Source organism: Nostoc sp. 'Peltigera membranacea cyanobiont' 232, from assembly GCF_002245985.1.
GTDB lineage: Bacteria > Cyanobacteriota > Cyanobacteriia > Cyanobacteriales > Nostocaceae > Nostoc.
Window position 1 is genome coordinate 1 of sequence record NZ_NOLK01000031.1, and the last position, 57671, is coordinate 57671.

General features: G+C 40.7%; 56 protein-coding genes, 1 tRNA gene and 4 pseudogenes (1 of these 61 running past the window's edge). 27 read left to right on the top strand and 34 right to left on the bottom strand.

From position 1 onward, the window contains the following. Positions 1-146 precede the first annotated feature (146 nt). Positions 147-824 carry a CAP domain-containing protein gene (locus CDG79_RS13115; protein ID WP_223278118.1) on the top strand — a complete coding sequence of 226 codons (678 nt, stop codon included), beginning with the start codon at positions 147-149 and terminating at the stop codon, positions 822-824. Between the two features lie 85 nt (positions 825-909). On the opposite strand, the gene CDG79_RS13120 is transcribed toward CDG79_RS13115, so the two are convergent. Further along, entirely contained in the window at positions 910-1839 is a 930-nt protein-coding gene (locus tag CDG79_RS13120; RefSeq protein WP_094342516.1) for a carbohydrate ABC transporter permease, read from the bottom strand. 126 nt (positions 1840-1965) lie between these two features. On the opposite strand from CDG79_RS13120, the gene CDG79_RS13125 reads away from it, so the two are divergent. Continuing rightward, complete coding sequence (locus CDG79_RS13125) at positions 1966-2628, top strand: GIY-YIG nuclease family protein (RefSeq protein ID WP_094342517.1); 663 nt, start codon at positions 1966-1968, stop codon at positions 2626-2628. Positions 2629-3173: 545 nt separating this feature from the next. Continuing rightward, complete coding sequence (locus tag CDG79_RS13130) at positions 3174-3593, top strand: hypothetical protein (protein ID WP_094342518.1); 420 nt, start codon at positions 3174-3176, stop codon at positions 3591-3593. Positions 3594-3811: 218 nt separating this feature from the next. Here CDG79_RS13130 and CDG79_RS13135 read toward each other — a convergent pair whose 3' ends face one another. From CDG79_RS13135 to queA, 5 genes are all read right to left on the bottom strand, one after another. Next, positions 3812-4588 (bottom strand): ABC transporter ATP-binding protein, encoded by a 777-nt coding sequence (locus CDG79_RS13135; RefSeq protein ID WP_094342561.1) that lies wholly within the window; start codon positions 4586-4588, stop codon positions 3812-3814. A gap of 169 nt (positions 4589-4757) precedes the next feature. Continuing rightward, the gene (locus CDG79_RS13140; protein ID WP_094342519.1) at positions 4758-5600 is read right to left on the bottom strand and encodes a methyltransferase domain-containing protein; all 843 of its coding nucleotides are present in this window, start codon (positions 5598-5600) and stop codon (positions 4758-4760) included. Between the two features lie 251 nt (positions 5601-5851). Next, positions 5852-6991, bottom strand: coding sequence for a tetratricopeptide repeat protein (locus tag CDG79_RS13145; protein WP_442946202.1), 1140 nt, complete (start codon positions 6989-6991; stop codon positions 5852-5854). Between the two features lie 205 nt (positions 6992-7196). Beyond that, a complete protein-coding gene (locus tag CDG79_RS13150) occupies positions 7197-7817 on the bottom strand; it encodes a serine O-acetyltransferase (RefSeq protein WP_094333260.1) in 621 nt (206 codons plus the stop codon). Positions 7818-8044: 227 nt separating this feature from the next. Next, positions 8045-9277 carry a tRNA preQ1(34) S-adenosylmethionine ribosyltransferase-isomerase QueA gene (queA, locus tag CDG79_RS13155; RefSeq protein WP_094342520.1) on the bottom strand — a complete coding sequence of 411 codons (1233 nt, stop codon included), beginning with the start codon at positions 9275-9277 and terminating at the stop codon, positions 8045-8047. Between the two features lie 246 nt (positions 9278-9523). On the opposite strand from queA, the gene CDG79_RS13160 reads away from it, so the two are divergent. Beyond that, positions 9524-9913, top strand: coding sequence for a hypothetical protein (locus CDG79_RS13160; protein WP_012412259.1), 390 nt, complete (start codon positions 9524-9526; stop codon positions 9911-9913). A 63-nt stretch (positions 9914-9976) separates the two neighbouring features. On the opposite strand, the gene CDG79_RS13165 is transcribed toward CDG79_RS13160, so the two are convergent. Next, complete coding sequence (locus tag CDG79_RS13165; RefSeq protein WP_094342521.1) at positions 9977-10522, bottom strand: YraN family protein; 546 nt, start codon at positions 10520-10522, stop codon at positions 9977-9979. Between the two features lie 23 nt (positions 10523-10545). Here CDG79_RS13165 and CDG79_RS13170 point away from each other — a divergent pair, with 23 nt between their 5' ends. Then, the gene (locus CDG79_RS13170; protein WP_223278120.1) at positions 10546-11142 is read left to right on the top strand and encodes a pentapeptide repeat-containing protein; all 597 of its coding nucleotides are present in this window, start codon (positions 10546-10548) and stop codon (positions 11140-11142) included. Between the two features lie 84 nt (positions 11143-11226). Here CDG79_RS13170 and CDG79_RS13175 read toward each other — a convergent pair whose 3' ends face one another. Then, on the bottom strand, positions 11227-11628 hold the full coding sequence (locus CDG79_RS13175; protein WP_094342522.1) for a hypothetical protein: 402 nt from the start codon (positions 11626-11628) through the stop codon (positions 11227-11229). Between the two features lie 163 nt (positions 11629-11791). On the opposite strand from CDG79_RS13175, the gene CDG79_RS43655 reads away from it, so the two are divergent. The 6 genes and pseudogenes from CDG79_RS43655 (at position 11792) to CDG79_RS13190 (ending at position 15125) form a co-directional block, all read left to right on the top strand. Further along, entirely contained in the window at positions 11792-11965 is a 174-nt protein-coding gene (locus CDG79_RS43655; RefSeq protein WP_223278121.1) for a hypothetical protein, read from the top strand. Continuing rightward, positions 11953-12231: pseudogene (locus CDG79_RS43660) on the top strand (Uma2 family endonuclease); the annotation flags it as partial. The gene CDG79_RS43655 and the pseudogene CDG79_RS43660, both read left to right, overlap by 13 nt. 202 nt (positions 12232-12433) lie before the next feature. Further along, positions 12434-12583, top strand: coding sequence for a hypothetical protein (locus CDG79_RS42330; protein WP_189524981.1), 150 nt, complete (start codon positions 12434-12436; stop codon positions 12581-12583). Positions 12584-12621: 38 nt separating this feature from the next. Beyond that, complete coding sequence (locus tag CDG79_RS43665; protein WP_223278123.1) at positions 12622-13122, top strand: hypothetical protein; 501 nt, start codon at positions 12622-12624, stop codon at positions 13120-13122. A 31-nt stretch (positions 13123-13153) separates the two neighbouring features. Next, positions 13154-13615: a hypothetical protein gene (locus tag CDG79_RS43670; protein WP_223278124.1), complete on the top strand. Its 462-nt coding sequence runs from the start codon at positions 13154-13156 to the stop codon at positions 13613-13615. 31 nt (positions 13616-13646) lie between these two features. Then, entirely contained in the window at positions 13647-15125 is a 1479-nt protein-coding gene (locus CDG79_RS13190) for a ParM/StbA family protein (protein WP_189524982.1), read from the top strand. 134 nt (positions 15126-15259) lie between these two features. Here CDG79_RS13190 and CDG79_RS43675 read toward each other — a convergent pair whose 3' ends face one another. Both CDG79_RS43675 and CDG79_RS13200 read right to left on the bottom strand, forming a co-directional pair. Beyond that, positions 15260-15670, bottom strand: coding sequence for a hypothetical protein (locus CDG79_RS43675; RefSeq protein ID WP_223278125.1), 411 nt, complete (start codon positions 15668-15670; stop codon positions 15260-15262). 191 nt (positions 15671-15861) lie between these two features. Next, positions 15862-17592, bottom strand: coding sequence for an N-acetylmuramoyl-L-alanine amidase (locus tag CDG79_RS13200; protein WP_223278130.1), 1731 nt, complete (start codon positions 17590-17592; stop codon positions 15862-15864). On the opposite strand from CDG79_RS13200, the gene CDG79_RS43680 reads away from it, so the two are divergent. The 3 genes from CDG79_RS43680 (at position 17534) to CDG79_RS13210 (ending at position 19886) form a co-directional block, all read left to right on the top strand. Then, the gene (locus CDG79_RS43680) at positions 17534-17677 is read left to right on the top strand and encodes a hypothetical protein (protein ID WP_223278131.1); all 144 of its coding nucleotides are present in this window, start codon (positions 17534-17536) and stop codon (positions 17675-17677) included. The two genes, CDG79_RS13200 and CDG79_RS43680, sit on opposite strands and share 59 nt — an antisense overlap. A gap of 24 nt (positions 17678-17701) precedes the next feature. Next, positions 17702-19339, top strand: coding sequence for a CTP synthase (locus tag CDG79_RS13205; protein WP_094342524.1), 1638 nt, complete (start codon positions 17702-17704; stop codon positions 19337-19339). Between the two features lie 124 nt (positions 19340-19463). Further along, entirely contained in the window at positions 19464-19886 is a 423-nt protein-coding gene (locus tag CDG79_RS13210; RefSeq protein WP_094342525.1) for a hypothetical protein, read from the top strand. A 310-nt stretch (positions 19887-20196) separates the two neighbouring features. Here CDG79_RS13210 and CDG79_RS13215 read toward each other — a convergent pair whose 3' ends face one another. From CDG79_RS13215 to CDG79_RS13225, 3 genes are all read right to left on the bottom strand, one after another. Continuing rightward, positions 20197-21099, bottom strand: a complete 903-nt coding sequence (locus CDG79_RS13215; RefSeq protein WP_094342526.1) for an ROK family protein — start codon at positions 21097-21099, stop codon at positions 20197-20199. 94 nt (positions 21100-21193) lie between these two features. Further along, positions 21194-21403 carry a hypothetical protein gene (locus tag CDG79_RS13220; protein WP_094342527.1) on the bottom strand — a complete coding sequence of 70 codons (210 nt, stop codon included), beginning with the start codon at positions 21401-21403 and terminating at the stop codon, positions 21194-21196. A 75-nt stretch (positions 21404-21478) separates the two neighbouring features. Further along, positions 21479-22375: an ABC transporter permease gene (locus tag CDG79_RS13225; RefSeq protein ID WP_094342566.1), complete on the bottom strand. Its 897-nt coding sequence runs from the start codon at positions 22373-22375 to the stop codon at positions 21479-21481. Positions 22376-22505: 130 nt separating this feature from the next. Here CDG79_RS13225 and CDG79_RS13230 point away from each other — a divergent pair, with 130 nt between their 5' ends. Beyond that, on the top strand, positions 22506-22907 hold the full coding sequence (locus CDG79_RS13230; RefSeq protein ID WP_094342528.1) for a four helix bundle protein: 402 nt from the start codon (positions 22506-22508) through the stop codon (positions 22905-22907). Positions 22908-23004: 97 nt separating this feature from the next. Here the strand turns inward: CDG79_RS13230 and trxB are convergent, their stop codons facing one another. After that, a complete protein-coding gene (gene trxB / locus CDG79_RS13235; protein WP_094342529.1) occupies positions 23005-24375 on the bottom strand; it encodes a thioredoxin-disulfide reductase in 1371 nt (456 codons plus the stop codon). A 186-nt stretch (positions 24376-24561) separates the two neighbouring features. On the opposite strand from trxB, the pseudogene CDG79_RS13240 reads away from it, so the two are divergent. From CDG79_RS13240 to CDG79_RS13250, 3 genes and pseudogenes are all read left to right on the top strand, one after another. After that, positions 24562-24750: pseudogene (locus CDG79_RS13240) on the top strand (Uma2 family endonuclease); the annotation flags it as partial. Positions 24751-24955: 205 nt separating this feature from the next. Continuing rightward, complete coding sequence (locus CDG79_RS13245) at positions 24956-25531, top strand: type IV pilin-like G/H family protein (protein WP_094342530.1); 576 nt, start codon at positions 24956-24958, stop codon at positions 25529-25531. 187 nt (positions 25532-25718) lie between these two features. Next, a complete protein-coding gene (locus tag CDG79_RS13250; protein ID WP_094342531.1) occupies positions 25719-27956 on the top strand; it encodes an O-linked N-acetylglucosamine transferase, SPINDLY family protein in 2238 nt (745 codons plus the stop codon). Positions 27957-28534: 578 nt separating this feature from the next. Here the strand turns inward: CDG79_RS13250 and CDG79_RS13255 are convergent. The 9 genes from CDG79_RS13255 to CDG79_RS13290 all read right to left on the bottom strand — a co-directional run bounded on the left by CDG79_RS13255 (position 28535) and on the right by CDG79_RS13290 (position 37836). Beyond that, positions 28535-28861, bottom strand: coding sequence for a helix-turn-helix domain-containing protein (locus tag CDG79_RS13255; protein ID WP_094342532.1), 327 nt, complete (start codon positions 28859-28861; stop codon positions 28535-28537). Beyond that, positions 28858-29232: a type II toxin-antitoxin system RelE/ParE family toxin gene (locus tag CDG79_RS13260; protein WP_094342533.1), complete on the bottom strand. Its 375-nt coding sequence runs from the start codon at positions 29230-29232 to the stop codon at positions 28858-28860. Before CDG79_RS13260 ends, CDG79_RS13255 begins: the two co-directional genes overlap by 4 nt. A gap of 124 nt (positions 29233-29356) precedes the next feature. Then, on the bottom strand, positions 29357-33343 hold the full coding sequence (locus tag CDG79_RS13265; RefSeq protein ID WP_223278126.1) for a glycosyltransferase: 3987 nt from the start codon (positions 33341-33343) through the stop codon (positions 29357-29359). 11 nt (positions 33344-33354) lie between these two features. Beyond that, entirely contained in the window at positions 33355-34560 is a 1206-nt protein-coding gene (locus CDG79_RS13270; RefSeq protein ID WP_094342534.1) for an aminotransferase class I/II-fold pyridoxal phosphate-dependent enzyme, read from the bottom strand. Between the two features lie 292 nt (positions 34561-34852). Continuing rightward, a complete protein-coding gene (locus CDG79_RS13275) occupies positions 34853-35404 on the bottom strand; it encodes a GNAT family N-acetyltransferase (RefSeq protein ID WP_094342535.1) in 552 nt (183 codons plus the stop codon). Between the two features lie 2 nt (positions 35405-35406). Continuing rightward, positions 35407-36378, bottom strand: a complete 972-nt coding sequence (locus CDG79_RS13280; RefSeq protein WP_094342536.1) for a hypothetical protein — start codon at positions 36376-36378, stop codon at positions 35407-35409. A 134-nt stretch (positions 36379-36512) separates the two neighbouring features. Then, positions 36513-37214: a WbqC family protein gene (locus CDG79_RS13285; RefSeq protein ID WP_094342537.1), complete on the bottom strand. Its 702-nt coding sequence runs from the start codon at positions 37212-37214 to the stop codon at positions 36513-36515. A 19-nt stretch (positions 37215-37233) separates the two neighbouring features. Further along, the gene (locus CDG79_RS42335; protein ID WP_189524983.1) at positions 37234-37392 is read right to left on the bottom strand and encodes a hypothetical protein; all 159 of its coding nucleotides are present in this window, start codon (positions 37390-37392) and stop codon (positions 37234-37236) included. Positions 37393-37431: 39 nt separating this feature from the next. Then, positions 37432-37836, bottom strand: coding sequence for a hypothetical protein (locus tag CDG79_RS13290; RefSeq protein WP_094342538.1), 405 nt, complete (start codon positions 37834-37836; stop codon positions 37432-37434). An 870-nt stretch (positions 37837-38706) separates the two neighbouring features. Between CDG79_RS13290 and CDG79_RS13295 the strand changes: the two genes are divergently transcribed. Continuing rightward, positions 38707-38925 (top strand): DUF4327 family protein, encoded by a 219-nt coding sequence (locus CDG79_RS13295; protein ID WP_012407469.1) that lies wholly within the window; start codon positions 38707-38709, stop codon positions 38923-38925. Positions 38926-39098: 173 nt separating this feature from the next. Here CDG79_RS13295 and CDG79_RS13300 read toward each other — a convergent pair whose 3' ends face one another. The 3 genes from CDG79_RS13300 to CDG79_RS13310 all read right to left on the bottom strand — a co-directional run bounded on the left by CDG79_RS13300 (position 39099) and on the right by CDG79_RS13310 (position 43656). Further along, a complete protein-coding gene (locus tag CDG79_RS13300; protein ID WP_094342539.1) occupies positions 39099-40367 on the bottom strand; it encodes a protein kinase domain-containing protein in 1269 nt (422 codons plus the stop codon). A 229-nt stretch (positions 40368-40596) separates the two neighbouring features. Next, complete coding sequence (locus CDG79_RS13305; protein ID WP_094342540.1) at positions 40597-42591, bottom strand: serine/threonine phosphatase; 1995 nt, start codon at positions 42589-42591, stop codon at positions 40597-40599. 273 nt (positions 42592-42864) lie between these two features. Next, positions 42865-43656 carry a basic amino acid ABC transporter substrate-binding protein gene (locus CDG79_RS13310; protein ID WP_094342541.1) on the bottom strand — a complete coding sequence of 264 codons (792 nt, stop codon included), beginning with the start codon at positions 43654-43656 and terminating at the stop codon, positions 42865-42867. A 227-nt stretch (positions 43657-43883) separates the two neighbouring features. On the opposite strand from CDG79_RS13310, the gene CDG79_RS13315 reads away from it, so the two are divergent. Beyond that, complete coding sequence (locus CDG79_RS13315; protein ID WP_094342542.1) at positions 43884-45083, top strand: aminotransferase-like domain-containing protein; 1200 nt, start codon at positions 43884-43886, stop codon at positions 45081-45083. 191 nt (positions 45084-45274) lie between these two features. Here CDG79_RS13315 and CDG79_RS13320 read toward each other — a convergent pair whose 3' ends face one another. The 3 genes from CDG79_RS13320 to CDG79_RS13330 all read right to left on the bottom strand — a co-directional run bounded on the left by CDG79_RS13320 (position 45275) and on the right by CDG79_RS13330 (position 47505). Then, positions 45275-45901, bottom strand: a complete 627-nt coding sequence (locus CDG79_RS13320) for a J domain-containing protein (RefSeq protein ID WP_094342543.1) — start codon at positions 45899-45901, stop codon at positions 45275-45277. A 209-nt stretch (positions 45902-46110) separates the two neighbouring features. Next, complete coding sequence (locus tag CDG79_RS13325) at positions 46111-46722, bottom strand: ATP-dependent Clp protease proteolytic subunit (protein WP_012407740.1); 612 nt, start codon at positions 46720-46722, stop codon at positions 46111-46113. Positions 46723-46842: 120 nt separating this feature from the next. Beyond that, positions 46843-47505 carry an ATP-dependent Clp protease proteolytic subunit gene (locus CDG79_RS13330; protein ID WP_094342544.1) on the bottom strand — a complete coding sequence of 221 codons (663 nt, stop codon included), beginning with the start codon at positions 47503-47505 and terminating at the stop codon, positions 46843-46845. 227 nt (positions 47506-47732) lie between these two features. On the opposite strand from CDG79_RS13330, the gene CDG79_RS13335 reads away from it, so the two are divergent. The 3 genes from CDG79_RS13335 to gloA2 all read left to right on the top strand — a co-directional run bounded on the left by CDG79_RS13335 (position 47733) and on the right by gloA2 (position 50777). Then, complete coding sequence (locus CDG79_RS13335) at positions 47733-48989, top strand: vWA domain-containing protein (RefSeq protein WP_094342545.1); 1257 nt, start codon at positions 47733-47735, stop codon at positions 48987-48989. After that, the gene (locus CDG79_RS13340; RefSeq protein WP_094342546.1) at positions 48986-50266 is read left to right on the top strand and encodes a vWA domain-containing protein; all 1281 of its coding nucleotides are present in this window, start codon (positions 48986-48988) and stop codon (positions 50264-50266) included. The genes CDG79_RS13335 and CDG79_RS13340 overlap by 4 nt, the downstream gene beginning before the upstream one ends. Positions 50267-50378: 112 nt before the next feature. Further along, entirely contained in the window at positions 50379-50777 is a 399-nt protein-coding gene (gene gloA2, locus CDG79_RS13345; protein WP_094342547.1) for an SMU1112c/YaeR family gloxylase I-like metalloprotein, read from the top strand. Positions 50778-50961: 184 nt separating this feature from the next. Here the strand turns inward: gloA2 and CDG79_RS43685 are convergent, their stop codons facing one another. From CDG79_RS43685 to CDG79_RS45455, 3 genes and pseudogenes are all read right to left on the bottom strand, one after another. Then, positions 50962-51192: a hypothetical protein gene (locus CDG79_RS43685; RefSeq protein WP_143855477.1), complete on the bottom strand. Its 231-nt coding sequence runs from the start codon at positions 51190-51192 to the stop codon at positions 50962-50964. 91 nt (positions 51193-51283) lie between these two features. Next, the gene (locus tag CDG79_RS13350; protein WP_334712764.1) at positions 51284-52261 is read right to left on the bottom strand and encodes an RtcB family protein; all 978 of its coding nucleotides are present in this window, start codon (positions 52259-52261) and stop codon (positions 51284-51286) included. Then, a pseudogene (locus CDG79_RS45455) lies at positions 52241-52957 on the bottom strand (RtcB family protein); the annotation flags it as partial. The gene CDG79_RS13350 and the pseudogene CDG79_RS45455, both read right to left, overlap by 21 nt. 529 nt (positions 52958-53486) lie before the next feature. Here CDG79_RS45455 and CDG79_RS45460 point away from each other — a divergent pair. The 4 genes and pseudogenes from CDG79_RS45460 to CDG79_RS13365 form a co-directional block, all read left to right on the top strand. Then, a pseudogene (locus CDG79_RS45460) lies at positions 53487-53576 on the top strand (methyltransferase type 11); the annotation flags it as partial. Next, positions 53557-53820, top strand: a complete 264-nt coding sequence (locus tag CDG79_RS13355; protein ID WP_442939486.1) for a hypothetical protein — start codon at positions 53557-53559, stop codon at positions 53818-53820. The pseudogene CDG79_RS45460 and the gene CDG79_RS13355, both read left to right, overlap by 20 nt. Next, a complete protein-coding gene (locus CDG79_RS13360; protein ID WP_094342549.1) occupies positions 53817-54545 on the top strand; it encodes an HAD family hydrolase in 729 nt (242 codons plus the stop codon). Before CDG79_RS13355 ends, CDG79_RS13360 begins: the two co-directional genes overlap by 4 nt. Before the next feature lie 64 nt (positions 54546-54609). After that, a tRNA-Ala gene (locus tag CDG79_RS13365) sits at positions 54610-54682 on the top strand. Between the two features lie 1217 nt (positions 54683-55899). Here the strand turns inward: CDG79_RS13365 and cas12k (CDG79_RS44820) are convergent. After that, positions 55900-57105 (bottom strand): type V CRISPR-associated protein Cas12k, encoded by a 1206-nt coding sequence (gene cas12k / locus CDG79_RS44820; RefSeq protein WP_262985798.1) that lies wholly within the window; start codon positions 57103-57105, stop codon positions 55900-55902. An 83-nt stretch (positions 57106-57188) separates the two neighbouring features. Then, positions 57189-57671, bottom strand: partial view of a type V CRISPR-associated protein Cas12k gene (gene cas12k / locus CDG79_RS44825; protein WP_094342551.1) — the 3' portion only. 267 nt of this gene lie beyond the right edge of the window; the window shows 483 of its 750 coding nt (coding positions 268-750); the start codon falls outside the window, past its right edge; the stop codon is at positions 57189-57191.

A 57671-nucleotide genomic window follows, 5' to 3' on the forward strand; every position in this document is an offset into this window, starting at 1 on the left:
ATTACTTTGAGCTTGCAACTAAATGGATTAAATATTACCCTAGCTCGGATAGTGCCACTTTGTTTCCAACTTGATTGCTGATCGGGCAAGTTCGCTTGTCAATAGGGTTTGAGACGCGCTAACCCTGCATAAAATTTTGGGTATTTTTGCCAGCTACCCTGATATTCGGCTGCTCAAATCAACTTTTTCAATCTAGCCCATCTGTAGCAAACTCTAATCCAGCAGTAGTTGAACCAACCAGTCCAATTTTATTAGCAAAGGCAAGTTATCTTTCACCATTGGAACAACAAGTAATTGTTGAAACAAATAAGGTACGAACAAATCCCAAAGCATACCTTCCGATTATAGAAAACTATAGGAAACGCTTTGAGGGGAATCGAGTCAAAATTGCTAATAATACCTATTTGCGAACTCAAGAAGGAGTTAAAGCAGTCGATGAAGCGATCGCATTTCTGAAATCTGCACGTCCTGTAGGAGCGTTGAGTGCCTCGAAAGGTATGTCTTTAGGAGCAAAAGACCACGTTAAAGACCAAGGCCCAAAAGGTGCTATAGGTCATGATGGTAGCGATGGTAGCAACCCCTTTAATCGCATCAACCGCTATGGTAGATGGGAAACAACCGCAGGCGAAAATATCAGTTATGGGCCAAACACTGCCCAAGATATCGTCATGCAATTAATTATTGATGATGGCGTGCGCGATCGCGGTCATAGAAAAAATATTTTTAACGACGCTTTTAAAGTATCTGGCGTTGCTTATGGAACTCACAAATCATATAGAACAATTTGTGTAATTGACTATGCTGGCGGGTATAGGGAAAAATAATTTGAGATAGCGAGTGGGGACAATCCGGTTAGGTTAAGATCCCCCCGCCTTCTTTTTGCAAATAGTAACCATTCCGGGGCAGCAATCAGATGGTGATATTATCGTCCCCTTGCTGATTAATAGCTAATCGCAAAATTGATAATCCTAAAATTATCAAAAATAGCACTAGCCCAATTGTACAAGCATAGCTAATTTCCAAGTTACCAAAAGCTTGCTCATATAGATAATAAACAATGGTTTTAGAACTGCTGAGTGGCCCTCCTTGGGTCATAATATATACTTCTTCAAAAACTTTGGTGGCAGAAATAGCCGAAATCACTGCTACTAATGCTAAATATGGCTTCATCAAAGGTATGGTAATATCCCAATGTTTATTGATACCATCAGACCCATCAATAGCTGCGGCTTCATACACATCAGCAGGAATTGATTGCAACCCTGCTAAATAAATTACCATGTAGTAGCCTAGTCCCTTCCATACAGTGACAGCCATGACGCTGGCAAGAGAAATTGGTACAATACCAAAAATTTTTGCTGGGCTAGTTAACCAAGGAATACCTTCTGGAAAAAGCCCCAAAGCTTTTAGTAACTGATTGAGTAATCCGTTTTCTGCATACAGCCATTTCCAAGCTATTCCTGCAACCACCATTGAAATTACCACTGGGGTGTAGTAAGCTGCCCTAAACCAATTCATCCCCCGCAGTTTTTGATTTACCAAAATTGCCAGTAATAAGGGAGCAATTACCAAAATGGGGACTACACCCACAAGATATAAAAACGTGTTTTCCAAGGTTTTCCAAAAAACTGCATCCTTCCAAAGTTTGAAAAAGTTGGCGAAACCGATCCATTGTGGCGGCTGGGCGATATCTTCATAGCTAGTAAAGCTGAGGTAAAACGCTTGCAGTGCGGGCAAAAAGACAGTCAACCCCAAAAGAACTAAGGCGGGTAGTAAAAATAGATAAGGGGTAAGGCGCTGTTTGATGAATATCCAATTTTTAGGTGTCAATTGATTCATATAAGGTCTAATAGTTGTTTTCGCTTTGTCAGCAAGAATTTGGGGATGTGAGTAAATTTAAGCTTCAATATTTTAAGGGCATATATTTGCTTGCGTCGCTAATTAATAACTCAGAGATCAACTACGATGGAAACTCAGCACAACCCGCCAATTGAACATCAAAATGTCCCCATAAACCACCGTGGGCTACATGAATTTTTGTATAGTTCTGATGACGAACACACTGCCATTGAGGTGAGTATAACCCCTGAACTGGCAAACAATGGTACTGAAATCATTCACCTTGAGACTTGGAGTGCAGCTGCTCAGAATGCTAAAGTTGCAGGTGTTTACGCAGTATTAGACACAGAACGCCGTACACAGTACATCGGCTATTCTCGAAATGTGTTGCTTTCCCTAAACAGCCATATCACCCAAAATGGTCAGCAAAAGTGTGCTTTGGTGCGCGTGCAAGCATTCAAGTTCCCCAAGCGTCAAGATATGGAAGATTTGCGAGATGCGTGGATAGCTGAACTCGAAACCACACCACCTGGTAATGGAACCGATCGCGAAATGTGGGCTAGTACGGTAGGGGAAGCTGCAAAGGCGGTAATGTCAGAGGCGGAACGTCAAGCCTACGAGGAGAAGAAGCTAAAACTGCGGAAAGCAATGGCTGACACAACCCTCTCTAAAGAGTTAGAAACAATAGATGCGAGTATAGCCGAACGTCAGCGTCAGCTTGAAGCTGCTGTGACAAATGATGATTGGAGTGTAATTATCGACGCACAGACAAAGGAAACTAAGTCTTAGGTGTCAATTAAATTAGTTGTATATTTTGACAAATTAGTGTTTATGCGATGATGGCGCACATCTGTGCGCCCCTATGGGGTCATCGTGCTAAAACGAGTTTTTATGTACGCTAAGAGAGTTAGATAACTTGACAAAGCCCTGCCCTGAATCAGTTACAGCTTGTTCGATTTTAAAGTTTTTGATTATACCTCTCAGAACTTGTTCAAAGATTTCCCAAGGGTCATTTCTACGCTTGGCATATAAATGACAGTTTCTAAACTTAGCTAGATCATTAGGGACTTCCAGAGAATAAATTAACCAATTTATTTAGATGATAGTTTTCTTTCTCCCCCAGCTAAGAGCCCCCTGCCCCCCTGCCTACACAGCGATTGATTATTTTTTTAATTGGAAGTCCCTAAGGGACTTCCAAAAAATAAAATATACAGTAGGGTGTGTTAGGCGAAAGCCGTAACGCACCGAGATATCTGGCGGTGCGTTACGCTGTCGCTAACGCACCCTACAAAATTGGATATTTTTTTAATTGGAAGTCCCTTAGTGACCTAAATATGAGTACCATTCGGAAATCTACCATAGTGCTAGGTACAGTAGGCTTCATCCTATTTTCTGTACTTTTGCTTGTATTTCTACCGTGGGGCTTTAACTTCTTTGGCTACGCACTACCAGGAAAAGGAGGATTACCTTGTCGAGTTTCATACGGCGATCGGGTCTATATTGCTTCAAATAAGTGCATTGGAGTTTTTTCCTACGGGATACAGTTTCCCTGTAGGACAGAGTTAGATTTGATAGGTAAAAAGTCGTGGCCGCTTACGCAAGTTGGACAAATACCTACCTTGTTGGGTGAACCCTATCCACTGTTCCTAGATGCTCCTTCTATCAAACAGATCAAGCAATGGACACCAACAGGTGTATTTGTTCGTACTGGCAGTAACTGCTACATTGGCTATAACCTTTCAGGCGGGCCATAAGATTAACATATCGCCCGTGTGGAGATGCTATACCTCCACGCTTGATTAAATAGCAGTTTTCCAAACATTTGCAGACATAAACCAACCCTATTATAGACACGCCAGCATGAAGATTGAGGATTAAGATTATTTAGAGTTGAAAAGTTAAAATACCTCTGGCTGATTATTGGGAGGTTTTTTATTATGAAAAATTTAGGATACGATACTATGATTTGATTTTAAACAGCAGAAATTGCACAAACTTGTAAACCAACAGGTGTCTGAATAATCACAGATTCTACACCAAATACTTGGGCGATCGCACTTGGTGTCAGAACTTCTTCAGGTTTGCCAACTTCCCAAAGATGACCTTGTTTTAATAAAGCAATGCGAGAACTATATCGTGCCGCTAGATTCAGTTCGTGTAGAACGGTAACAATAGTTAATTCCTGCTGTTGATTCAGATTTTTCAGTAGTTCTAATAGTTGTAATTGATAGTTTATATCTAAGAAAGTTGTAGGTTCATCTAATAGTAAAACTTTTGGTTCTTGCGCTAGTGCTAAAGCTAAAAAAGCACGCTGTCTTTCCCCACCTGAAAGTTCTTCAACTAAGCGATCGCTCAATTTTTCTAGTTGCGTCTTTTTAATTGCAGCTTCCACTTTAACCCAATCTTGGGCGTTTAATTCCCATTGCCACCAAGATTGATGTGGCGTGCGTCCTAAACTGACCAATTGTCGCACTGTTAAGCCCACGGGAACCGTTTGTTGTTGCGGTAATAATGCTAGTTTCTGTGCAACTAGATTTGGGGGTTGAGAGTGAATTGCTTTGCCATCAAGTAGAACTGTTCCCTGCTGTGGGGAGAGAATACGACTCAGCAATTTGAGTAAAGTAGATTTACCTGAACCATTAGCACCAACTAAACTTAGCCATTCTCCTGTTTGCAGTGTGAGGTTAATGTCTTGAATAATTGGGACTGTAGTGTAACCGCCTGTGAGGTTTTGCAGTTCGAGTGGCATTTGCTGAAATTTAACAAGAAGAAACTTAATTTTATAAACTTTGCGATCGCTAAACTCTCCCATCGTACTTGCTGCGATCGCTCCCAATCCCCTATACAGCATGATGATGTATCACTAGGAACATCTACTTTAATGCTCCTAGATTACATCTTTTTTCTGAAGTGGAATTCTACTTATTGCCGCACAATAAGCCAAACCGAATTAACCCACGCTGATAACCACGACGCATTAATCCCAGTGATAATGCCCCTTGGATGGTAGTCCAACCAGCATTTAGTAAGCCCCAAAGCGCTTGGGGAGTGAATGCCGAATCAATCACCACATTCCAAAAGGGGGCGACAGCAGTTGACCAATCAGCAGTGCGAATATTATTTAATGGTAGTTGATGTGCGATCGCTTCATACTCTGGCAAAGAAATCACATAAGGCAAACAATACACCCGATAAATATCCTGCAAGTCTTTTTCTTCATCCTGTGTTAGTGGCGATCGATCAATTGGTCGATGACACCAAGTCACCATAATTAACTTGCCACCAGGCTTCAATACTCGATAGCACTCCTGAAGAAACTTCTTCTTATCTGGCATGTGTTCGCCACTTTCCAGCGACCAAACTAAGTCAAAAGAATCATCAGCAAAGGGCATTGCTTGAGCATTTGCGACTTGGAACTCTGTTCTCAGACTTAAATTAGCCTCCAACGCCCGTTCTGTAGCTCTTGTAGCTTGCACAGGGCTTAATGTAATCCCTGTAGCTTTAGCATTAAACTTTTGTGCGAGGTATAAAGAACTGCCGCCAATGCCACAACCCACATCTAGGATATTTTCGGCTGCTTGTACCCCTGCCCAATTGAGCAATTCTTCGATTAAATCAATTTGAGCCTGACGGCGGTCTTTTTTCTGCGTACCATCAGCGCCGTAATAGCCGTGGTGCATGTGTTCGCCCCATATCTGTTCCCACAGACTAGACGAAGCATCGTAAAATTGCTGAATTTGCTGGTAAAGTGTTGCACTCATGAAAAAAGCAGTGTTAAGACAAAGCCGAATTGAAAAAAAACATATAGATAGGCTACCAAAGATATCAATCGTTTGCCGATTTAAAAAAGCTAGGAGTTAGGAGTTATTAATTATGCCATGTGCAACTTTTACTCAAACCTAACCCTAACCCTTGAGATAATGGGGAGAATTCAAAGCCTCTCTACAGCAAGTAAAAAGGTTTGGAGAAAGGTCAGAATATCAAGTTGCACATCGTGTTAACTCTGAGTTTTTTATTGTCCAGGACTTGTTGAAGTAGGCTGTGCTTCAACTGAGACAGGGACATTGCTAGGGTTAGCTGGAGTTTCTGGTTGATTTGGCGTTTGTGGCTCAGGTGTTTGTACTACATTACTTGTTTGATCTGGAGTCTGAGAGGGAGTAGCTGTTTGACTGGGTTGAGGTTGCTGTTGCCCACTTTTCTGAGCAATTTGCTGCATTAGTTGTTCTATTTTCTCAGCTTGCTCAATGTTTCCTTGCTCGCGATACTCGTTATGGGCGCGTTTCAATACTCCATTAGCTTTCTTGATGTCACCTTGATTATATAAAGTAACCCCCAAATTATAGTAAGCTGAGGCGTTTTTAGGATTTAGGCGAATAGCTTGCCGATAAACAGAAATAGCCTCAGAAGCTTGACCTTGAATTGCTAGCAAATTTGCCATATTGTTATAGGCTGTGGCATTTTGAGGATCTAGCTGCAAGGCTTGGCGATAAGTGGCGATCGCAAGCTCTGTTTGACCTTGTTGTTGTAAAGCGATCGCTAAGTTAAAATAGGCGTTGGCATTGCTGCTATCTAAATTAATTGCTTGCTGGTATGCTGCGATCGCTTCCGGTAGCTGTCCTTGTTCATACAGCACCAAACCCAGATTATACAGCGCTGCTACTCTTGTAGGATCTATCAAAAGACTCTGCCGATAAGCCGTAATCGCTGCTTCTTTTTGTCCTTGTCGGTGCAACACTAACCCTAAGTTGTAATAAGCTTCGCTCGAATTTGGGTTAACTTTAATCGCCTCTGTATATTCTTGTAAAGCCACATCCAGGCGATTTTGCTCCATGAATATATTACCCAGATAATTCCGCGCTGCCCCAATGCTAGGATCTCGCAGCAACGCTTGACGAAAAGCATATTCCGCACCCTGTAAATCTTTGCGGTTATAGCGCGTGACTCCCTGCTGGAAAAAGCTAGCTGCTTCAAGATCCTGAGAAATTGCGGTTTCTGCTAGCAGTTTACTTCCTGGAAAATTAGTAATTGTCGGTGCAACTAAAACCAAAAACGCAGATAAAGCAAACAGAAGTGTAAACAGGGGCTTTTTCTGAACAGAGTTTTGGTGAAATAACCAGTGTAACCATTGATGAGTTTGACTTTCTTTAGACAGGAGTGACATGGATGTACTTATGCTCATATCTTTATAAGTCAGAATACCCACCACAGCATGAAAAATTACAAATCAAAAAATTAATAATTCCTCATTCCGGGAGCTTCAGACTTTTGTAAAAGTGCCCCTGTCCTTGTTCAGTTGCTCTGTATACCTTTAATTAGTGTAATATTCTACAAGTTTTATAATCTGCTAATAAACAAGTTTAAATCAACTGCTCTTTTACTTTCACGCCATCTTTCCTGATTATATAAGCTGGAATACCGACAACAACACAATTATTAGGAACACTTTTGACTACGACTGCATTCGCTCCTACTGTGACGTTATCATTGAGAGTTACCTTACCAATGACCTTGGCTCCTGCATTTATCGTTACATTGTTGCCTATTGTAGGACGTTCCATTTTACTGCTATATCCTATTGTAACCTGTTGATTAATCCAGCAATTTTCACCAATGCTTTCTGCTGAAACTATAGTACTAAACCCATGTTGAATAAATAGCCCAGAACCAATATTATCGCAATATAAAAATAGGCTGGGACTTTCTTTGTAAAAAATTTTTATAATATGCATTGGTATTAATGCAATAAAGTTACCTTTTTTAATCCTGTAATAGTAAAGAGTTCTAAATTCTGGATATTTATCAAGGAAATAGAGCATGTTAACCCAGTCAGGACTATCAATTAGCCCAAAATTTTTTGCCCATCGTCTTACATCTGCAAGAATCACTTCTTTCTTTGTACTAACGATAAACAATATGAGCATTGGAGCATTGATTACCTGTCTCAGAGTTTTAACAAATTTAATTGTGAAATCACGCATAAAATCACTCGTTTTGAATATTACAATTCTCTAAAAGAAGTAAAAGTTGCTAAACAGCAGCAACTCTAAAATAACATGAAATAGAATATACCGATTTCGGTAATTTCATTTTCCTCCTTTACCAAAGTTTATTGCTTTTCATGGCAGTTTAAACCACAGAAGCATTTTTAGAAAAAGCATAAATTATGGCATTAAATGGATTAAAACTTCAGCGAACCTTATTGCCCTCACGCCTGACTTAGGACTGTAATGGCTTCCGGCAAAATTAGCATAGCATCACCAAAGGAATAGAAACGATACCCTGAAGCGATCGCTTCGTTGTATATATTCAATAACCGTTGTCTGCCAATTAGCGCACTTACCAACATCAGCAAACTGGAACGCGGTAGGTGAAAATTGGTAATTAAACCATCCACCACCCGCCATTGGTAGCCTGGATAAATAAACAAGTCTGTTTTACCGCAAAATGGTTGTAAATTCCCAGATTGAGCCGCCCCTTCCAAAGCTCGTACTGCTGTTGTTCCCACAGCAATAATCCGACCGCCAGCTGCTTTAGTCGCTCGGATTTGCTCTACTGTGGTTGCAGGGACTTCAATCCATTCTTCATGCATAAGGTGGGTAGTTACATCCTCCACTTCCACAGGACGAAAAGTGCCGACACCAACGTGTAGCGTTACAAAAGCTTGATTGATTTTGCGATCGCGCAACTTTTGTAATAATTCTGGGGTAAAGTGTAATCCTGCCGTTGGAGCGGCGATCGCTCCTGGCTGTTTGGCATAAACTGTCTGATACTGCTCATCAGCAGCCGACGAGGTAGTGATGTATGGTGGTAGCGGTACTTCACCAAATACGTCTAACAGTTGCATTAAAGGCTTTCCCTCTGGCACATCAAATTGCAATAAACGTCCGCCAGTTGCTGCGTCTGTTTCTAAAACCGTAGCGGTAAGTTTGGGACTGGGGATTGGGGACTGGGGACTAGGGAGTAGGGAAGAATCTTCCAAGTCCCCAATCCCTAATCCCCAATCCCCAGTCCCCGCTTGCCTTGCTTCAAAAACAATCTTCGTTCCCTGCTTAAAGCTTTTTCCTGGCTTAACTAAAGCTAACCAACAGTTATACTGTCGTTCTTCCAACAGCAATACCTGGATTTTCGCACCAGTAGATTTATGACCATAAAGTCGCGCTGGAATAACTCTTGTATTGTTCATAACTAACAAATCACCAGAGCGTAGCAGTCCAGGCAAATCATGGAAAATATGGTGTAGGGATGCTGCTTCGATGCCTGTAGTCGGAGAATCAACTACCAGTAACCGCGAACTATCTCTAGGAACTGCTGGATTTTGGGCAATGAGTTCTGGAGGTAGTTCGTAGTCATACCCAGCTACCGAGCAATCTAATGCAAAATCTTTTGCTTGTGGACGAGATGTATCTTTCAAATTCCCTTGTACTAGTTTTTGCTTTATTTTAGTATTTATACTCTCTTAAAAAAGCTAGTTTAAGCTTTCCCTTCTAAAGGAACTTTAAGGGATCTTGGCTCAGTTTTGCCGCAAGGCTATAAGATTGTTACTATTAAGTAACACGGAAAACTTAACATAAAAATTGGGTAAACCTCCCCATCTAAAAACGGGGGCTTTTACCCTACCGGGAAGGGGCACTGATTGACGAATATAGATATGTAGGATTGGCTTTGATCCCAAGCACCAACAAACATGGAATACTTGTACTATCTGGCAAATGCCAGTCTAACCCTGAGGGTCGTTCAACACCTCCACGCTAGACCCCAGACACCAGTTTCGTTCGTCACCGTAATTCATCAAATTGATGGCTGGGTGGTTAGGATCAAACTCAAAGGTCAAGTCTCGCCCCAAGAAGATGGCGACTTTCGCGCTTTTCTAAATGAATTAGGAATTAGCTACGAACCGCCAATGAGGGTGCAAATGGCACTTTGGAGTTTGGAAGCGGGACAGTGCCCTGTAGATGTGATGCGTCGTTATCAGGTAGCGATCGTTTCTCATGGTAGCCCAGAGAGAGACGAAATCGAAGCTTTCCGACAACAGTTTGTTCGGGGCTTAGGCTACTGTCCTGAAACTTTGGCGTAATGACATTTGGTTGTAACGCCACTAAAAAATTATTGGTAATCAAGATATTTTATCCATTACCAATTAACCATTATCAATCAAAGAGTCGAAAGCTGCGGGAATATATTCTTGCAGCTTAAACTTGTATCCGGCAGCTGATGAAGTTGCTAGGGCTTCCTGAGTTGCAGCAACTCCAGTCAGATTTTTTGATATTCTTTGACAGTAGACAATAGCAACATCAAATCGGCAATAATAATCTGCCTTCTCAGGGTACTGGGCTAAGAATATTCCAGCCGTCTGCGAGATTTTTACTTGCTTTTGTGGGGTGATAGCGCTTCTTCCCCCTGCATCCCAACTCCCAGAACTGCGGGTTTTGACTTCAACAAATGCCAGTAATGAGTGCTGAGTGCTGCTAACGGTAGCTGGGCATTCAGCCCGTGATAAATTCTTCCCCCGCTCCTCTGCTTCCCTGATTATTGCATCATATTGGGCAATAATATCGATTTCTCCCCAACGGCTAGAAAAGCGACGATGGAGAATTATCCAACCAGTAGATTGCAACCATTGGGCTGCTAGGTCTTCTCCTAAATGACCAATATCTGGATAATGAGATGGAGGAAGGTTAGCCATTGACTAAAAATATCATGAATTCTATGAATTTTAGGTTAAGCGATGCCTGCGGCGGGCTACGCCTACGCACAGAGGGTTCTACACTCGATTCATCCCGAAGACAATTCGGGTTGAAGTGTAAAACAAACTATCACTTTTGGGCAAATATACTCAGCTTATTCCTGTGGGGAATAGTTGGCATCACCGCAACGCTCGGTTTTGCTCCAACAGCTTTGGCACTCGAATATAATAAGGAAATTTTGGTTGAGGCTGATTTCTCAGGACGTGATTTAACAGATTCCAGCTTTACCAAAGCTAATCTTCGCCAGAGTAACTTCAGCCACGCTAATTTGAACGGTGTCAGTTTTTTTGCAGCAAATTTGGAATCTGCGAATTTGGAGGGTTCTGATTTAAGAAATGCGACTTTAGACTCGGCTCGTTTAGTGAGAGCAAATTTAACAAATGCACTTTTAGAAGGTGCGTTTGCCGCTAACGCCAGATTTGATGGTGCAATCATTGATGGGGCAGATTTTACCGATACGCTGTTGCGTCCCGATGAGCAAAAAAAATTGTGCAAACTTGCCAAAGGGACTAATCCAATCACAGGACGAGATACGCGTGACACGCTGTTTTGTCCTTAGTATTTTCTACTAGGAATTGGGCATTAAAAAGAGGCAGAGGGGAAAACTCCTCTCCCTTGCTTCTTCCCCATTCCCCATTCACAACTACCAACCACGGGCCCCAATCTTTTGACAAACAATTTTCATTCCTTTACCTGGTGAAGAATTTGCGACAAAAGGTATTTCTCCTTTCTCCTTATCCTCTTGAAGTAGCTGTCCCTCTGAACCGTAAATCGCAATGTGATTCAGAAAAAGCCGCGATTCTGTACATGATGCATCGAAGGTAGTCTCAAAGATACCATCTCCGTACATTCCGTAAAGCTTGTATGTCGTGCCCTTAATGGTTTCTGTGTCTAGAGCTATGCTGTTGCCTAATTTATCATGCCCCACAGTGATATATCTTTGTCCATCTTGGGCGATCGCTGAAAGTGTTGGCGCAGCGATCGCACTACCACTGCTCAATAAAATAGCGATCGCTCCCACTATCCCGCCGATTTTAAAATACATACGCTTTCAAAATATAAGATTTCATATATTTTTACTCGCAATCAAAGCTGTTCTGGCATGGTAGAAGCACTGAAATCAAGATATGTCAAGGTGTTATACTACTTCGTAATACCTTATGGGAAGCGTAAGGCACTATATAAATAGCTGCAATACTGTTCAAAGTATGAGTGAAACACTTGCTGATATTGCCATACCACCCCAGTTTCCCGATCGCACTCAACTACCAGAGTCTGATGGTACGTTTGTAAGCCAGTCGCTTGCGGGGGTTCCCCCCGTTGTGCGAACTGGCGCGAAAAATGTTCAAGAGCATCCCCAAACCATCATTATCACCTGGTAGATTTTTCGTACCACAAAATGCAGCCTAATGAGCGAGGTCACTACCCAATTCCTCCTTTAGGTGTGGAACTAGGGTTATGGCAGGGAAGTTACTTGAATAATCCTGAGCAATTGTGGTTGCGCTGGTGGGATTTAGAGGGAAATCTGTTGCTGATTGGTAAAGAAGAAGCCGATTTGCAAAGGCAAAGGGCCGAGCAAGCAGAACAAAAAGCTGCACAATTAGCAGAACGGCTCAGAGCAATGGGTATCGATCCAGATGTAGAGTAATATTTATTAGGTTATGGCAAGCCGAAAAACTTAGTAAGTAAGTGGGTGTGAAAATTTATAACTATGTCATTGCGAACGGAGCGAAGCGAAGTGAAGCAATCGCAAGAGTTTAGGCAATTTTATATTTCGTTACATAGTTAGGTTTATTTGAGCCAACCTACTTAATCATGGGCAAAAGCTTACCACAGACTTCAACTAGCTTTTGAGTGGTGGGTTAATCAGTGATGTCTACGACGGGCTACGCCAACGCACCTTTCAAGAACTTGAGGCTGTTTTTGCTATCTTCTGCATGGCTCCATTTTTTGGGTTTGGCAGTGGTGCGATCGCATCTGTGTTCAAATGGGAACCATAAGAAAATAAGCTAATACATCATACTAGATTGGTTTACCCATGTCTGACGAACAAGAGCGTAATTCCGCTTTTAACGCTGCTGCCAACATTAACGTTCAACATGCTCAATTACAGGATTTATCCTTAAGTGCAGCCCGTAGATTATATAAAGGTGGGATTCGACCTGGCGATCCGATCAGAACCAGAGTGCAAGCCCAAGAAATGTTAGATAAAATCCCTCCATCTCAAAGAGCAGGGATTAATGGTAAATCTACTGATATTAATACCCAAAAATACCTATCAGATAAACACGCTAGTCATATTAAACCGCATAGCAAAGGCGGCTCAAATGATCCCAAAAATATCAAGTGGGAAAATGCCAAAGATAATTTAGTTCGTGGCGATAAACCCATGACTTCGCAGGAGCAAATAAGACTAGATGCTAAATGGCATTTTGATAATCTAACAGGTGCAGTTAAAGCAGGTGTAAAGCCGCGCCTCTGGGGGCTGCCAAGCACCATTTTCGTTACTAACCAACGCGCTGCGGGTAGTTCGGGGTGAAATTTCTGCACAAGAAGCCGCTATAGAAACATTGAAAGATACCGTAAAAGGCGGCACAGTTGGGGGTGTGACAGCGTTTGTAACTACAACAGTAGCAGCAGCTTGTCCACCAATTGCGATCGCTTTAACCGCAGCAGCACCAGTCTTAGCTGTCATTGGAACTGCGGGTATGGTTTACGAGTTTTTCAAAATCCTCGATGACCATAAAAAAACGGTGAAAATCTATTATGAATCTTTAACTCAACAAGAATTAGAAAGATTACAAGCAATTGAGAATGAACTGATTTATGAACACCAGAAAAATTTAGAGTTTTTGGTTGAAGCGCAAGCAATTAATCAAGAAATTACAAATCGTCCAATTGCATCGGGAATAGAAGGGGCTATGCAACGGTTACGTGAATCAGTAGCTATTGCTAAATCTCTAGGATTAACATCAGCAGATAGTAAATTGCTTGCTGGTTCTCAAGTGCCTCATATTCTCACGGAACAATAGGAATTAAATTTTAGAGGATTACATAGTTTTTATGCTTCCTTTTATTTTCGGCGCTCTGGGATTAGCTGTTGGAGCAGTTGTTGGTGCTTTTACTACTCATGCTGTTGGGGAAAGTGATAGACAAGCTGCTAAACATCATAGGACTGTTGCAAATGAACTAGCTGATAAATATACAAACTTGAAGCAAAAATACTATGAACTAGCTGATGAAAGCAAAGAGCAAATTCTTAGTTTAACTCAACAGCACGCTTTAGATGAAGTTGAAAAAGATTGTTTGCGTTTGGCAGTGCGATTGCAACAGAATCTCATTTACTTAATGTCGGAGATTGATAGAGAATCTAGAACAGATGCTTTAAACATATTTCAAGCAGCAGTGGAACAAACTAACAAAGTTCTCTACCTCTTAAAAGAGGAGTTAATTATTGTTCCTAATGACTACTATGCAAGTCGTTTAACGGCAATAGCAGCAACTAAAAAAATCAACCCTGTCCTCAGTGTTGATTTAGGCAGAAGCAGCACAAAGACTTGTGTGATCTGTGAACCTAATAATGTGGTGTTTATTCCTGCCAACGTGAAGCAAATCTCATTTCAACAAATTCGTGGGGGTCTTTTTGAACCTAGAGCTACTGACCCATTAATGGATTTGTGGATGGAACATCAAGGTAGTGGTTATGTTGTTGGTCAATTAGCAGCTGAGTTTGGTGCAAATCTCGGTGTTGGAAAATCTAAGCTTGAATCTGCATTGATCAAAGTTTTGGCAAGTGCTGCCTATTTTAAACTTCAAGATGAAATATCTGTAGCGATAGGTTTACCTTTCTTTTCCTTAAAACAATTTGAGATGGAGAAAGCACAGTTAATTAGTATGATTGCTGGCCCACATAAAATAAACTTCCGTGGTGAATCCGTATGTTTGAATATTTCTAAGGTATGGGTAATGGCGGAAGGTTATGGTAGTTGGCTCTGGTCTGAATCTCAACCTAGAAACCGTCTAAATGTTCCTGATTTGACAAAAATCCCCGTGGCTATTGTTGATATTGGTTATCAAAACATTAATATGATTATGATAGATAACTTCCGGTTTGTTAGAGATGCTTCTAAGAGTGAAGACTTTGGTATGAACTTTTTTTATGAACTGCTAGCTGCCGAAATAGAAGGCGCTGATAGTCAATGTTTAACCTTCATTGCTGTTGCGAACAAACCTAGAGGTGATCGCTTCTATTTTCCTAAAGGTGCTAGTAAACCCACCAACTTAGATGATTTCCTTCCTAACCTCACAGAAATTTTCTCCCATGAACTTTGCTCCCATGTCCTCGCTTGGTTGCCAGAGCCTGTAACTGATGTGATTATTACTGGTGGTGGCGGTGAATTCTTCTGGGATGACGTTCAACGTCTGCTTAAAGAAGCAAAGATTAATGCCTGTTTAGCGGCATCCTCTAGGCAAGCTAACGCCTTGGGACAGTATATTTATGCAGAAGCGCAATTGTCTAGCGTTCACGCTACTAGGTCATAAAACTAATGTTACTTTGAATTTATCCCAAAGCAAAGATAATTTTTTGTAGATGTAAAGGTTCATCTAACATACCAGTAAACAAATGAAAACTAAACCACAGTGATTGGTATCCAGCAAGTACATAAATTATTAGCTTAAAACTTCGCTTTTGAGCGGGTTGCATCAAGAAATGCTAGGCACTCCTCTAGGTCGTCTCCATGCCAAGTACCAGCAAATTTGAGCAAATCTTCACCTGTAGAACCTCGTCGGATCACAGATTGAGAGCGATCGCCACGTTGTTTTATTTCAGCGATCTTAGCAGCAAAATCTTCAGGTACTTCTGCTAGCGTCTCATCCTCCAGAGGAGAATCGGGAGGAGTGTGTGCTTGCTCTAAAGATGCCCGAATCGAAGCTCCAGTGGAAGGTGATTTGGTCGCTTCTGATTGAGATGGAACTGTTTTCTGAAAACCAAGAAATGCTATATATTGCTCAACCTGAGTCAGTTGGTCATCTGGAAGTTGAGCAATTTGTTCTTGAAGTTGACGGCGGCGTTCAAGCATAGTCATCGGACACCTCGCAGGAACAACTGAACTTTCATTTTACTCGATTGATACAGTAGGAATGGTTTCTTATGGGTTGCTGAACAAAGAGCGATCGCAACATTGAGTAGGAACTAGCTAAAAAATAGCGTTGGCGCTAGCCTTGTCGTCAGACATCGCACTCCACCAAATACAATCAGGGAGTTGTACCTGCAAATTTATTTAACACTCCTAAACCATTCAGTAATCCCCTGAGCGATCGCATCAGCCATTTTCTTCTGTTCTTCTGGGTTGACTATCTGCTCAAATTCATCGGGATTGCTCATAAAACCCAATTCCAGTAACACCGATGGCGCCGCTGCTGGGCGTGTCAGTGCCAGGTTATCCCAAAACACACCATAAGAAGGTTTGCCAAGTTTTTTGACTACATAGTTTTGTAAAAACATTGCCAGGTTGTGGGCTTGGGGTTGATACCAAAAAGCGGCGAATCCCTTGATTTTTTCGGCATCGCCATCATCGGGTAGGGAATTGTGATGGATGGAAATAGCGATCGCAGGTTCTTCTTTACTAATAATTGCCTGACGTTCTGCTAAAGAAAGTTCGCGATCGTCCTCCCGTGTCATCACTACCGTTGCTCCTCGCTTCACCAAATCGTCCCGCAGCAACTTAGATACCACTAAATTCACATCTTTTTCTAAATATCCAGTTGGGCCACTGGCACCAGATTCTTTACCGCCATGCCCTGGATCGAGTACAATCTTGAGATTAGCTAAAGGCCTGCGTCTTGTGTTCCCGATTTTAGGTGGATGACGCAAAGCCAAAACCAGGGTTGTACCGTCATATCTCAGCTTATATCCCCACTGTTGAGCTTTTTTGAGGTTAAAGGTGTATTTTACTTGTTCTGGAGCCTCCTGTTGCCAATCTAGGCGAGAAATTAGGGGGTCAGCATCCAGGCGAATGATGTCCGTTTGGGCAGTAGTATTGTAGAGAGTAAGAGCGATCGCTTGCTCACTTTGTTGCACGCTCACAGGTACGGGAACTTGTAAGGGGAAAACTATCTCTGTCGCACCAGGGAGTTGACGGTATCCGACACTGCGAATTATTGTCTGTGGCGGAATTGCACCAGGTAGAATGCGGGTTTCTTGACTATTAATCCAAGCACCATAGTCTAGGCGTAACCATTCACCTTCTCTACCTGTTACTGTAGCGCGTGTGCCTTTAGGCAGTGGTGTGAGTCGGGAATAATCGGTGCTTGGGCCGGTACGAGCAACACCTGATTCTACTGTAACCTCAGAAACTGGCAACTCTGCTCTGGAGAGGATTTGAATTTTACCAGTCCCTGGTTGAGTTATCGTCTTGCCATTCAGCGTTAGTTGAAATTGAGGTTTTCCCAGATCGGCAGCTGTTGCCACTGTAGTGCAACCTTTGTAATCGCCTACGCTAGACTGGGCATGAGGCTGATTTTGCCCTGTCAAAGCTGCCAAATTATTTGGTAGTTGTGCCTGTTGGGGTTGAGGTGAAAGGGCAATGGTTTGATTCGCCAGGGTTACAGATACATTGGCGTTAGGGGGTGCGATCGCGCTAAAACAAATTAGTTCTCCCGGTAATCTGGCAATTTCAACTGCGGGAGTCAAAGAATCTTTCGCAAAGGCTACCCCCTGTGGTAGTTCCCGGCTAGTGTTCAGCCGAATCACCTTAATCTTAAGTTCTTGATTTTGGCGACGCACAGTAAAAAGATTCTCCCCCAACTGCAAGGGGAAACTAGGGGAAAAATGACCGGCTTTGCTGCGAGTAATTGGCTTACTATTGATCAAAACCTGACCATCTGGTGGTGCAGTTCCCAAAAAAAAGATTTTTTCGGAACTAGTCTGGTAGTTTGTTTCGGGAAAAATGACTATAAGAGATGGCTCTGCCAATGCTATGGAGGATGCGAAAATGCAGCCTAATATTACTAATCCTAAAAGTTTTTTCACGACAAAATCACAGAAGATTACACCACAACAACTGTGGCACAATGACGGGATGTATTTTTAGAAGTTGTGAGAAATTTAAACTACTATGACTAAGTTTATCTTCGTAACTGGAGGCGTTGTTTCCAGTATTGGTAAGGGCATTGTAGCAGCAAGTCTAGGGCGTTTGCTCAAGTCCCGCGAATATTCGGTGTCGATTCTCAAACTTGACCCTTATATCAATATCGATCCTGGCACGATGAGTCCCTTTCAGCATGGGGAAGTATTCGTTACCCAGGATGGTGCAGAGACAGATTTGGACTTGGGGCATTACGAACGCTTTACTGATACCTCAATGTCGCGCTTGAATTGTGTGACTACTGGCTCGATTTACCAAGCAGTCATTAATAGAGAGCGGCGTGGAGACTACAATGGCGGCACTGTACAGGTTATTCCTCATATTACCAATGAAATAAAAGAGCGGATTCTGCGAGTTGCTAAAAGTACAAACCCATCTGTAGTAATTACAGAAATTGGCGGGACGGTGGGAGATATTGAATCACTGCCGTTTTTGGAAGCAATTCGCCAGTTTCGCAAAGAGGTGGGACGGCAGAATGTGCTGTATATGCATGTAACGTTGGTACCGTGGATTGCTTCTGCGGGTGAAATGAAAACTAAGCCAACACAGCATTCAGTTAAGGAACTGAGATCCATTGGTATTCAACCAGATATTTTAGTTTGTCGGAGCGATCGCCCCTTACCCAAGGGATTAAAGCAGAAATTATCGGGATTTTGCGATGTCCCCGAAGAATGCGTCATTACTTCCCAAGATGCCAAAAGTATCTATGAAGTACCCCTGAATTTAGAACGGGAAGGAATGGCAGAACAAGTCTTGAAGTTGCTGCAAATGGAACAGCGCAAGCCAAATTTGACGCAGTGGCAAACCTTGGTACAACGGTTACATACTCCCAAGCACGATCTAGAAATTGCCATCGTTGGGAAATATGTGCAGTTAAGTGATGCCTACCTATCTGTAGTAGAAGCACTAAACCATGCTGCAATCTCCACTTATGGCAAACTGCGCCTGCGTTGGGTGAACTCAGAAGATTTGGAAAATGAATCAGCCGAAACTCATCTTGGGGGTGTCGATGGCATAGTTGTGCCAGGAGGTTTCGGTGTTCGGGGGGTGGATGGCAAAATTGCCGCTATTAAATACGCACGCGATCGCCAAATTCCCTTTTTGGGTTTATGCCTGGGTATGCAATGTTCTGTAATTGAATGGGCAAGGCACGTAGGGGGATTAACAGGTGCTAACAGTGCTGAATTTGACCCCCATACAACCGATCCAGTAATTAATTTATTGCCAGGACAGCAGGAAGTTGTCGATTTAGGGGGTACAATGCGCTTGGGGCTATATCCTTGTCGTGTTCTCCCTGATACTTTAGCTTTCAAGCTTTATCAAGAAGATGTAATTTATGAACGACATCGACATCGCTATGAGTTTAACAATGCTTACCGCGATCTGTTATTAAAGTCTGGCTATGTAATAAGTGGTACTTCTCCCGATGGACAGTTAGTTGAAATTGTGGAATTACCCAAGCACCCATTCTTTCTTGCTTGCCAATTTCATCCAGAATTTCAATCGCGCCCTAGTACCCCCCATCCCTTATTTAAAGGGTTTATTCAAGTAGCGATCGCTCTTTCTTTGTCAACATCTGGTACACCAATACCATTGGAGGTGTCATAACAATTCCTAATTCAAAAAAATTACTTTGATTTTGAATTGGTACACGGCAACATTAACTTAAAACTTCGGTAGATTTGGACATACAGGGTGCATCATTCGTAAATTTTTGACTTGAGGAGATGTTGTGGCGTACTGGGTGAAAATCCTTTACGAGAGGAGAGAATATGTAGTGAATTTTGAACGTGTCCATGCTTTTTGTTATGAAGTGAATGGCAGAGTTACTTTTTGGCTACCCGATAGTGCCATTCCAATAGTAATTAATCCCCAAACTAACCTGGAAGATTATCAAAAGATTCTCGATTATTTAGAATGCGTGACGAGGTTGGAATTAGATCATGCCCACTGGGTGAAAATACTTTACGAAAAAAATGAATATGTAATTAATCTCAACTGTATCAGTTCTTTTTGTCATGAACCGAACGGCAGGATAACTTTTTGGTTGCCAGATGGAACTATCCCCATCATCATCAACCCTGTGAGTAATCCTGAATCTTATGAAAAAGTCGTGAAATATGTTCACAAAGCAACAGGATATTTTTTGTCTTAGGATTAGCTAATTCATAATTCGTAATGACGCTCTCTACGAGACGCTGCGCGGACTCGCTACCGCTACGCTAACGTAATTCGTAATTCGTAATTCGTAATTCGTAATTCGTAATTCGTAATTCATTAGAAAAATTAGGCATTAATCAATAATTAATTCAGGGTAAGTAAGTTGGCGCGAAAAAACCAAAGTATGTTACAAAACATAAACAGGCTCAAAGCCCTTACTAATGACCAATGACAAAGGACAAATGACAGCCTTTAGCCAGTTAGCTTTAATTGCGCCGACTACTTACAAAATTTTGAACCATAATCTAAAACCCTGAATAGCATTGCCATGCCAACTTTGCTGCACCTACTATGCCAGCAAAATTGCCTAATTCGGCTGGTAAAATTTGTAAACCCGCTCGTGATAAGGGCTGTACCCGCTTCTCAATTTCTGCCTTGACTGCGGGTAAGAAAAACTCAAAACTGCCACTTATCCCGCCACCAATCACGATCGCTTGCGGTGTGAGTACATAAATCAAACTCGTCAAACCAATTCCCAAATCTTTACCATACTCTTGCCAAAAAGTCAATGCTGCGGCATCTCCTTGTTGGGCGAGAACACCCAATTCGATGGGTTCCTTGAGAGTGCGGCGGCGGATGGCAGTAACACAGGCATGTTGTTCTAAAGAGCCTTGATTGCCACTATTACAAATTGGCCCATCTGGGTTTAATGAAATTAAACCTAATTCCCCAGCAGCTCCTTGATGTCCAACAAATAGTTTGCCATTGAGGATGATTGCGCCACCAACCCCAGTTCCTAAAGTTAGCAGAATCAGATTTTGAAAGTGGCGACCGGCTCCTAGCCAAGCTTCTCCCAAAAGAGCGCAATTGGCATCGTTAGCGATCGCAGTCGGTTTGCCAGTTTTAGCTTCTAACCAGTCTGCTAAAGGCACATCGAGCCATCCAGGTAAGTTAATGGCGATTTTGGCAATGCGTCCTGCTGCATCGGAGGGGCCAGGAGTCCCAACGCCAATAGCAACAGCTTGATTATCTGGATCGATTTGCGCGATCGCATCCACCAGCACCGCCAGCACAGCCTCCGGCGTTGTCGGTTGGGGAGCCGCCACAGTCAAAGATTGCAGACAAGTACCATCAGCTGTAAACCGCCCCAGCTTAATTGCTGTTCCCCCTACATCAATGCCAATTACTTGAATTTTGTCATTTGTCATTTGTCATTTGTCATTTGTCATTTGTCATTGGGCATGGGGCATTGGTGAACAGCTATTCCCTATTCCCTATTCCCTATTCTCCAGTTCATTTTTTTCATCCCCGATCTTTTCGCGTAGCATCGCCCCCTGGAAGAAGACGCGAAGCTTTCAATTCTGATTTTTGTAAATTAGCAAAGTTCGTGGTGCGGAAACTCGATTGCTCATGCCAAGCCGTAACTGGCGCACCTCTTAAGATGCCGGCAAGAGCAACAGAAAGGATAAATCCGCCAGTAGCGGCGGCAATTAATGTCAGGTTATCTTTCACACAAATCTCTCCAGTTATCAATTACTAGTTATCAATGATTAGTCTGTTGACAGATAAGTGTCCACTATTTACTAATTATTTTCGGATTCTATTTTCTCTTCGTAATCGGGGATTGACAAATTCGTTTAACCCTTCACCAAGTAGTGATAACCCTACCACCATGAATGTCATGGTTAAACCAGGGAAAAGCGTAGTCCACCAAATGCCAGTAGGTAGAGCTTCTAAGGCTTGTTTTAAATCATGTCCCCATTCTGGCACTTCTTCGGGAAGTCCTAGCCCCAAAAAGCCCAAACCGCCCAACACCAAAATTGCATCAGCAGCGTTGAGTGTGAATAAGACGGGTACGCTTTGAATGACGTTGAAAAATAGATAACGAGAAAGCACAACCCAAGTGGAAGCGCCCATTGCTTGAGCAGCTTCGATGAAGACTTCAGTTTTGACGCTAACGGTGTGGTTGCGAACAACGCGGTAATATTGGGGAATGTAGGCAATGCTAATAGCGATCGCTGCATTTAATATCCCCCGCCCCACTACAAAAGCTAGTGTTACAGACAGCAGTAGCCCCGGAAGAGTGTAGATGCTATCCATCATAAACAGCAACACTTTATCCAATTTACCGCCGAGATAACCACTCAGCATCCCCAGAGGCACACCGATAATCATACTCAGCGCCGTTGCCAAAATCACCACCTGCAAGGCAGCTTGAGCGCCGAACAATGTCCGGGAAAAGACATCATAACCCAAGCGACTAGTGCCAAACCAATGTTTAGCCGAGGGTGGCTCGTGAATTGGATTAGAGAGAAAATCTTTCGGGTTTAGCAGCCATCCCCAAGCCTGAAATAGGGGAGCGAAAAATGCCAGGAAGATGAAAAATAGGGTAATGACTAACCCAATGAGCATGAGTCTTTGGGAAAGATTGGAACTTTTGCCAAACTGTAAAAATGTCGGTAGTCGCCGTTTTGTAATGGCCATAAAGCGATCGCCTGGAGCAAAGCTTGATACGCTGACCATTTTACATATTAGGGACTGGGGATTGGGAACTGGGGACTGGGTATTTGGTAAAAATGTCTCATAAAATTGAGGGACTTTAGATTGGGATGATATGCAAGATAGAGGCTTTGAGTCTTTAGACTTCTACCAAGATAGCCTCAAGCTGCTAAAAGCGGCTTATCGATTAGCAAATAGTTTGCCGGGTTGTGAGCGTTACAATTTGAGCGATCAATTACGAAGAGCAGCTTGCAGCGTTTTACTGAACATAGCTGAGGGCTATGGACGCTATCACTATTTAGATAGATTGCGTTTTATGTACATTGCTCGCGGTTCATTGACTGAAACCAAAAGCGCTTTCATTATTGCCGAGAGCTTGGGCTACTGCAATACAGAACAATTAAACTGGGTCAGTCAGCTTAAAGACCGGATTGAAAAAGGTCTTAACGGTTACTGTCGTTTTATTCGTTCCCAACAGCAGGGTAAAGAAGAGTACGGTACTCGACTGGGTGATTAGTGATTGGGTACTGGGTGATTGGTGATTGGTGATTGGTGATTGGGTATTAGCAGTTAAAAGAATTATTTCCTAGTCCCCAGTCCCCAGTCCCCAGTCCCTAAAGATTACTTTCAATTAACTGGCGGTATTCGCTCTTTTGTTTCACGCCTTTGACTTCCTTCACCAGTTCCTTATTTTTGAACAATTGAACTGTTGGCGTTCCTGTCACACCAGCATTTTCAGCAATATCTCGGTCTTTGTCGATGTCAATTTCTATAAAGTGAATAATGCTTTCAAATTCATCCACCACTTTATTTAAAATTGGCTTCAGGGTATGACAAGGGCCACAACCAGGAGAGACATATTTAACCAGGAGTAAGCGATCGCTTTCATGGAACAATTTCCGTAAGGCATAACCTCCCGCATGGCGCGTTCCATCCAAGTTAAACCCAGCTTCTTCCTCAGCTTCAGTCTTTTTGGCTGGCTGATGTTCTAATTCATTATCTGCTGCTTCTGGTTGTTGATGGAATTCTTGAATTAACCCACTGGATGACAACCAACGTTCTGCCAACATTACCGCCATACAGCCAGTACCCGCAGCCGTAATTGCTTGGCGAAACTCATGATCTTGCACGTCGCCAGCTGCAAAAACGCCTTCTACACTGGTTTCTACAGTACCGTGTTTGGTAACAACGTAACCCACCTCATCCAGTTCTAATTGCCCCTTAAATAAAGAGGTATTGGGACTGTGACCAACGGCGTAGAATAAACCCTTAGCGTGCAGTTTGCTTTCTTCACCAGTTTTAGTATTGCGGACTTTCACCCCTTCCATGTGACCATTACCAAAGATATCCACCGCTTCGGTGTTCCAATGCACCTGGATTTTTGGGTTGCTCAAAACCCTGTCTTGCATGGCTTTAGAAGCCCGCATTTTATCAGTGCGTACCAACATATTTACCTTAGAACCGTATTTGGTGAGGTAAATTGACTCTTCCGCCGCCGAGTCACCAGCACCAATTACAGCCAATTCTGCACCGTGAAAAATTGGTGTTGCACCATCGCAAATTGCACAAGCGGAAATACCCCGACTCCAAAATTCATGTTCGCTGGGTAAACCCAAACGCTTTGCTGTCGCACCCGTAGCAATGACGATGCTGTTGGTTTTAATTTCCCTATCTTGCGATCGCACTGTAAATGGACGCTGACTCAAGTCAACTGATATAACATCTTCAGTATATAGTTCAGCCCCCCAACGCTCCGCCTGTGCCTTCATCCGATCCATCAGTTCCGGCCCGGTAATCCCTTGGGGAAACCCTGGAAAGTTCTCGACTTCCGTCGTTGTCATTAACTGCCCACCAGGTAAACCCCCGGCTTGGAAACCTTCAAATACAACGGGTTTCAGGTTAGCGCGTCCGGCATAGATGGCGGCTGTGTACCCTGCTGGGCCAGAACCGATAATTACTAAGTTTTCTACTGTTGGGTTAGTCATGAAAATATATGAACTCATAACGACTACGCTTAATATAGCATAATAAATAATGATTGGCTAGGGAAGATGGGAAGCGATCGCAAAACGCCTACAGTACTATGCGCTCAATACTTGCCAAAGATGCTCTTAACCGCTAAAAATTTTCTCGCAGATATTTCCTGATAACTTCAACATCTATTTCTAGCAATTCTGCTATTTTTGCAACTTGGATCTGTAGTCGGCATACTGATTGACCCTGACAAATTGACAGTAACGGTTTACCGATTAAACCAAGCTCCAATGGTATTGCAGAATGGAGACACACTTATATTACCTGACTTGCTACCTGGTTGGGAACTGGCGGTATCAGAACTGTGGCCACCTGAGTTTGAATAAAGTACTCTCACAAATGAAATGAAGAATCTAGCCCTTGGTAAACACCAGGGGCTTAGTTATATCTGTGTCAATTGGGATACAAGGATTCTGGATTGTGTAACCAGATATTGCCAAACTTTTTTTCTCAAGGTGATAGGAAAGCGATCGCAGTTGGGTAAGTTATATCTAGAACACCCAAGCACTTCCTACCCCAGGGAAAACACTTATGAAAACCGAACTAAAAGCAAAATTTCTCCAACACATTCTCAACAAAAAGAAAAACGAAGAAGGTTTCACATTAATCGAATTGTTGGTTGTTATTATTATCATCGGTATTTTGTCTGCGATCGCTCTACCTTCTTTCTTGAACCAAGCAAACAAAGCCAAGCAGTCAGAAGCTAAAACTTATACAGGTTCCATGAACCGCGCTCAACAAGCTTTTTACTTGGAACAAAATAAATTTGCGGCTCAAGCTGACTTTGGTACATTAGGTCTTGGTATTGCAACACAAACCTCAAACTACATCTACACAATTCTGGGTGGTGGTACGACTAACTCTAGTCAAGTCAGTAACCAAGCGGGAACAGTAATTGCGGCTGCACCTCTCAAAACTTACATGGGTAACGTGGGTGTAACAACGCAAGCTGCTACCAGTGAAGCTACCACCATAGCTCTTTTATGTGAAGCTACACAAGCTAGAGTTAACGGTGGTGTAGTTCCAGATGCCACCATCGGCAATAGTTTCGTCACCGCTACTAATTCACCGACTTGCGCCACCGGCTTTACCAGCTTATCTAAGTAGATATGTGAGTTAATAGGCGAAATATTACTCATCTACACCACTAAGATAAAAAGTAATTTGTCACAGCGGCTTTTATTAAGCTAAATTACGTACTTTCCCAAGTGGGTAGATTCTTCTATCCACTTTATTTCAGTTTTGTGATTTATTCGCAATTAGATTGATCATACCTTTTTCTGTGATAAGCACAATGATTACCGATATATATAATTGGCAAGACCAGGCTAAAGAATACTTCATTAAAGAAAACTATGTACAAGCCGCAAACTTATACGAGCAAGCAATAACGATAGAACCAAATACTATCTCCTATTATTGGGATTTAGGATTGCTATTACTATTGCAAGGGCAAGAAGCAGAAGCTCAAATGACTTGGATGCTGCCAATGACAGAGGCAGATGAAGAACAGTTAGAAATGTGGACAAATGAATTATTTAAAGTTTTACAAATAGAAGCCCAAAGACGTGAAGCTCTGGCAGAATATTCTCTAGTTTGGTTAATTCGCCAGCATATACGAGAAATTAATCCTACTCATATTAATAATTTACTTCAAATCTTTCTACTTTCTATTAGGTTGCAAAAATTTGAACAAATTAATGATTTTAAAGAGTGGGGACTAATTGAACTCTTAAATACAAAAGAAAAGATAGAAATTAATACCGAATTGTTAATGGAGGTTTTAAAAGAGTTTTTAAATATTGCTCATTTACATCCAATTAACCTAAATTTAATAGAAGCTAGTCTTCCTTATTTCTCTGATCCTCATCAATGCTTCTGTATACTGCTTCCTGCTGCTATGCAAATTGGTCATACTTTGCGGCAGCCTTTACTAGCAGCATCTCTGCTAGAATTGTATTTACAATTGGAGCCAGATAATGTAGAAAATTTGCGGCATCTAGCGACTTTTTATCAAGATGCTCGTAATTATTCTCAAGGCATAGAGACAGCTAGGTTATGTTATTCCTTATCAGAAAGTTTAGCTGATAAAATTTTTGCGCTCCATCTGATGTTAAGAGGTCTAATGTCAGCAGGGGGATATTGGCAAGAGATATGTACAACTTGCGAAGAATTAGAAACTGTATATAAACAGTTTATTAAAGCTCAACGAATTCCTTTAGAAGAAGGAAGAATATTACGGTTGCTGACACCATCTTTTGCAATACCTCATATTAAAGATGCCCCTGCTGATTTTAGAGCTATTCATAATAAAGTAGCTGAGATTTTTCAGAATTATATTCAACCTTTTTCCCAATCACAAGGGAAAAACTATGTTCGTAAAATTATTAATAATCAATCTTTAACCCACCATCCTAAAAAATTAAAAATTGGTTATATATCTTACGCTCTAAGAAATCATTCTGTTGGTTGGCTAGCTCGCTGGTTATTTCAGCATCACGATCGAGACAAATTTGATATTCATACTTATTTTGTTAACTACACATTAGTAAATGACTATCTTCAAGAATGGTATTTAACTCAGGCAGGAAAAGCTCGTCAATTAGGGATAAATGGTCTAGAAATTGCTGACCAGATATATCAAGATGAAATTGATATTTTAATTGACCTTGATAGCATCACTCTAGATATTACAAGTGAAGTGATGGCACTCAAGCCAGCCCCAATTCAAGTTACTTGGCTGGGGTGGGATGCATCAGGCATACCTGCAATTGATTACTTTATCGCAGATCCTTATGTACTGCCAGATGATGCCCAAAATTACTATACAGAAAAAATCTGGCGATTACCCCAAACTTACATAGCAGTAGATGGTTTTGAAATTGGTGTACCAACACTCCGCCGTGATGACTTGGATATCCCTATGGATGCCGTTGTATATCTCAGCGCCCAAAGAGGATATAAACGCCATCCAGAAACGACAAGGTGGCAAATGCAAATTATCAAACAAGTACCTAACAGTTACTTTTTGATTAAGGGACTTGCTGAAGAGGAAACAATAAAACGCTTCTTTTACCAAATTGCCGAAGAAGAAGGTGTAGATTGTTCTCGGTTACGATTTTTACCACAAGTTCATTCAGAGTCAGTTCATCGTGCTAATTTAGGCATTGCTGATATTGTATTAGATACATTTCCCTACAACGGAGCAACAACAACCTTAGAAACATTGTGGATGGGTATCCCCTTGGTGACGCGAGTCGGCGAACAGTTTGCAGCGCGTAACAGCTACACTATGATGATGAATGCAGGAATTACAGAAGGCATCGCCTGGACTGATGAAGAGTATATAGAGTGGGGTATCCGCTTGGGGAAAGACGAGACTTTACGCCAGCAGGTGGTTTTGAAGCTAAAAGCATCGCGGCAAACAGCCCCGTTGTGGAATGGTAAGCAGTTTACCCGTGAGATGGAGAAGGCTTACGAGCAGATGTGGCAGAACTATAGCGGTTCTCAATTATATGGAATACAGACCTAACCCCCAGCCCCTTCCCTTCTAGGGGCTACAGTGTACACACAAGTCATCGAATTACCCAAAACAAAAGAAAAACCTCACCCTGTCCTATCTTTAATCCCTCTCCTTAATAAGGCTACGGTGTACACACAAGTCTTAAAATTCAACCTAACGCTTGGTTTCGTCATCTACCAATAGGATTGTGCGATCGCTCACCTGAGCTTGTCATTGCGTTCGCGAACAGCGTCTCGTAGAGAGGAGGNAATGACGAACGCAAGTGCGTGTCGCAGACAAGCAATCGCATAAACTACGAGATTATGCGATTACTTCGTTCCGCTATCGCTGCACTCGTAATGACAATTTTATTGGGTCTAAAAAGCTTGAAACCCTTGCAGATAGTACTTGTGTGTACACCGTAGCCTTCTAGGGGAGGGGAGTAAGATTCAAAGCCTCTTTCCTTTTAAAATAGAGGTTTGGAGAGAGGTTAGAGCGTATTGCATCCAAATGAGAAGCAATATGTAATTTACCACTACACAAGCAAAGTCCACCTCCGTGGACTAACGAAAAAGCAAGGTTTTTAACCCGCGTAGGCGAATTTTGCCCTATAGCGAGATCACAGTTTCAGCAGATTGTCCGGGCGCATGACGAGAGCGAAGATGCAAGGTGATTTCCGTATCGAGTCGCTTTAGGAAAATGAGGAGTTTGCCTTCGCTGAACCGTTGAAACTCTCCTTTCATCAAAAGAGATACTTCTGGTTGAGGAATGCCAAGAAGTTCGCTAATTTCGCGCTGTTTCAAGTTGCGTTGAGAGAGGAGGCGGAGTACCTCAATCCCTATCTTGCCTCGCGTAAAAAGTTCTGAAGCATTCGACAAACCTAGATCAGCGAATACGTTGCCACTGCTTTCTTCAAAAACTGGTTCCTGTATCATTGTTGTTTTTCCGTTGCCACTGCGTCCTTATAGCGTTGTTTAATTAGGTCAACATCAGCCTGTGGGGTTTTAATTCCCTGCTTTGATTTCTTCTGAAAAGCGTGCAGGACATAGATTTTCTCTCCAATCTTTACTGCATAGACTGCCCTGTAAGTATCAGTATCGTAGCGTTTGAGAATTTCATATACGCCACCTCCAACCCCTTTAAAAGGCTTGGCATCCATTGGTGTTTCTCCTGCTTGCACCAATTGCAGCGCATAGCCTACTGATGCACGCACTTCTTCAGGAAATGAACGGATATTTTTGAGAGAGTCTCCCATCCAAACCAGAGGTCTTAAAGGAATTTCTATAATATCCTCGTCATCATCCATTTTATATGAAATTTACTATAAAACAAGTCAGACAATAGCATGAAATGTCCCTCACGCCACTTCCGAGGTAAGTTGGGAGGGGCAAGATTGGGTAAATTAGAATATTTAAGCGCTAAAGTGCTTACTACAAACTTAAGCTATCCACATCGCAGGATGGAAGAGGTTCTGCTTTCGCCTGTGCGATCGCAGATTGATTATCTGTTGCTAAAGCAATTCGAGTATTAATTCTAGGTAAAAGAGTTTTCCATTTTGCATCACTTATCTTACCTAGCAGAGAAATTTCTGGCCCCTCAGTTATATCTACATCTTCTTCCATGAGCAAATTCATGGTCAAAGACGATAAAAGCATATCGGCTTCTTCCTCAGAAATATTTTGAGTATCTATCAGAAGAGTTATGTTATTTTTATCTGGGTGAGTAGTGAGAGTACAAATCACACTTGCTAAATCTTGATAGAGTAGCTCTTCTGGCTGTAACCAGTCTGGGAAAATAATTAGGTTAATATCTCCTAAGCGGAAATTTTGACTCAGAGTATCTGCAAGATATTTACTAAATAGTTCTTGGAAAAGTCCGCCTATTTTAGCTGAATAAGAGCGGCTATCTAAAAAACTAGGATTACCTTGCATTTTTTCTTTGATTTGGGCGCTCTTTTGTTGGCGTAATTCAGGATCAGTTCCGAGTGTAACTGCTAACTGTATATAAGACTCTTCACTATCGGCCACTAAGTCAGGGACATCCAATGCTTGAATCATTGCGGCTCCCATTGCAGATCGAAAGCTATTTCCCCGTCTAGCAATAACTGGCAGATTAACCTGTAATGGTTCTACTAGAGAAGTTGTTCCCGCAAATGGATAAGAATCTAAATACACATCGGCAATACTGAAATATGCTTTAACCTCTTGTCGATTTGGTACTGGCTGAGGATCTAAGACTATCAATTGGTCTGCTGGTATTCCATGCTTAGAAAATACTTTATTCAAGTGATTTACAAAAGCTTTTTTAGGATAAGCATTTGACCAATTTGGGCCAAATGGCAAAAGTACTAAAACAGATTTGGGAACTGCAAAAATTATTTTTGCCCATGTATCAATAAGTTCTGGGATACTTTTGAAGTAGTTAGCACCAGAGATAAAAATAACTGTTTCTTCAGATATACCCAAACTTTCCCGATCAACTTTTACTTTTATCTTTTCTTGTTCATTGCCATAACTAAAGCAATGAGCAGTTCCTTCAAGTTTTACCAATTTTTCTTGATATTGCTCTTGTGCTATTGGTGATGGATCGGTTAGTGTACCAGAGATGTAATAATCAATATGCCGCATTCCGGTAGTAACAACCGATCCGCCACTTGTGACTTGTATTCTAGCCAACCGATGCATTGACAATAGGCAAATTTGATTCATCACCGCCGTCACATTAGTAGCGATGAATAATATATCGAGATCATCAGCCCGAATAATATTTACCTGTTCTGCTAAATTTTGTGGTAGTAGCTTAAAGGAGTTTGCACAGCTTTGGCAATATTGCTCTAGTTGATGACCAGTTTGATTAAGACAGTACAAAATTACTTCAAAATCTCTACTGATATACTCATAAATAGGAAGGTAAGCAAATGTTTCAGAACCAGGTGAAAAATATGCAGCCAGGACACCCAACCGTATTTTTTTTCTGCTTGTAGGTCTATCAGTAAACTCGTAATCTACCTCATAACCCTTAAGCTTCAGTAAAAACTCTATAATCTCTCCCCGTTTAGTATAGATATCTTTAAGATTATGCTCATTAAAATATAGAGGAATAAAATTAGCAATGGGAGCAAAATTATTAATTATTTCATCCCACAAAGGAGAATCAGTATTTTTTAGGATTGATGTGTGTAAGTAATTAATCCATCCCTGGATATAGTAATAGTGATTATCTGCGTCACCTGGTTCTTGAAAGTTGACTGGGGATGAAAATAGGAATTGCAAATAGTCTTTAAGTAACCAACGAGGTATGCCAGAGAGGTCATGCTGTAATGGTAACTGGTCAGCACGCCGATACAGCATAGCTGCTAGTAAATACTGAATTGCTTTTGGCTGCTCAAAACCTTGAGATATATTTTTAACTATATGATTAGCAAAAATTTCTTCTTCATCAGTTAGGCTTTCATATTTGATGCTACTATTCAGTAACATCTGATGTGTTTTACCTAGCAGACTCACGTACCTATCTTTTATTTGTTCATCAGAAATATTTAGCCATTCTTCTGCTATTTGTTTTCGCAACTGACACAATTCAGTACTCTGTTCACTCAAAGCTGCGTATCTATAAAGAGCTTGTTGCCTCGTTGCTTGAGGATACCGTGTATCATTGTAAATTGTCTGAAAAAGTTTCTGATAATCTAATAATATCGCATTTTTTAAAGCAACATTTCGACGAGTTTGTTGTTGTGAATGTATCCTAAAGTGAGATAGAACTTTATTAACAAAACCAACTTTGTATTGACTCATAATTCTGAGCCACATCTCCAAATCTACAAGTTGACAAAATTCAGAATTAAATAATCCTACTTTTTCAAATACATCTTTTCTAATAAGGACTGTACTTGGCTCTCCAATTTTATTAATTGGATTGTCAAGTATATTTGGATCTAGCAAAAGTTGCTGTCCTGATTGAATCAGTTTTAATGTTGACCAAGCTTTGTGTACATCCTTAGCTTCGTGATGCATTAAAAAGTTTGAATTATCGCTAGTATTGCTGAAAATTGTTCTAGGTGAAAAAACCAAACCTATCTCTTCATCCTGTTCAGCCAAATTGACCATTTCTTCGATAGCAGTTGGTTCTAATAAATCATCTTGAAATAAAAACTTTATGTATTTACCTTTAGCTTGAGAAATACAAAAATTCCAATTAGGAGCTAGTCCATATTGGCTATGTTCAATTATTGAAAAAGTAAAGGATGATTCTTGGTTAAATGATTTAGCAATCTCAACTGTTGTGTCACTAGAATTATCATCAGATAAGATAATCTCTATATTTGGGTAGGTCTGACATAACACACTATTGATAGCATCGGCAATAAATTTTTCACCATTGTAAGTAGGAATACAGATACTAACTAGATGTGTTGATTTTATTTGTGCATCTTTAGATTTTATTTGAATATTTTCTTGATATTGACTAACTATAAATACATCTTTAACCTGTAAAATCTTATTGTTTTTAGGTGATATATCCAATTCTAAATTAGCTAAAAATATACTAATCATATCATTGATAAAACGACGAACAGATTTTTGACCATACTTAATCTGGATTTCTTGTTGATCTCGTACTTCGTGCAATGTATTTCGTGCATATTCTACTTCTTGTAATCCATAAGCAATTCCCTTTAGTTCACATTCTCCAGATTCTTCTAAAATCACTGAAGTAGATAAACTTTTAAACCATTCCTCTTTTGTAGTTCCTGTAATTGGTACTATGATAGGGATACACCCACATAAAGCTGCCATCACACAAATATATGAATATGGATCGTAAGAAATAAGATATTCTTTTCTGTTAAATATTTCAATGAGTATTTCTTGAGATAAGTTATCATCCAAGAATAGAGAATCAGATTGATGAATATATTTTAATGGCTTGTGAAATTTATGGCCCTTTCTTATAATATGACAATAGCCATCTCTTGATTTCCCATGATTTTTTAATGCTGGACTTGTATATAAAGGAGAAAGAATATTATAATTTTTTACATCTTTTTGAGGATTATATGTACAATAATGATAAATAAAATCATCTGTTCCCCAAGTAGTATATACATCAGAAGGACAATGAATACCAAGTTCGCAAAGAATCCATCTAACTACATACTTTGCCTTTAAAGGATTGCCAAATATAATTTCTGGATATACAACAACTGTATTTTCATTGACATCGGCTTCTGTTGCATACTTCTCAAATATACTATTAGGTAACTTTAGCCCATTCATATCAAATATTTTACATGAGAATCCAGCTTCATCAATAATTCTAGCAAGATTATAAAGAGCAATAATTCCACCAATATGAGCTTGAAATGATGGAGAAAATATCACAAATTTTAATTGATATTTTTTAGTATTCTGATTCATGAGCTTAGTTTTTATAGAGTTATTTTCGGAAAAGTATTTTTAGCTTCCATAATGGCAATCCTAATAATCTGAGCTATTATACGAATCTGCTCTTTATTGCTTGAACTTCCTGTAGGCAATAGTAAAACTTTATCAGATAATATTTCCGTTTCAGGTAGTAGCAATCTTGCATAAGGAAAATATGAATTATAAGGTTCCATCCGATGACAACCTGGATAAAAATAGCGCCGAGCTATGACATTCTCAGCATGAAGTATTTCAAGTAATTTATCTCTACTTATTTGAGTTTCAGATTCTTCAATCTCTAAAACAATATATTGATAGTTACATTTTTTATTTTCGTTATAATTCAATAAATCAATACCTGGAATATCAGCAATTTCTTGTTGATACCATTTGTAATTACGATAGTTAATTTCAATAAAGTTATCAATACTTTCTAGGGAAGTTAATCCCATTGCTGCTGATACTTCAGTCATCTTGCCATTTGTACCAATATAGATAACTTTATCCATACCAGCAAAACCAAAGTTTGTCATCAAGCGAATTTTTTCCGCTAGTTCATCACTGTTTGTAACAATTGCTCCACCTTCAAATGTATTCAAAAACTTAGTAGCATGGAAGCTAAAAACTTCGGCATCTCCAAAGCTACCAATCATACGTCCTTGATGTGAACAGCCGAAAGCATGAGCCGCATCAAACATTAATTTTAAATTATAAGTATGAGCAATTTCACTTAAAGCTTCAACATTGCAAGGACGACCCCACAAATGAACACCCAGAATACCAGTAGTACGGGGGGTGATGCTTTGAACTATTTTGTTTGGATCTATATTATGGGTTTGAGGATCAATATCACAAAAAACAGGTGTAATTTCTTGCCATTGTAGAGCGTGTGCGGTTGCAATGAAGGTAAAAGAAGGAACAATAACTTCACCTTTTAACCCGGCAGCGCGGATGGCTATTTCTAATGCCACTGTTGCATTACAAGTAGCAATGCAATGCTTTACTCCGACAAACTCGGCAATGCGTTGTTCAAATTCTTGTACATAGATACCATTATTAGTTAGCCATTTTCTATCTAAGATGTCATTGATACGATCCAATAAGTGTTCGCGGTTTCCAATATTAGGACAACCAACATATAACTTTTCAGAAAATGCTGGTGTACCACGAACAATAGCTAAATCATTGAAATGTTGTTTGATGTTGTTCATTTGCTCTTATTCAGTTAATTTTGGTGCTATTACAGTGTACTGATCTGACATTAACTTACTCTATAAAGTTTAAATTTTACTCGGTTTTAATAAGTAAATAATCAATAGTTGAAATTGCTATGTGTCAAAAATTGCTACGATAAAAATTCTAGCAACCCTCCTAGTTATTAGAATACCCATAACTTCCTAAAAACTATCATTTTAAAAGTAGTTTACTTGTTACCTGACGCATTCATACTATTTATTATGCTGTCAAATTAGTCAAAGCTAGATTTGGTAATATTTATAATTGTTAGAAATAAAATTTTATATTTTTATCGTTTTGAATATCTTGATTGTAATTCTTTCTCAGAATCGCCATCACAAAAATGTTGTGATAGCTGCCATTTTTATAAACTGCCTCTTCCAACTTTCCTTCTAGTAAAAAACCAACTTTTTCATACATTCTAATAGCTCTAGTGTTTTGTTCAAGAACATAAAGATAAATACGATTAAGATTCAAATCAATAAAAGCGTGCTTAATAATTTCTCGGCACACCGCTTCTCCAATACCTCTAGACCAGTAATTTTTATTACTGATAACAATTGAAAATTCAGCAGAACGATTAATCGATTGAATATTTGTTAGGTAAACATTGCCAATTAGATGATTATTATCTAATTCAATAATAGAGAGCCTAACATTTTTATCTCTATTGTTAAGATAATTTTGATACCACTTATCATCTATTTCTTCAGAAATATAAAGAAAATTACAACCAAGGAAATTGATAATCTCATGGTCATTCCTCCATGCATTAATTATTGTTAGATCATTTTTTGAAATCTCTCTCAATGCGAACATTATTATATCCTTAATAGTTCTTTTACTGATTTAATCACATAATCTAGTTCGTCAATCTCATATCTATGATCTATTGGAAGTGCAATTAATTTTTGTGTTATATTTTTTTCAAAATCAAATCCTTGTAGCTCTCTCTGTATTGTATCTTTCCATAATATTGGAATAAAAATATTCTGCTCATATAATAGGCTTTTATCTATTTGATTGTTTACTAAAAGGGGATAATGGTAAGGAATAGTATTAATTGCTAAAGGCAAATTAAATTGATTGACCGCTTCAAAGTTAGAATGATAGTAATTGAAGTTACATCGGCGCTTTTTAGCAATATTTAAGTAATCAATATTAGCAAGTAAGCATTCAGAAAATATTGATATCATTTTAATTTCATCATCCAACCCTTTTTCATATTCTATAAATTCTTGATATGCTTGTTTTTGCTTACCTAATAAACGGTTAAATAAATGATCGCAACTCAAATCAGTATTCCTTGCATAGTCAAAAGGAATATCATAAGGAGTATAAAGATATGCTCCGTCTGGCACACCAAAAAATTTTCTTGCAGAATTAAAAGACCAAGTTTTACTATTTTCTCGCTCAAAAAATGCTTGAGTATTATCTATGATAATTTGATCGTTGTACTGATTAATTAAGGCTTTAATAAATTTGCCCTTCAATCCAAAATAATTAATATAAATTAAGTATTCATCTTTTTTTAATTTAAAATCTTCAGTAGGTTCTAAATTTATGTTAATTGAGTAAAAACTATAGGGAATTTGGTTGGTTTTAATTGGCTCCAACAATGCATTGCAGGTGTAAAAAGGTATCCATATTCTCTGGGCATGAATGTGTTTGAGGATAAGATTTAGGCAAGCTCTTCCATTACTAAGAGCAATTGCATTAGAATGATAAGTGTAATCTTTATTTTGAATTTCCAACTCAAAAAAACCACCAATCGGTTTTAGTATAGACTTCATATCAATCTTTAAAACCTCATATAATTTTATACTTACCTAAATAATTATCAGTCTTTCAGTCTTATTGTTGCTCTTCAATAAAATATCTATCTAGTCACTTCTCTTTCCTCTCTCTAATCAAAAAAGTATAATTTTTACATTAAATCATATTCATTCAATATTTTCTGAACTTTTTCTTTATCATTGAACATTAAAACATCAATGATTGAAAGCCAAGGAACAAACTCATTGTTAAACTGACTATATTCGACAAGTCTTGGCTGCAAGAATGACAACTTTATATCATTATTTTTAAATACTTCTTTTGAATATAATTTATCTCCTCCAACTGAATTTATATAATGGTCAGCCCCTAAACACTTGTTTATATTGATAACCCGTTGTTCTCCTTTCAATGTATTATCTTTAGTCAGTTCTGAAGAAAAATAAATTTTTGTACCTATATCTAAATGATCACAAATGAGCTTTAGGCTATGTGTTATCATTTGTGAAATATTCATTTCATCTACGGATAAAATACAATCTAATAATTTTTTAGTTTTGGAGTAATAAGGCGCTTTTCTATAAGACAACTCCACTAGGTTTAATAAAATTTTTCTCTCTTTATGAATATTTTCTGTGAAAAACCTTTGATTAATATTCAAAAAAGTGGAATCATTTTTTATGCTGAATGTAAAGAGGTGAGCTTTTCTGTTTAATAGAATTCGGTTTCTATTTATCCAGCCTCCTTTTATGTACTGTACATCATCATAGATTACAAATTTGTCTGCCATATTTATAAGCTGAAAATACCCTATATAGGGAAATAAGTACGGCTGCATTATACTAATCTTCATAAATAAAATAGCCCTTCATTTAAACCAGTGAGTCAGAAAAAATATACTCAACTAATTGATCGTCAACAATATTCTCAAATAATGCCCATCCTTGTTTTTCAAGCTCTTTCCCTACTAATACAGATGAAGAAAGATAAGTTTCATCATTAGCATACTCACTTTGAGAGTGGGAAGACATATCATGCTACCTCTAAAGTTTGACTAATGCGCCGCATTTTTATTGAGCAGAAATGCTCTTTCCTTCTTGCTTTTTAATCTGCTCCAATACAATTTTGTAATCTTGCCGATCGGGGTGCAACTTCACTAGCTTCTCTAAAGGTTCTATCGCGCCCTTAGCATCCTTCAATTGCAACCGCACCACAGACAACTTCTCTAAAGCAAGTTGATTTTCTGGTTCTCGTTGTAAAACCATCTCATAGCCCCGCGCTTGTTGCTGTAATACTGACTCAGCAGAAGCAGACGCATTTACTGGCTTAGGTTGACTAGCCTGTTGGATTGCTGGAATGACTGCAAATACCGTAGATCCAAAAAACGAGAATATCGACACTATCGTTAAAATCTTTTGTCGCCGCTCAATCTGCTTTTTGCGGGCGATTAGGTATTGTTCGTCTGAACCAGCCATGTATCAATTATTGCTGCGTTAAATAGTTAGGTGTCAGCAACCCTCCTCGTTCTGAGGATACCCATCTGCTCAACAGAAACTAACATCTTGGCTAAAAATTTTTTACACAAACTTTAAAAGCTGACTCTGAAGACGGAGGAACTTTATGGTAAGCCCATGCTATGACCATAATTTAGCTATACGATCGCTCCTATCCTTCAAAGCAAAACCCTCGAAGCCTTATTCACTGGGCATAAAATTAAAATTATATAAAGATTTGCGATTATTCTGCCTAATGCCAGATGTTTGCAGTACTATAAATGACGTTAAAAAAATCATAAATAGTGGAAATTTCTACTCAATTGCAAATTTCGCTCTCAGTCAAAAACTTTCAAACTAGCCCGTGTCATCTGGTTTTTTCAACAAGCAAACATATTTTTCACGATCCAAACAATATAGAATTTTCCCAGTTATCCTCAGTCACACTACATAGTGCAACTTCCCTGACGGCTAATTATTTTGCTCGGTGTCCACAATAGATATCTTACAAAAGGTAGTGTTGCACTCTAGTGGTTATGGGTTAGAAGAAAGAAGACGGGGAAAAATTAAAGGGAAATAGAAACATCTTTTATCTCTTAACCCTTCCCTCTGAACCTTTACCCAATTTCTGCAAAAAGTTTAAGGACTGCTTGGTGGAATTAGAGTTTTGTGGTGGTAATTACCGTACAAAACCGAATTTGCCAGTAATTTAGTAGAGTTTGTTATGGTATAGTTAGAAAGTTAAGACTAGCTTTACCAAAATTACACCACTCTACGACCCGGCAACAATTGCAGAATGGGAAGCAGTTTTAATTAAGTATTTACCAACAAAATCTGAATTCAATCGAGGTTATGACTCAGCAAGTGATTCACCCAATGGTGAAATTGCAGCGCAACGTGCAATCACTCATAGAATCGAATATTATCAAGCCAAGCGATAGCATCTGGAAAATCGCTTTGCTCTACGGTAATGAATGGCAACACTGGAAACAGGAACTGCTTGACTTTGGTTTTAGTATGCAAGACCCAGTTAGTGAATTGCTAGCTGTAGAAACTTGGGATGAAGAATAGAGATTAGGGACTGGTGGCTGGGGACTGGGGAAGGAAATAATTCTTTTAACTGCTAACACTCAGTGCCCATTCCCTAATACCCAGTCGCCAATACCCAGTCCCCAATACCCAGTCCCCAGTCCCCAGTCCCCAGTCCCTAATACCCAGTCCCCAGTCCCCAATACCCAGTCCCCCTATTGACAAGCAGCTAACGCCGCAGCTAATTCTTTGGCAGTTTGGTAGCGATCGCGCGGCAATGGTTCTGTAGCGCGATCGATAACATCTCTTAATTGAGAACTGATGGTGGGAACTTTTGCCACATCAAACCTGAAGTTTCGCCCCCGTTGGCGGTAATACTTGAAAGGATTTTCGCCTGTGAGCAGAAAAATCAGTGTTGGCCCAATTGCATACAAATCAGATTGAGTTAAAGGTTGTCCTCGTTCTTGTTCAGGAGCGCAATAACCTTCTGCACCAATCCGAGTACCGGGCGCTGTGCCAATTTCCTTAACTGCGCCAAAATCTAGCACCACTATGCGATTTAGTGAACTTCGCACCATTAAGTTGGCGGGTTTAATATCGCGGTGAATCAGTGGCGGCTCTTGGCTATGAAGATATCCTAAGATATCGCAGGTTTGAATCATCCAAGCGATCGCTTGACTTGGCGTAACTGGCCCAGTGGTATAGACACGTTTCTCTAAATCTTGTCCCTGGATTAGTTCCATTGCCAAGTATTTTTTTCCGCCTTCTACAAAGAAGTCGTAATATTTGGGAATTCCCGGATGGTTAAGGGATTTGAGAGTATGCGCCTCCCGCTCAAATAATTCTTGAGCCTTGGCAATTTTTACCATATCAGCATTCATTTGCTTCAACACCAGCAGTCGTGGGATACTCCCAATCTGACCAGTTCCATCCCAAGCGAGATAAGTAGTACCCATACCTCCTTGTCCGAGAGTTCGCAACACCTGATAATGGCGAATTTTCTGTTGTACTGAGAGAGGTTGGCCGCAGTGGATGCAAAACAGATTGTTCGGAGAATTACCTTCGTGCGTGCAAGTGTATTTACCTTCGGCTGAGTAGACTGTTGCAACGGCGTTTTCTTCTGTCCCTTGCATTTGTGGCGATCGCAAACCCGTTTCCAGTACTGTTACCTCTTGAATTTGGAATTGCAATATTGGCCCTCCCTGCGCCAGTTGCAGAAGGGAATTATCTGGTAACGGACTCTGAATCACCAGGATACCGTTGAGGAAAGTCCCATTTGTACCCTGACTAATCAGCCGCCAACCACCGCCATTATCGGCAGAATCAACTTGTCTCAATTCTAGATGATGCCGCGAAACTAAACTATCAGTTAAAACAACGTGATTATCTGCCGCTCGACCAATCCGAATTATGGAAGAGTTCTCAAAGCACCACTGCTGGAGGGGCGTTTTCTGTTGCGGTTCTAACAGAGTCAGACTAACCACAATACAAACCTACAAGGTAAATGGATTACGGAATGGGGAATTGGGAATTGGGAATTGGGAATTGGGCATTAAACTATACACTAAATTAGGTTTAACCGCTTCTAAACTTATGGACAAAGTACCTTTGATTTATAAGGCTTTAAGGTTAATTTGAAGATATATCTACTGGGAATTAGTGATTATTTTTATTACCCATTCCCAATTCCCCATTCCCAATGCCCATTTATTTTTAACTTTCCAGATTTGGACGTACTTTTGCCCGAATAAGTATACCAGTAATGTTGTCATGACCATTGTATTGGTTTCCCAACTCAATTAAGTTCGTAACACCCTGTTCTAAGTTAGCGCCCGAACTAAGTAAGGGTTCTAAATGAGTATGCCAATGGGTTTCTAGTAAATCATTATCTGACAGACCGTCCGATGCCAACAGCAAAAGGGTATCTTCATTAATCTCGAAAAAGCTGACATCGGGATTAATCGAGTTTTCATCACGAGGCCCCAAGGCTTGGGTGAGTTGGTAGGCATCAGGGCGGGCGTAAGCTATGCTTGCTTCCACTCCGCGCGTAATTTCCCGTTGCCCAACTTCGTGATCTACTGTGACTTGTTCTAGTCCCCGCTTGCGTGTCAGGCGATAGAGACGGCTATCTCCCACATGGGCAACTGCTGCTTGAGTATCTTGAATTAAGAGCATTACCAGGGTTGTACCCATGCGCCCCACTCCAGAACGGGCATCTTGTTGATTGAGTTTGTAAATTGCCTCATTAGCTAAATACACTGCCTCACGAATACTATCTTCTGTTGGCAGTTGGTTGGCAATCCAGTGTTCTTGAAAGTATTGCCGTAGGGTGTTGACTGCTAACTCACTGGCTATCTCGCCGCCAGCGTGTCCACCCATACCATCGCAGAGAATATATAAACCATGCCCTTCCAAAACTCGACTTTTAGGCAACTCCAACTTATGAATTTTGGTTTCAATGCCAAAGTAGTCTTCGTTATGATGACGTTGACGACCCACATCTGTGCGTCCTGCATCTTCCAAGCTACTTAACTGCATCGCCAGCACAACAGTTGGCATATCATCAATTCTGCTAATGATATCTTCTGGCTCATCTGATTGCAGCATAGTGGGCACAGCAGTATTTTTCTCCTTTATTGGGGTCTGAGTTGCGGTTCCTAGTGCTTCCAGTTCAATAGAGATTTCTTCCAAACGCGATCGCAATTGTGCGATCGTGTGAATCTTACCTACATCTAAATCCCCTAACATCTTGACTACAGAGCCAAATTGAGTGCGTTGAGATTGCCTAAATAGCGTTTGCCAAACCCGCCCCAAAGCTTGAATGGTTAACGGCTCGTCTGGAATAGCAGGTGTTTGGGCTTCGGCATCTTCTGGTGGCAACTCGGTAGCTGGCAGAGAACTTGATGATTCTACATATAACCTTTGTAGCGCCAGCGTTTGGTCTTCATCCAATCGCAAATTCGACAAATCTAAAAGGCTTTGACGACAATTTACTGGTTCCAATAATGCCCAAAGTTGGGCCATTTGATAACACCAGTGTAAAATTTTTAACGAATTCGTCGTTTCTTCTTGCCACAGGTCGAGTAAAGGCTGCCAATGTGAGCGGTCTTCAATTATCACTACCTGCATATCCCCCTGCTGCCATGCATCGTGAATCAGTGGTATCTCGCGCTGACCTTGGGATTGTAAGGCAATATAAAGTTTAGCAAGGTGAGGAATTCCCCTTGCTTCCATTGAAGACGTTAACAAATCTGATTGCTGACTTGCTAGCATTGCCTCAATGGGTGATATTTGATACGGTTGGCAGTCTAAAACTCTCACACCTACATCAATGGTGGCAGTTTCCGTTTGGGCAGGTAGCGGATCTAACAATTGATAGCGTTCCTGAGAGTCTAAATAGGAGCCTAATGCAATCTGAGAAGTAGGGCATAGAGGAGATGAGGAGGATATTGCTTCCTCATTTCCCTCTAGTACCACATTTCCCTCATCTTTCTCTACTCCCAAAGCTTCCCCAGTCGTTTCTTTAGCAATAATTGCCCAAAACACTGTTCCACATTCCGTGCCACAGTTATGACAACGTAGTGCATTCACAGGTACATCTTCAGTACTGCATTCAGGACAAATCTTGTGGGTCAGGGATGTGCCACAGCTTTGACAGAATTTGTTGCTATTGGGGTTTTCAAATTTACACTGAGGGCAAATCAGCATAGTGGAAGTTCCTTTATTCCCGCTCCAAGGTGCTTCTAGCCACTAAGATCCAAGGTGCCACAATTGGCTGTCCCTGACTAAAGTAGACTTACAAGAGATTGTAGTTTATCAATAAATGTTTGGTGGCAGTATTAATTGTGACGCATATTAGATAAATATTTAATATATTGTGGGGAATGGGGCATAGGGACTGGGGACTGGGGACTAGGGAAGAGTTTCAAATATCAATCCTCAATCCCCAATTTCCAGTCTCTAGTACCCAGTACCCAATGCTCAAGAGTCTGCCAATTGCGGGGGTTCGGCGTTAAACCATTTTTGATAAATTTGCTTGTAAGTGCCATTGGATAACAAAGTCGCTATACCTTTGTTAATTACATCCAGATGGGGGGAGTCTTTAGGTGTAGCAATGCCGTAGTATTCTTCAGGAAGCAGATCGGCAACAACTCTGATGCCTTTAAGTTTGCCATTTTTAATGGCATACAAAGTTGCGAAAGCATCGCTAACCACAGCATCAACGTTGCCATTAAGCAAGTCTTGGAAAAATTCTGGCCCAGAATTAAAAGTACTAATTTTGGCATTGGGGATGGTTTTGGCAAAATCTGCCCCAGTGGAACCAATTTGGACAGCGATTTTTTTCCCTTTGAGACTATTGAAGTCTTTAATATTTTGGTTATCTTCGCGGACAGCGATCGCTAGTCCGGCTTTAAAATAAGGTCGTGAAAAAGCAATTGTTTTTAGGCGTTCGGCAGTAATGGTGATTCCGCTAATCGCTGCATCGACTCTTTTAGCTTGCAAGCTTGAGATCGTGCCATCAAAGGGCAGACTTTCAAACTGGACTGCAAAACCTGCTACTTTAGCAATCGCATTCATCAAATCAATATCAAAGCCTTCCAACTCCCCGCTAGCCTTTTGAATTTCAAAAGGGACAAAAGTGGGATCTGTCGCCACCCTAAGAGGTATAGCATCTGGGTTATTGGTGGGATAGAAACTCTTACAGCCAATAATCAGTAGCAGACAGCCTAAGCTGAGAATTAGCTGCTGCCACTTGACGTTAATTAATTTCACTGTAGTAATTCCGTTCTATCAGTCAATATTCACGATCCTCGTGATGATGTTATAAGAAAGAATACATCCGTTAGTAGCCAAAATCCACCATTAATTCTGGACGATGAACAAAACTTTAAGACCGCCACTCTCGTGAAAAGTCGAGATCGCAGGAAGTTTCCAACCTGGCTTTTCGCCAATTCCCTTCTTGTGTGTTCTGTATTCTGACTTCCAATTTTGAACTACTTATGGTTTCTACAACCCCTGCTTACCGAATTACTGATTTGTTCGCTGAACGAGCAAAAAACCTCGCACCACCAACCTACGGTACAGAGTTAAGCAAAATCGTCACTGTCAGCTTTGCCTACGGTCTAGCTGACCCAATTCTTTTTCCTCACGGTGACTTGGCTGCTGCAAGTGCTGTTGTGCTGGCAGAAGAGGCTCCGATCGCTCTCAATTACGGCCCACCTTCATCTCAACTGTACGAGCAAATTATCCTCCGTTTGCAGGCGAAAGGAATCGCTGCCGATCGCGATCGCCTAATCATTGGCTACGGTTCTGGTCAGATTCTCGGCTTGCTACCAGATGTGTTTGTGGAACCTGGTGATGTGGTAATTGTGGAAGGGCCAACCTTCTTGGGAGTAGTTGCCAGATTTATCCACGCTGGCGCACGCATAATTACCATTCCTGTGGATGAGTTGGGGATGGATGTAGATGCCCTAGAAGTAACATTGAACGATTTGAAGAAACAGGGCATCCGACCCCGATTTATTTATACTATTCCCACCTTTCATAATCCCACAGGCGCTACTATGCCCTTATTTCGCCGCCAAAAACTGGTAGCATTAGCGGCTGAGTATGGCGTTGTAGTGGTGGAAGACGATGCTTATAGCGATTTGCGCTTCCAAGGAGAAACAATGCCCTCCTTGGCAACTCTAGACCAAGAAGGGTGGGTATTATATGTGAGTACCTTCTCAAAAATTATTGCGCCTGGTATCCGGCTGGGCTGGGCTTGTGGCGATCCAGCGATTATTGAGCGACTGGCGATGTTCAAAAGTGAGGGGCCTGTGGGGCCATTTGTCAGCCATGTGGTCGCCCGCTATTGTGCCACAGGGAAATTAGAGAATCACATTCAGGAGTTAATTGCCTGCTACAAACATAAGTGCAATTTGTTGTTAGAAGCGATCGCTCAAGAGTTTCCCAGTGATATAGTTGCTTTGCGTCCCGATGGCGGCTTTTTTGTTTGGTGTAAATTGCCACCAGATATCAGCGCCAAAGCACTCCTCATGGCTGCCAGTGAACACGGCATCAGTTTTCTGCCAGGAACTCGCTGCTATGCCAATGGACAGGGAGATGATGCCATCAGGTTAGCTTTTAGCTTTCAGCCAACACAGAAGATTGTTGAGGGAATTGCTACATTAGGAACAGTGCTGCGCGGTTTGAGGTAATTCTTGAAGAAGGCAGGAGGCACGAAGAGCGAATCAGTAGGGGGTCGAATCCCATACTGATTTGAAGCCACTGAATAAGAGTTCAGTGGGTGGTCTAAAAACCTTGCTCCCTCTGGTCGCTGCAAGAAGTCTAAAGGGTAGCTTTCCTCCTGCCTCCTGCCCTCTGCCTCCTGCCTTAATTAATTAAATCTTTAAAAAATTTGTTCTAAGCGTTGGAAATCGCGCTGCACTTCATACCAAAGACTTTTATTATGGGGGTCTGTTTTCAAAGCTTTTTTAAGATAAATTCTGGCTTTGAGCAGTTGGTTTTCGGAAATTAATGCCCGTCCCCAAATTTGATAAGCGATCGCTAGCCATTGACGAACTTCTGCATCTGTTGACAAACGATCTGCTAAGGCTTCCGCCAGTGCGATCGCTTGCGGAAATCGTCTTTCTTGCAAAAATCTCTGCAATTGCTCATAAGTCTTCCACTTCAGCCGTTCTTCTATTTCCAACAGATTCGGCGGCTTTGATTTCCCTACTTCTTGGCTTGTCACTGTTGTGACTGGTGTTTTCTGTCGCTGCGTTACCTTAACACCATCACGCCCACCAGATGTTGACACCTGACTTGAATGTACAGTAGTTTCTTCTGGCAATACTACCGTCAGCAGGAGTTTGTAAGCCTCTGTCAAGGCAATAAACTTATCTTTAGCTTTGTTGTCATCTGGGTTGATATCGGGATGATATTGCTGCGCCAGTCGTCGGTAAGACGCTTTGATGTCAGCAAAAGAAGCTCCCGATCTTAAACCTAGCAAACGGTAGCAATCTCCGAGATCCATCTTGAGCTATGAGCTATCGAATATTTAGCTATCGGCTATTATCTGTCAGTATCAGCTTTAAGCCTGGACTATTAATGATAAAGGCTAATTTTCTATTTTAAAGTTCAATGTTGACAGTTTGTCTGAGCATTGGGAATTTGAAAGTTAAGAGCTAGGAGTGAGGAGTTGAAAAATTCCTCACTCATAACTCCTGACTCCTAACTCTTTCCCTACTCCCCTGCGACTATAGAGGTTCGCTCTTCAATCACACGGTCAATTAAACCGTATTCTTTCGCCTCTTCAGCAGACATGAAAAAGTCACGATCCATATCTTTTTCAATTTTTGCTATGGTCTGACCGGTTTTATCGGCATAAATGCCATTAAGCTGGTGACGAATCCGCAGAATTTCTCTAGCTTCGATTTCGATATCGGTTGCTTGTCCACGAGTTCCACCTGAAGGTTGGTGAATCATAATCCGTGAATGAGGCAATGCAAGCCGTTTACCTTTAGTACCAGCAGCCAGCAGGAAAGATCCCATTGAAGCAGCTAAACCCACGCAAATAGTCACCACATCAGATTTGATATGTTGCATGGTATCAAAAATAGCCATGCCAGATGTAACCATTCCACCTGGCGAATTGATGTATAAATAAATATCTTTACCTGGATCGTCGGAGTCCAGATACAGCATTACAGCAATTATTTGATTGGCAATTTCATCATCAATATCTCGCCCCAAGAATATAATCCGTTCCCGGTAAAGGCGATCGTAGATACTAATCCAATCTGTATATTGTCCACCGGGCATCCGGTAAGGAACTTTAGGAACGCCTATAGGCATAATTTACTCCGTTTTTAATTAGTCATTAGTCATTAGTCATTGGTCATTAGTCATTAGTCATTGGTCATTAATAATTTTTGGTTATTAACAAAGGACGAATGACAAAGGACAAAAGACAAATTAAAGGACACTGGCTGGAAGTGGGGGATTTGCGAGTTCTTCTTTCTCAAAAACTCGGTCAATTAGTCCGTATTCCTTAGCTTCGTAAGGTGTTAGATATAACAACCTATCCATATCTTTAGCAATTTTTTCTGGGGGCTGTCCGGTGGTGCGATGTAAGATATCAACCAACGCCCCTTTATTTACCAAAACTTCCCTTGCCCGAATTTGAATATCCGTTGCTTGACCTTGGGCGTAGCTCTTGGGCTGATGCAGGATAATCGAAGAGTGAGGCAAACTAGCGCGGCAACCTTTTGTACCAGCACTGAGAAGCATGGCTGCCATACCCATCGCAGAACCGACGCAGATGGTGTGGATAGGAGGCTTGATATATTTCATGGTGTCAAAGATGGCGAAGGCTTCGGTTTCAAAGCCAATGGGTTCGCCACTGTAACCGGATGTGCCGGTGGAGTTGATATAGATTTTAATGGGCTTTTCGGGGTCGTCGGACTGCAAAAACAGCAATTCGGCCACGATTAATTCCGTGACAGCAGGTACCAGTGGCATCCCAATATAGACTATTCGCTCCTTCAATAAGAGGGAAGGTAAATCTGGCGGTGGTGTCCGGTAAGAGCTATCGCCGTAATATGGGGCTTGAACAGCTTTGATTGGGGAAATGTCCATAGCAACTGATCGCCTGAAACTATGCCGTTAACTGTAATACATCCTAGCGCGATGCACGCTTCCCTCAAGGTGCGGATTTCTCCCTAATGCTTGAGGTAGCTTTCCATCTGCCAATGCTTGGCTTGTAAGATATTCTGATTATTATATTGGATAAGTTTTCCGTAGAGCTAAAGTGATACTTTGAAGTTATTTATTAATATGTATATCCTGAATAGGGACTTTGAGTTATGAAGGTTAGTTTGCAGCCTGCCTTGAATGATGGTAATTTGGACGCGAATCAACTGAATAGTCAACGTCAGTTGGGAATTTCGATTTCAGCGATCGCAGAGACTCAAGACCGCCATGTGCCACTTAATCTATGCTTGATTCTGGATCATAGTGGTTCCATGAATGGGCGATCGCTAGAAACGGTCAAAAAAGCAGCAAATCGTCTGGTGGATAGACTTAATCCTAGCGATCGCCTCAGTGTTGTAGTTTTCGATCATCGTGCCAAAGTTTTAGTACCTAGTCAAAGTGTCGAAAATCCAGAGAAAATAAAAAATCAAATTAACCGCCTAGCTGCCGATGGTGGAACTGCTATTGATGAAGGATTGCGCTTGGGGATTGAGGAGTTGGCAAAGGGAAAAAAAGATACTGTTTCCCAAGCCTTCTTATTAACTGACGGTGAAAATGAACATGGTGATAACAATCGCTGTTTGAAATTCGCTCAATTAGCTGCTAGCTATAATTTGACTTTGAACACTCTGGGATTTGGTGACAACTGGAACCAAGATGTTTTAGAAAAAATTGCTGATGCTGGTTTGGGTACTTTATCTTACATTCAAAAACCTGAAGAGGCAGTAGATGAGTTTAATCGCCTGTTCAGTCGCATTCAAACAGTGGGATTGACTAATGCTTATCTGTTATTCTCCCTAATGCCCAATGTCAGATTAGCCGAACTCAAACCTGTTGCCCAAGTTTCCCCAGACACAATTGAATTACCACTCCAACAAGAAGCTGATGGAAGCTTCGCTGTGCGGTTGGGAGATTTAATGAAAGATGCAGAACGGGTAATTTTAGCTAATATTTATTTGGGACAATTGCCAGCAGGTGAACAAGCGATCGCTAATGTGCAAGTCCGCTACGACGATCCAGCCGCCAATAAGGTAGGTTTAGTGACACCAAATATCCCCGTTTATGCCCATGTTGTGAAAAACTACCAAGCAGATCCGAATCCCCAGGTGCAACAATCTATTTTGGCATTAGCTAAGTATCGCCAAACCCAGCTAGCCGAAACGAAATTGCAACAGGGCGATCGCTCTGGTGCAGCGACAATGCTACAAACGGCTGCTAAAACTGCGCTGCAAATGGGAGATACTGGGGCAGCGACGGTGTTGCAAACTTCTGCCACCCAGCTACAATCTGGTGGAGATTTATCGGAAAGCGATCGCAAGAAAACCAGAATTGTCTCCAAAACAGTTTTGCAAGATACCCCTCCTCAATGAAAGTTAAATTGCTCTCGGCGTTAAATGACAATAATGTTGATCTGGCTCAAACAAATAGCCAACGTCAACTAGCAATGACGATTTTTGCAATCGCTGGCGAGTCTGACCAAAATCTGACCCTTAACCTCTGCTTGATTCTAGATAGAAGTGGTTCTATGCATGGACAACCGATTAAAACGGTGATTCAGGCAGTGGAAGGATTAATAGATCGGTTAAAAGTTGGCGATCGCATCTCAGTTGTGGCTTTTTCCGGTTCTGCGGAAGTCATTATCCCTAACCAAGCGATCGAAGATCCCGAAAGCATCAAATCTCAAATTAAAAGCAAACTGACTGCTAGTGGCGGCACTGCGATCGCTGAGGGTTTGGAACTGGGAATTACAGAATTGATGAAGGGTACAAGAGGCGCTGTTTCCCAAGCGTTTCTGCTGACAGATGGGCATGGTGAAAGTGGTTTGCGGATTTGGAAGTGGGATATTGGGCGAGATGACAACAAGCGTTGTCTCAAACTGGCGCAAAAAGCTGCCAAACTCAACCTAACGATCAACACTTTCGGATTTGGCAATAGCTGGAATCAGGATTTGCTAGAAAAAATTGCTGATGTCGGTGGTGGGACTTTAGCTCATATTGAACATCCCGAACAAGCTATGGAGCAATTTAGCCGACTATTTGGGCGAATTCAGTCCATTGGGCTAACTAATGCCTATTTGCTGTTATCTTTAGTTCCCAATGTCCGACTAGCAGAATTGAAACCCATTGCCCAAGTTGCCCCAGACACAATCGAGTTACCAGTGGAACGAGAAGCGGATGGTAGCTTTGCTGTGCGTTTGGGAGATTTGATGCAGGATGTAGAACGGGTAGTTTTGGCTAATATTTATCTGGGACAATTGCCAGAGGGTAAACAAGCGATCGGGCATCTGCAAATCCGTTATGATGACCCGATGGTTAACCAAGAACGCTTACTTTCGCCCCTTGTGCCAGTGTATGCAGATGTATTACAGACGTATAAACCAGCATCTAATCCCCACGTACAGCAGTCTATTTTAGCATTAGCAAAGTATCGCCAAACCCAGTTAGCCGAGGTGAAATTACAACAAGGCGATCGCACCGGTGCAGCCACAATGTTGCAAACAGCCGCCAAAACCGCTTTACAAATCGGAGATAAAGGTGCAGCGACAGTGTTACAAACTTCCGCCACCCGTCTGCAAGCTGGAGAACAACTTTCCGAAGCAGACCTCAAGAAAACTAGGATTGTATCAAAAACTGTTTTACAGTCATAGTAAAAATTCAGCGATCGCATTGTTATTCCCTCCACTGTTCTTGTCTTGCAAAAACTAGCAAAACTCTAGTAAAACTGCTGAAGATAAATTATCACTAGCTTGAGAAGTACAAATGAAAACCACTGGCATTCATCATGTAGCCATTATTTGTTCTGACTACAATCGCTCCAAAAAGTTTTATGTAGAAGTTTTAGGTCTTTCTATTATTCAAGAGACTTTTCGCGCCGAGAGACATTCTTATAAATTAGATTTACAAGTTGGAGAAAATGCTCAAATAGAGCTATTTTCTTTCCCAAATCCTCCAGAACGGCCTAGTAAGCCAGAAGCTTGTGGTTTAAGACATCTTGCTTTTAAAGTTGATGATATCGAGGAAACTGTTTTTTACTTAAACTCGCAAGGCGTAGAAACAGAAAATATCAGAATTGATGAAATTACAGGTAAGAAATTCACTTTCTTTAAAGACCCTGATAATTTGCCATTAGAGATTTATGAGTTTTTGTTGGACTGGTAAATTATGATAATACAGCAGATTTAAGGTTAGTGAAGTACAGCATCTTTAAGCTTGCCACGCCAGTAGGGTGTGTTAGCGTCAGCGTAACGCACCAAAAGCTTTGGAGTCTACGTTACGCCCGGATTTCTCACCACACCTCTCAAAGCCCGTGCTTGTGCAGGGGAGCAGGGGAGCAGGGGAGAGTTCAATGTGCCAAGTTCAATCCCCTCTGCCCCTCTGCTCTATCAAACGCCTGAAGCTTGTGAGAAATGCGGGTACGGCTTACGCCTAATATCATGTCTGGATAAACACTTGTCATTACGAACGCAGCGATAGCGAAGTGAAGTAATCGCAGAGTCCGCAGCGATTGCTTCGTTCCACTCCGTTTCACTCGCAATGACATATCGTAAGTGATTAAGCGGACTTGATATAACATACCCGACAATACCTAATTTTGTTCAAAAATCAAATATGATTCCTATATATTTAAAAAGTCAAAAAGTGGGCAGTGCCCACTCTACAGAAATTTAGCCCTTAACACAAAGAACTTGCTTAAGTGTTGCTACAACTTCAACCAAATCAGCTTGATTTTCCATCACTTGTTCTATAGGTTTATAAGCGCCGGGAATTTCATCTAACACGCCCTCATCTTTGCGGCATTCTACACCATTTGTTTGCTCGATTAGATCATCAAGTGTGTAGACATTTTTTGCCTTATTTCTAGACATTAAACGCCCTGCACCGTGGGAACAAGAACAGAAGCTGTGAGCATTACCTTTACCCTTAACGATGAAAGACTTTGCTCCCATCGAACCAGGAATAATTCCATAATCTTCAGTCTGGGCGCGGACTGCACCCTTGCGAGTAACGTATACATCCTCGCCAAAATGCACTTCTTTCTCGGCGTAATTGTGATGACAATTAACCTGCAATAAAGGTTTAGTTGCCTTCCCACCTGCTAAATGCTTCTCGACTATGTGCTTAAAACGCGCCATCATCACATCGCGGTTAACACGCGCATAGTCTTGCGACCATTGCAAATCATGCCAGTATGCTTGGAATTCTGGCGTACCAGCGACAAAGTGAGCCAAATCAGGGTCAGGCAATTTATTACCTGCCATTTTTGCTAATTCTCTAGCTGTGTGAATATGACACTGGGCGAGTTTATTACCGATGTTACGCGAACCAGAATGCAGCATCAGCCAAACTTGATTCTCTGTATCGAGGCACACTTCAATAAAATGGTTTCCTCCACCGAGAGAACCCATCTGTTTCATTGCTTTACTTTGTAGGTCTTGCACGCCACGATGCAAGTCTTTAAAATCATCCCAGTGTTGCCAGTTGATAACAGATTTTTCAACGTCTTTGTTTTCGTTGAACCCAGTAGGAATTGCAGCTTCAATATCCAGGCGGATTTTCTTCAGTTTACCTTCTAATTGTTCGGCGGTAAATGATGTTTTGATAGCGCTCATCCCGCAGTTATGAACAAATACCCCAGCTTTCAGTGCGAAATTATGATACTTCGGTACTGTTAGACAGTAAACATCTCCTGTGTAATTTAGGGGATTTACTGCTACAACTTTGTTATTGCATTGATGTTCTTTTCTGCGGTGGTTGTGGAGTCCTCTACTGGAGTATGGCTGAACAATCAGGCTGTAGCCATCTTTGTCAGTTTTGGAATAAAAAGGCATTAAGGAAGTCTCTGCTTGAAGCAACTGAGCTTCTTTATAGCTTCCATCCCGAAGCATAAATTGGTGATCGGGAGTACAAATAATTTCTTCGCCGTTATCCAGAATTACTTTCACGAGTGGAGCTTTTTGTCTGGTCAATTTAGCAGTCGCTTGAGCCGCAACGATTTTTCCTGTTGGCGTACAAGCATAAACAATAAACTCTTTACCCCAATTTATTAGGTCTTTAATCCGATAGGATTTACCATCCACCAAAGGAATCAAGGTATCTCCTACAAAGCAACCAATATCCACTCCGACAGCAGCAGGAATAATTGCCTCTTTCGTCGCAATGACAGAACCAACTAAAGCACCTTTTCCTAAGTGAACATCTGGCATTAATGCCACATGTCTAAACACAAATGGTAGCGATGCTACATTTTTTGCCATCTTGGTTTCTTCTGGGCCCAAAGAGTGATTTGCCCAAGATAAAACGGGTGCTGGCGTGGTAATTTCTAACTTTTCGTAGGGCATATTTTTTTGTATTTTGGATTTTAAATTTTAGATTTTGGATTGGGCTTATGGCACTAATAATTTATCTATAGGAATCATATTTTATTTTTGAAAAAATATAAGTATTTGTAGAGTGTGTTAGACGGAACGTCGTAACGCACCATCAGCTTGGGATGGTGCGTTACGCTACGCTAACGCACCCTACGTAAGATTTCAAAAATCAAATACTAGTCCTATAGTACTTTTTCAAGCTTGGTAGTAAGGATTTTAGTGCTAACTACGAACTTGCTTACCGAGGAATTTAAACTTGACATACTACTAGTTAGTTGTAGCAATTTAAATGTTGTATTGTCTTTCATTTGATTCGCTCAGTTTTCGTGAAGCTGAAGAACTACTTTTAGGGAGTAACACATTTATACTACAAATGTAACAAAATAGATTACAAACGTCAAGCCAATACCACAGAGAGAAAGCAGATGCTTGCCAAATATATTAAAATTTGTAAAGAAAATTACTCTGCTTAAATAACCCCTTAAAGTTCTGACACAATATGGCAGTGCGTCAAGATACAATCTGGGAACGTTTTTTATCCCCTGTAGTGCGTCTTTTGACTGATGAAGATGGGTTACGGCGTTACGCTTGAAGAGCCATATATTCGTGAGTATGCTGCTGGTAGTATAGAGGCGAATATGGGTGCAGCCGGATTTGAAGCAGTGCGATGTCTACGACGGGCTACGCCTACGCACGATGTATGGTGGATAAATCAGGTAACTGGCGGCGTTAAACCGATCGCAACTGAAAATATCCGTCGTTATACTCCCACATCAATAGATAATAATGATTTGGAGGGACTTGGATCTCCAGCATTTGGCATAATGGCATGAGTTTAAAGGCAGTTCTCTTTGATTTCAATGGTGTCATCATTAACGATGAGCCAATCCACCTGCAACTGATAGATGAGATTCTCGTTGAAGAAAATCTCCAACCCCAAAAGGTGAGCGAGCGTCAAGCTTCTCTTGGACGCAGCGATCGCGCTTGTTTTCAGCAATTACTCGCTAATCGTGGTAGAGTCGCTAACGAAAACTATTTGACTCAGTTGTTGTACCGCAAAGCAGAAGCCTATGTGGTGGAACTAGAGAAAATAGAGAAACTGCCTTTATATTCGGGTGTAGAAGACTTAATATATCAGGTGCGATCGCGGAATCTGAAATTAGGATTAGTTAGTGGCGCGATTCGTAAAGAAATAGAATTGGTACTCCATCGCGCCAAACTAGCCCAACATTTTAAAATTATCGTCGCTGGTGATGATATCAACACCAGTAAACCAGAACCTGATGGTTATTTACTGGCGGTAAAACGTCTGAATCAAGAATATCCTGAATTAAGCCTTCAACCATACGAGTGTCTGGCCATTGAAGATACTCCAGCAGGAATTGCAGCAGCGAAGCGATCGCAAATGCAAGTTGTTGGTGTAGCCAATACTTACCCATTCCACATGCTTCAGCGCTGCTGTAACTGGACTGTTGATTATCTCAGCGATTTAGAACTCGAACGGGTGCAAAAAGTTTATTCCCAAAAAGAGGCTCAACCATCGGCAACTGAATGTTAGAATACTATATGGTGATGGTGTATTGAGTTAATGAGTAATATTACTCTTGACTTGCACTAATTAAGGGGAATTAGCTCAGTTGGTAGAGTGCTGCGATCGCACCGCAGAGGTCATCGGTTCGAATCCGTTATTCTCCATCTGTCCATTAAATAATTATTGTCAGTTTTAAAGAATTAATGTCCACTTTTTCCAAGTACAGGGGCATAAGTTATCTATTTTCGGTGCTTTCAGCAATTAAATCAGTTTTAAAGAATTATTGTCCAGAGTTGAAACCAGTTTTAAAGAATTATTGTCCAAAATCAGCCTGTAAAACTCGGCTAAATATATGTTTTCTAATTTAATTTCTTACAGCAAGCCCAAGGCTATTGAATTACAAGAGTAGCTTTAAAACCCTTTATTCGCAGTCTAATTACAAAAATATATTACCTTTTGTTTTGCTATTCTCACCCAAGCAGAGGCTCCACCAATATAAAATAGCTGCGTTTTACGTGCGATCGCAGCACTCCTTTCAAACCACCCTAATAAAGAATTATATAGCCAAAGTGGCATCTTCAATGATCAGAATTTTCAACCCACCACCTACAGGGAGGGCTTTAGAAACTTAACATCAACCCATTCTAAAGTTATATGGGTGTAACTTTCGCTTTCAACCCACCACCTACAGGGAGGGCTTTAGAAACCCTACCCCTGAAAGCCCCTGCAAACAATGGTTTTTGAAGGCAAATTTGGCAAGCCTTCTTTAATTCCTATTTTCTACAGCCAATGAATAAAATTTTATTCAGGGCTAAAACAGTAATACCCAGTGCAGACAGGAGTTTTGGACATTTGGCAGAACCCCAGGGATTTTGACCCCGCTTTGACTTGCCAAAAGTAAAAATTAGGGGGTGGTAGTTCGGTAGCCACCGTGACGGTATACCCGTACCCTCACTTTGTTGTAAAGTAAGAGGTAATGATCCTCCTCGTAAAACCAAAATCTAAGATTTCAGTAGTACAGGCCGCTCTGGCACCTAACACCAAGCTAAAAGAGTTTGATGTCAAGAGCTAAGGTTCTGGGTTGTTTGGAACCCTAACACCTTATACTTCCCATGCGTCTCGGTGCGAGTACTTTCTCATCTAACAGCAGTATTACCTTACCCAAGCAATTACCACTAACAAACGCTTAGATGATCGCACAGGTAGAGTTGGCAGCTACCAGGGTCAGAAAGACTACGCTTTTCCAAGCGTTAAACTAACCCATTCCACAGTATCTACACAAAGGAGTTAATACTGTAGCATCATACAGTTAAGGCTCAAAAGAGCATGTATGACGGCACCGATTTAATTTCAATAAGATTATATTCTTCGGGTAGAAATTTTATCTACCTAAAGTATGATTTCGGCTTTGATAAGCGTAAAATGCTAAATCTCTCGCTTGTTCTTCCAGAGTACCAGAATGGGGTTGGATACCAAATTCAATACTAATTTTCAATTCAGCAGCTTTCGACTTTATGGATTCTTGGAGTCTGTTGTAACTCCAATTGTGTATCTGACGATTATATTCTTTTACGTATAATTTTTGACCATTCACATCACCTGGAATTTTAGTCTCAGCTTTGGCTTGAATTGCACTGGTGCGAATTTCTTTAATATCTTTTAATCTAGGTAGTATAATACAACCTGCCTGATAAGACTTAGCGATTTCTACTATTCTATTTGCTAGTAATTTGTCAATGTATTCACCTAACTTCGATTCGCCTATATTACATGGTGAATCTTTTTTTTGAGCTTTTCTTCTCTCTTTATTTAAATGTACTTGTTGCCGTCGTCTGCGGCTTAACAGGTGAAAACCATTGCCTAGCAACTGTTTGACTGTATTACAAGCAAGCACTTTTTTAGTATTTATATCAACTATGGCAATCGTCGCTAACTCAATAGGATGAAAACTGATACCAACAATTATATTAGATTGACCTTGATAAATTAGTTTACCAGGACGGTTGAATGAATTATTAAGTCGAGATAATGAAGATTTATCTTTATTCAGTTGTGTTTGTTGAGCGTTGTCTAACTTTTCATTTTTTTCGGCTTTACTTACTCGTTTTTGCGCCTTGTCAGTCTTTTCTTTTCTCACTTCTTCAGTACCCTCTGCTGTCCATAAACGAGCGTCATAGGTACAATGCAGAGCTAATTTATGAACTTTCCACGGCTCACCCTTGCCTTCACCTTGTTGCCATAGCAACTGTGCAGAACGTAGTGTAATTAAACTTCCTGAAAGTTTTTCTTCACCTTTCTCGCTTCCTTTAAAAGCTTTGTGGTCTTCTAGAAAGCGTTCAAAAAAATGACGTTGGCGTTTATTACAACAAATTTTGAAGTGATATTCACTCCAACCATTGAAGTAAACAACAATATTGTCCTCATCATTTTTATACCAAGTTAAGTCCCCGTATAAATAATCTATAGGGTATGGTAAATGTGATATTTTCCTCGATAAATTAGCTATCCAATCTTCCCACTCTTTATTATCTTTAGGTACTTGATTTATTAAGTTGTTAAATGCTTCACTATATCTTTCTCCTGTTATAAGCTGATGTGCATCTAAATTGTATAGTACGAAAACGTAAAATTATTGTAGTGCGGGCATCTTGCCCGCATCGCATATACAAATTAAATACGCAACAGCTTATCTCTACCACTAGGTAATCGATTATCTTGGATTTGATTCTCTAGACGTTTAATCTCGACCTTTTTTTCATTACGACGCTTTTTTAGTTTTTGAACATCTTCCTCTAGTTCACTAATTTTATTATGATTTTTTATCAGGTAAGCTACTGCACACCGCGTTAGAATATCCTGTGTTTGTTTATGTATTTTATATAAAACATTAGTTAATGTTTCTAATTTATTCTCATCTACATTGTTTGGAGAGCTAGAATCTTCCCTTTGTTCTGCATCGGTACTTTTATTATAAATATTTTTGTTAACTCTTTTTCTAGCTGATTTAGTTGGCTTTACATCCTCATCATTAATAGTAAGTTGTTTTATAAATTCTTCTGGTTGAGTAAGTACTTCTTGCGCTTTAGAACGTATTGTCTCTAAATCACAGTTACTTTCACCTACAAGTTCAACATCACTTTTAAGTATATTTTC

Bases quoted from the DNA above. Each gene is read 5' to 3' on its own strand.
- CDG79_RS43665 (WP_223278123.1), top strand. From the start codon at position 12,622: ATGTCTGACGAACAAGAGCGTAATTCCGCTTTTAACGCTGCTGCCAAC.
- CDG79_RS43675 (WP_223278125.1), bottom strand. From the start codon at position 15,670: ATGACTATGCTTGAACGCCGCCGTCAACTTCAAGAACAAATTGCTCAA.
- CDG79_RS13255 (WP_094342532.1), bottom strand. From the start codon at position 28,861: ATGATACAGGAACCAGTTTTTGAAGAAAGCAGTGGCAACGTATTCGCT.
- CDG79_RS13215 (WP_094342526.1), bottom strand. From the start codon at position 21,099: ATGACAAATGACAAAATTCAAGTAATTGGCATTGATGTAGGGGGAACA.
- CDG79_RS13140 (WP_094342519.1), bottom strand. From the start codon at position 5,600: ATGAGTGCAACACTTTACCAGCAAATTCAGCAATTTTACGATGCTTCG.
- CDG79_RS13150 (WP_094333260.1), bottom strand. From the start codon at position 7,817: ATGCGTGATTTCACAATTAAATTTGTTAAAACTCTGAGACAGGTAATC.
- CDG79_RS13290 (WP_094342538.1), bottom strand. From the start codon at position 37,836: ATGGCTGGTTCAGACGAACAATACCTAATCGCCCGCAAAAAGCAGATT.
- CDG79_RS13175 (WP_094342522.1), bottom strand. From the start codon at position 11,628: ATGTATTTTAAAATCGGCGGGATAGTGGGAGCGATCGCTATTTTATTG.
- CDG79_RS13280 (WP_094342536.1), bottom strand. From the start codon at position 36,378: ATGAAGTCTATACTAAAACCGATTGGTGGTTTTTTTGAGTTGGAAATT.
- CDG79_RS13125 (WP_094342517.1), top strand. From the start codon at position 1,966: ATGGAAACTCAGCACAACCCGCCAATTGAACATCAAAATGTCCCCATA.
- CDG79_RS42335 (WP_189524983.1), bottom strand. From the start codon at position 37,392: ATGTCTTCCCACTCTCAAAGTGAGTATGCTAATGATGAAACTTATCTT.
- CDG79_RS13340 (WP_094342546.1), top strand. From the start codon at position 48,986: ATGAAAGTTAAATTGCTCTCGGCGTTAAATGACAATAATGTTGATCTG.
- CDG79_RS43655 (WP_223278121.1), top strand. From the start codon at position 11,792: ATGAGTGAAACACTTGCTGATATTGCCATACCACCCCAGTTTCCCGAT.
- CDG79_RS13355 (WP_442939486.1), top strand. From the start codon at position 53,557: ATGGGTTACGGCGTTACGCTTGAAGAGCCATATATTCGTGAGTATGCT.
- CDG79_RS13190 (WP_189524982.1), top strand. From the start codon at position 13,647: ATGCTTCCTTTTATTTTCGGCGCTCTGGGATTAGCTGTTGGAGCAGTT.
- CDG79_RS13135 (WP_094342561.1), bottom strand. From the start codon at position 4,588: ATGCCACTCGAACTGCAAAACCTCACAGGCGGTTACACTACAGTCCCA.
- CDG79_RS13245 (WP_094342530.1), top strand. From the start codon at position 24,956: ATGAAAACCGAACTAAAAGCAAAATTTCTCCAACACATTCTCAACAAA.
- CDG79_RS13320 (WP_094342543.1), bottom strand. From the start codon at position 45,901: ATGGATCTCGGAGATTGCTACCGTTTGCTAGGTTTAAGATCGGGAGCT.
- CDG79_RS13120 (WP_094342516.1), bottom strand. From the start codon at position 1,839: ATGAATCAATTGACACCTAAAAATTGGATATTCATCAAACAGCGCCTT.
- trxB (WP_094342529.1), bottom strand. From the start codon at position 24,375: ATGACTAACCCAACAGTAGAAAACTTAGTAATTATCGGTTCTGGCCCA.
- CDG79_RS13335 (WP_094342545.1), top strand. From the start codon at position 47,733: ATGAAGGTTAGTTTGCAGCCTGCCTTGAATGATGGTAATTTGGACGCG.
- CDG79_RS13225 (WP_094342566.1), bottom strand. From the start codon at position 22,375: ATGGCCATTACAAAACGGCGACTACCGACATTTTTACAGTTTGGCAAA.
- CDG79_RS13260 (WP_094342533.1), bottom strand. From the start codon at position 29,232: ATGGATGATGACGAGGATATTATAGAAATTCCTTTAAGACCTCTGGTT.
- CDG79_RS13305 (WP_094342540.1), bottom strand. From the start codon at position 42,591: ATGCTGATTTGCCCTCAGTGTAAATTTGAAAACCCCAATAGCAACAAA.
- CDG79_RS13315 (WP_094342542.1), top strand. From the start codon at position 43,884: ATGGTTTCTACAACCCCTGCTTACCGAATTACTGATTTGTTCGCTGAA.
- CDG79_RS13360 (WP_094342549.1), top strand. From the start codon at position 53,817: ATGAGTTTAAAGGCAGTTCTCTTTGATTTCAATGGTGTCATCATTAAC.
- CDG79_RS13275 (WP_094342535.1), bottom strand. From the start codon at position 35,404: ATGTTCGCATTGAGAGAGATTTCAAAAAATGATCTAACAATAATTAAT.
- CDG79_RS13285 (WP_094342537.1), bottom strand. From the start codon at position 37,214: ATGAAGATTAGTATAATGCAGCCGTACTTATTTCCCTATATAGGGTAT.
- CDG79_RS13130 (WP_094342518.1), top strand. From the start codon at position 3,174: ATGAGTACCATTCGGAAATCTACCATAGTGCTAGGTACAGTAGGCTTC.
- CDG79_RS13270 (WP_094342534.1), bottom strand. From the start codon at position 34,560: ATGAACAACATCAAACAACATTTCAATGATTTAGCTATTGTTCGTGGT.
- CDG79_RS13230 (WP_094342528.1), top strand. From the start codon at position 22,506: ATGCAAGATAGAGGCTTTGAGTCTTTAGACTTCTACCAAGATAGCCTC.
- CDG79_RS13330 (WP_094342544.1), bottom strand. From the start codon at position 47,505: ATGGACATTTCCCCAATCAAAGCTGTTCAAGCCCCATATTACGGCGAT.
- CDG79_RS13265 (WP_223278126.1), bottom strand. From the start codon at position 33,343: ATGAATCAGAATACTAAAAAATATCAATTAAAATTTGTGATATTTTCT.
- CDG79_RS13165 (WP_094342521.1), bottom strand. From the start codon at position 10,522: ATGGCTAACCTTCCTCCATCTCATTATCCAGATATTGGTCATTTAGGA.
- CDG79_RS43685 (WP_143855477.1), bottom strand. From the start codon at position 51,192: ATGTTATATCAAGTCCGCTTAATCACTTACGATATGTCATTGCGAGTG.
- CDG79_RS13170 (WP_223278120.1), top strand. From the start codon at position 10,546: ATGAATTTTAGGTTAAGCGATGCCTGCGGCGGGCTACGCCTACGCACA.
- CDG79_RS43680 (WP_223278131.1), top strand. From the start codon at position 17,534: ATGACTATAAGAGATGGCTCTGCCAATGCTATGGAGGATGCGAAAATG.
- gloA2 (WP_094342547.1), top strand. From the start codon at position 50,379: ATGAAAACCACTGGCATTCATCATGTAGCCATTATTTGTTCTGACTAC.
- CDG79_RS13325 (WP_012407740.1), bottom strand. From the start codon at position 46,722: ATGCCTATAGGCGTTCCTAAAGTTCCTTACCGGATGCCCGGTGGACAA.
- CDG79_RS13205 (WP_094342524.1), top strand. From the start codon at position 17,702: ATGACTAAGTTTATCTTCGTAACTGGAGGCGTTGTTTCCAGTATTGGT.
- CDG79_RS13160 (WP_012412259.1), top strand. From the start codon at position 9,524: ATGGAATACTTGTACTATCTGGCAAATGCCAGTCTAACCCTGAGGGTC.
- CDG79_RS13295 (WP_012407469.1), top strand. From the start codon at position 38,707: ATGACTCAGCAAGTGATTCACCCAATGGTGAAATTGCAGCGCAACGTG.
- CDG79_RS13250 (WP_094342531.1), top strand. From the start codon at position 25,719: ATGATTACCGATATATATAATTGGCAAGACCAGGCTAAAGAATACTTC.